General features: G+C 41.2%; 66 protein-coding genes and 4 pseudogenes. 42 read left to right on the top strand and 28 right to left on the bottom strand.

What is annotated here, in order from left to right:
- Positions 1-384: 384 nt before the first annotated feature.
- A complete protein-coding gene (locus tag ACWIUE_RS05240) occupies positions 385-660 on the bottom strand; it encodes an EscU/YscU/HrcU family type III secretion system export apparatus switch protein (RefSeq protein ID WP_454135501.1) in 276 nt (91 codons plus the stop codon).
- A 1-nt stretch (position 661) separates the two neighbouring features.
- Positions 662-1,333, bottom strand: a complete 672-nt coding sequence (gene ribE / locus ACWIUE_RS05235; RefSeq protein ID WP_454135499.1) for a riboflavin synthase — start codon at positions 1,331-1,333, stop codon at positions 662-664.
- 67 nt (positions 1,334-1,400) lie between these two features.
- Between ribE and ACWIUE_RS05230 the strand changes: the two genes are divergently transcribed.
- The 31 genes and pseudogenes from ACWIUE_RS05230 to ACWIUE_RS05080 all read left to right on the top strand — a co-directional run bounded on the left by ACWIUE_RS05230 (position 1,401) and on the right by ACWIUE_RS05080 (position 27,944).
- The gene (locus ACWIUE_RS05230; RefSeq protein ID WP_454135765.1) at positions 1,401-2,177 is read left to right on the top strand and encodes a TatD family hydrolase; all 777 of its coding nucleotides are present in this window, start codon (positions 1,401-1,403) and stop codon (positions 2,175-2,177) included.
- Between the two features lie 95 nt (positions 2,178-2,272).
- Positions 2,273-2,764 (top strand): hypothetical protein, encoded by a 492-nt coding sequence (locus ACWIUE_RS05225; RefSeq protein ID WP_454135497.1) that lies wholly within the window; start codon positions 2,273-2,275, stop codon positions 2,762-2,764.
- Positions 2,765-2,864: 100 nt separating this feature from the next.
- A complete protein-coding gene (locus ACWIUE_RS05220; RefSeq protein ID WP_454135495.1) occupies positions 2,865-3,014 on the top strand; it encodes a hypothetical protein in 150 nt (49 codons plus the stop codon).
- A gap of 13 nt (positions 3,015-3,027) precedes the next feature.
- The gene (locus ACWIUE_RS05215; RefSeq protein WP_454135493.1) at positions 3,028-3,948 is read left to right on the top strand and encodes a BspA family leucine-rich repeat surface protein; all 921 of its coding nucleotides are present in this window, start codon (positions 3,028-3,030) and stop codon (positions 3,946-3,948) included.
- A gap of 62 nt (positions 3,949-4,010) precedes the next feature.
- A complete protein-coding gene (locus ACWIUE_RS05210) occupies positions 4,011-5,645 on the top strand; it encodes a BspA family leucine-rich repeat surface protein (protein WP_454135491.1) in 1,635 nt (544 codons plus the stop codon).
- A 187-nt stretch (positions 5,646-5,832) separates the two neighbouring features.
- Positions 5,833-6,054 (top strand): hypothetical protein, encoded by a 222-nt coding sequence (locus ACWIUE_RS05205; RefSeq protein ID WP_454135490.1) that lies wholly within the window; start codon positions 5,833-5,835, stop codon positions 6,052-6,054.
- Between the two features lie 52 nt (positions 6,055-6,106).
- Positions 6,107-7,372, top strand: coding sequence for a transglycosylase SLT domain-containing protein (locus ACWIUE_RS05200; protein ID WP_454135488.1), 1,266 nt, complete (start codon positions 6,107-6,109; stop codon positions 7,370-7,372).
- Positions 7,373-7,406: 34 nt separating this feature from the next.
- Positions 7,407-7,625, top strand: a complete 219-nt coding sequence (locus tag ACWIUE_RS05195) for a hypothetical protein (protein ID WP_454135486.1) — start codon at positions 7,407-7,409, stop codon at positions 7,623-7,625.
- A 107-nt stretch (positions 7,626-7,732) separates the two neighbouring features.
- Positions 7,733-8,680, top strand: a complete 948-nt coding sequence (locus ACWIUE_RS05190; protein WP_454135764.1) for a septal ring lytic transglycosylase RlpA family protein — start codon at positions 7,733-7,735, stop codon at positions 8,678-8,680.
- A 3-nt stretch (positions 8,681-8,683) separates the two neighbouring features.
- Entirely contained in the window at positions 8,684-8,920 is a 237-nt protein-coding gene (locus ACWIUE_RS05185; RefSeq protein ID WP_454135485.1) for a hypothetical protein, read from the top strand.
- 2 nt (positions 8,921-8,922) lie between these two features.
- The gene (gene hisB / locus ACWIUE_RS05180) at positions 8,923-9,522 is read left to right on the top strand and encodes an imidazoleglycerol-phosphate dehydratase HisB (RefSeq protein WP_454135483.1); all 600 of its coding nucleotides are present in this window, start codon (positions 8,923-8,925) and stop codon (positions 9,520-9,522) included.
- On the top strand, positions 9,519-10,574 hold the full coding sequence (locus tag ACWIUE_RS05175; RefSeq protein ID WP_454135481.1) for an HAD hydrolase family protein: 1,056 nt from the start codon (positions 9,519-9,521) through the stop codon (positions 10,572-10,574). The genes hisB and ACWIUE_RS05175 overlap by 4 nt, the downstream gene beginning before the upstream one ends.
- Positions 10,537-11,106, top strand: a complete 570-nt coding sequence (locus ACWIUE_RS05170) for a hypothetical protein (protein WP_454135479.1) — start codon at positions 10,537-10,539, stop codon at positions 11,104-11,106. Before ACWIUE_RS05175 ends, ACWIUE_RS05170 begins: the two co-directional genes overlap by 38 nt.
- Positions 11,103-11,579 carry a lipopolysaccharide transport periplasmic protein LptA gene (gene lptA, locus ACWIUE_RS05165; protein WP_454135478.1) on the top strand — a complete coding sequence of 159 codons (477 nt, stop codon included), beginning with the start codon at positions 11,103-11,105 and terminating at the stop codon, positions 11,577-11,579. The genes ACWIUE_RS05170 and lptA overlap by 4 nt, the downstream gene beginning before the upstream one ends.
- Positions 11,563-11,772, top strand: a pseudogene (locus tag ACWIUE_RS05160) (GTPase); the annotation flags it as partial. The gene lptA and the pseudogene ACWIUE_RS05160, both read left to right, overlap by 17 nt.
- Positions 11,773-12,609: 837 nt before the next feature.
- A complete protein-coding gene (locus ACWIUE_RS05155) occupies positions 12,610-13,857 on the top strand; it encodes a GNAT family N-acetyltransferase (RefSeq protein ID WP_454135477.1) in 1,248 nt (415 codons plus the stop codon).
- Entirely contained in the window at positions 13,824-14,279 is a 456-nt protein-coding gene (locus tag ACWIUE_RS05150; RefSeq protein ID WP_454135475.1) for a hypothetical protein, read from the top strand. Before ACWIUE_RS05155 ends, ACWIUE_RS05150 begins: the two co-directional genes overlap by 34 nt.
- Positions 14,258-16,066, top strand: coding sequence for a penicillin-binding protein 2 (gene mrdA / locus ACWIUE_RS05145; RefSeq protein WP_454135474.1), 1,809 nt, complete (start codon positions 14,258-14,260; stop codon positions 16,064-16,066). The genes ACWIUE_RS05150 and mrdA overlap by 22 nt, the downstream gene beginning before the upstream one ends.
- Before the next feature lie 87 nt (positions 16,067-16,153).
- Positions 16,154-16,774 carry a restriction endonuclease gene (locus ACWIUE_RS05140; protein WP_454135472.1) on the top strand — a complete coding sequence of 207 codons (621 nt, stop codon included), beginning with the start codon at positions 16,154-16,156 and terminating at the stop codon, positions 16,772-16,774.
- Positions 16,764-18,191, top strand: coding sequence for an Eco57I restriction-modification methylase domain-containing protein (locus ACWIUE_RS05135; protein ID WP_454135470.1), 1,428 nt, complete (start codon positions 16,764-16,766; stop codon positions 18,189-18,191). The genes ACWIUE_RS05140 and ACWIUE_RS05135 overlap by 11 nt, the downstream gene beginning before the upstream one ends.
- A 66-nt stretch (positions 18,192-18,257) precedes the next feature.
- A complete protein-coding gene (gene pseB, locus ACWIUE_RS05130) occupies positions 18,258-19,256 on the top strand; it encodes a UDP-N-acetylglucosamine 4,6-dehydratase (inverting) (RefSeq protein WP_454135468.1) in 999 nt (332 codons plus the stop codon).
- A 49-nt stretch (positions 19,257-19,305) separates the two neighbouring features.
- The gene (locus ACWIUE_RS05125) at positions 19,306-19,596 is read left to right on the top strand and encodes a hypothetical protein (RefSeq protein ID WP_454135466.1); all 291 of its coding nucleotides are present in this window, start codon (positions 19,306-19,308) and stop codon (positions 19,594-19,596) included.
- A complete protein-coding gene (locus ACWIUE_RS05120; protein WP_454135762.1) occupies positions 19,485-20,495 on the top strand; it encodes an alpha-2,3-sialyltransferase in 1,011 nt (336 codons plus the stop codon). The genes ACWIUE_RS05125 and ACWIUE_RS05120 overlap by 112 nt, the downstream gene beginning before the upstream one ends.
- Positions 20,496-21,809 carry an alpha-2,3-sialyltransferase gene (locus tag ACWIUE_RS05115; RefSeq protein WP_454135464.1) on the top strand — a complete coding sequence of 438 codons (1,314 nt, stop codon included), beginning with the start codon at positions 20,496-20,498 and terminating at the stop codon, positions 21,807-21,809. It begins immediately after the preceding gene.
- On the top strand, positions 21,796-22,842 hold the full coding sequence (locus ACWIUE_RS05110; RefSeq protein WP_454135760.1) for an N-acetylneuraminate synthase family protein: 1,047 nt from the start codon (positions 21,796-21,798) through the stop codon (positions 22,840-22,842). Before ACWIUE_RS05115 ends, ACWIUE_RS05110 begins: the two co-directional genes overlap by 14 nt.
- Positions 22,843-22,844: 2 nt before the next feature.
- Positions 22,845-24,107 (top strand): UDP-N-acetylglucosamine 2-epimerase, encoded by a 1,263-nt coding sequence (neuC, locus tag ACWIUE_RS05105; RefSeq protein WP_454135462.1) that lies wholly within the window; start codon positions 22,845-22,847, stop codon positions 24,105-24,107.
- Positions 24,104-25,159, top strand: a complete 1,056-nt coding sequence (locus tag ACWIUE_RS05100; RefSeq protein WP_454135460.1) for a beta-1,4-N-acetylgalactosaminyltransferase — start codon at positions 24,104-24,106, stop codon at positions 25,157-25,159. Before neuC ends, ACWIUE_RS05100 begins: the two co-directional genes overlap by 4 nt.
- A 1-nt stretch (position 25,160) precedes the next feature.
- Entirely contained in the window at positions 25,161-25,850 is a 690-nt protein-coding gene (locus tag ACWIUE_RS05095) for an acylneuraminate cytidylyltransferase family protein (RefSeq protein ID WP_454135458.1), read from the top strand.
- Positions 25,828-26,466, top strand: coding sequence for a Rieske 2Fe-2S domain-containing protein (locus ACWIUE_RS05090; protein ID WP_454135456.1), 639 nt, complete (start codon positions 25,828-25,830; stop codon positions 26,464-26,466). The genes ACWIUE_RS05095 and ACWIUE_RS05090 overlap by 23 nt, the downstream gene beginning before the upstream one ends.
- Positions 26,427-26,648: pseudogene (locus ACWIUE_RS05085) on the top strand (hypothetical protein); the annotation flags it as partial. The gene ACWIUE_RS05090 and the pseudogene ACWIUE_RS05085, both read left to right, overlap by 40 nt.
- 81 nt (positions 26,649-26,729) lie before the next feature.
- Positions 26,730-27,944, top strand: a complete 1,215-nt coding sequence (locus tag ACWIUE_RS05080; RefSeq protein ID WP_454135454.1) for a hypothetical protein — start codon at positions 26,730-26,732, stop codon at positions 27,942-27,944.
- Positions 27,945-28,246: 302 nt separating this feature from the next.
- Here the strand turns inward: ACWIUE_RS05080 and ACWIUE_RS05075 are convergent, their stop codons facing one another.
- Positions 28,247-28,672 (bottom strand): MerR family transcriptional regulator, encoded by a 426-nt coding sequence (locus tag ACWIUE_RS05075; RefSeq protein WP_454135452.1) that lies wholly within the window; start codon positions 28,670-28,672, stop codon positions 28,247-28,249.
- A 163-nt stretch (positions 28,673-28,835) separates the two neighbouring features.
- On the opposite strand from ACWIUE_RS05075, the gene luxS reads away from it, so the two are divergent.
- A complete protein-coding gene (luxS, locus tag ACWIUE_RS05070) occupies positions 28,836-29,333 on the top strand; it encodes an S-ribosylhomocysteine lyase (protein ID WP_454135451.1) in 498 nt (165 codons plus the stop codon).
- Positions 29,334-29,349: 16 nt separating this feature from the next.
- Positions 29,350-29,550, top strand: a complete 201-nt coding sequence (locus ACWIUE_RS05065) for a heavy-metal-associated domain-containing protein (RefSeq protein ID WP_454135449.1) — start codon at positions 29,350-29,352, stop codon at positions 29,548-29,550.
- Between the two features lie 96 nt (positions 29,551-29,646).
- On the opposite strand, the gene ACWIUE_RS05060 is transcribed toward ACWIUE_RS05065, so the two are convergent.
- The 7 genes and pseudogenes from ACWIUE_RS05060 to ACWIUE_RS05030 form a co-directional block, all read right to left on the bottom strand.
- A complete protein-coding gene (locus tag ACWIUE_RS05060) occupies positions 29,647-30,126 on the bottom strand; it encodes a CinA family protein (RefSeq protein WP_454135447.1) in 480 nt (159 codons plus the stop codon).
- Between the two features lies 1 nt (position 30,127).
- Entirely contained in the window at positions 30,128-30,982 is an 855-nt protein-coding gene (locus tag ACWIUE_RS05055) for a hypothetical protein (protein ID WP_454135445.1), read from the bottom strand.
- A 67-nt stretch (positions 30,983-31,049) separates the two neighbouring features.
- Positions 31,050-32,288 carry an N-acetylmuramoyl-L-alanine amidase family protein gene (locus tag ACWIUE_RS05050; RefSeq protein ID WP_454135443.1) on the bottom strand — a complete coding sequence of 413 codons (1,239 nt, stop codon included), beginning with the start codon at positions 32,286-32,288 and terminating at the stop codon, positions 31,050-31,052.
- A gap of 128 nt (positions 32,289-32,416) precedes the next feature.
- Positions 32,417-33,490 (bottom strand): annotated as a pseudogene (locus tag ACWIUE_RS05045) (nitronate monooxygenase); the annotation flags it as partial.
- Positions 33,491-33,520: 30 nt separating this feature from the next.
- A complete protein-coding gene (tyrS, locus tag ACWIUE_RS05040; protein WP_454135441.1) occupies positions 33,521-34,735 on the bottom strand; it encodes a tyrosine--tRNA ligase in 1,215 nt (404 codons plus the stop codon).
- Positions 34,732-35,160: a hypothetical protein gene (locus ACWIUE_RS05035; protein WP_454135440.1), complete on the bottom strand. Its 429-nt coding sequence runs from the start codon at positions 35,158-35,160 to the stop codon at positions 34,732-34,734. Before ACWIUE_RS05035 ends, tyrS begins: the two co-directional genes overlap by 4 nt.
- Entirely contained in the window at positions 35,141-37,297 is a 2,157-nt protein-coding gene (locus ACWIUE_RS05030) for a RelA/SpoT family protein (protein WP_454135438.1), read from the bottom strand. Before ACWIUE_RS05030 ends, ACWIUE_RS05035 begins: the two co-directional genes overlap by 20 nt.
- Between ACWIUE_RS05030 and ACWIUE_RS05025 the strand changes: the two genes are divergently transcribed.
- Positions 37,279-37,626 carry a hypothetical protein gene (locus tag ACWIUE_RS05025; protein ID WP_454135436.1) on the top strand — a complete coding sequence of 116 codons (348 nt, stop codon included), beginning with the start codon at positions 37,279-37,281 and terminating at the stop codon, positions 37,624-37,626. The genes ACWIUE_RS05030 and ACWIUE_RS05025 overlap by 19 nt on opposite strands.
- 124 nt (positions 37,627-37,750) lie before the next feature.
- On the opposite strand, the gene ACWIUE_RS05020 is transcribed toward ACWIUE_RS05025, so the two are convergent.
- Entirely contained in the window at positions 37,751-37,969 is a 219-nt protein-coding gene (locus ACWIUE_RS05020; RefSeq protein ID WP_454135434.1) for a DNA-directed RNA polymerase subunit omega, read from the bottom strand.
- A 16-nt stretch (positions 37,970-37,985) separates the two neighbouring features.
- Positions 37,986-38,732 carry a UMP kinase gene (pyrH, locus tag ACWIUE_RS05015; protein ID WP_454135432.1) on the bottom strand — a complete coding sequence of 249 codons (747 nt, stop codon included), beginning with the start codon at positions 38,730-38,732 and terminating at the stop codon, positions 37,986-37,988.
- Between the two features lie 382 nt (positions 38,733-39,114).
- On the opposite strand from pyrH, the pseudogene groES reads away from it, so the two are divergent.
- Together groES and groL are read left to right on the top strand one after the other, a co-directional pair.
- Positions 39,115-39,378 (top strand): annotated as a pseudogene (gene groES, locus ACWIUE_RS05010) (co-chaperone GroES); the annotation flags it as partial.
- Between the two features lie 26 nt (positions 39,379-39,404).
- Positions 39,405-41,042, top strand: a complete 1,638-nt coding sequence (gene groL, locus ACWIUE_RS05005) for a chaperonin GroEL (protein ID WP_454135430.1) — start codon at positions 39,405-39,407, stop codon at positions 41,040-41,042.
- A 97-nt stretch (positions 41,043-41,139) separates the two neighbouring features.
- Here the strand turns inward: groL and ACWIUE_RS05000 are convergent, their stop codons facing one another.
- The 6 genes from ACWIUE_RS05000 to ACWIUE_RS04975 form a co-directional block, all read right to left on the bottom strand.
- Positions 41,140-41,316: a hypothetical protein gene (locus ACWIUE_RS05000; protein WP_454135428.1), complete on the bottom strand. Its 177-nt coding sequence runs from the start codon at positions 41,314-41,316 to the stop codon at positions 41,140-41,142.
- Between the two features lie 398 nt (positions 41,317-41,714).
- On the bottom strand, positions 41,715-42,446 hold the full coding sequence (locus ACWIUE_RS04995; RefSeq protein WP_454135427.1) for an outer membrane beta-barrel protein: 732 nt from the start codon (positions 42,444-42,446) through the stop codon (positions 41,715-41,717).
- 109 nt (positions 42,447-42,555) lie between these two features.
- Positions 42,556-42,723 (bottom strand): hypothetical protein, encoded by a 168-nt coding sequence (locus tag ACWIUE_RS04990; RefSeq protein WP_454135425.1) that lies wholly within the window; start codon positions 42,721-42,723, stop codon positions 42,556-42,558.
- Positions 42,702-43,352, bottom strand: coding sequence for an HAD family hydrolase (locus ACWIUE_RS04985; RefSeq protein ID WP_454135423.1), 651 nt, complete (start codon positions 43,350-43,352; stop codon positions 42,702-42,704). The genes ACWIUE_RS04990 and ACWIUE_RS04985 overlap by 22 nt, the downstream gene beginning before the upstream one ends.
- Positions 43,349-44,677: an MATE family efflux transporter gene (locus tag ACWIUE_RS04980; RefSeq protein ID WP_454135422.1), complete on the bottom strand. Its 1,329-nt coding sequence runs from the start codon at positions 44,675-44,677 to the stop codon at positions 43,349-43,351. Before ACWIUE_RS04980 ends, ACWIUE_RS04985 begins: the two co-directional genes overlap by 4 nt.
- Before the next feature lie 97 nt (positions 44,678-44,774).
- Positions 44,775-45,026, bottom strand: coding sequence for a hypothetical protein (locus ACWIUE_RS04975; protein WP_454135420.1), 252 nt, complete (start codon positions 45,024-45,026; stop codon positions 44,775-44,777).
- Positions 45,027-45,168: 142 nt separating this feature from the next.
- Between ACWIUE_RS04975 and ACWIUE_RS04970 the strand changes: the two genes are divergently transcribed.
- Both ACWIUE_RS04970 and ACWIUE_RS04965 read left to right on the top strand, forming a co-directional pair.
- Complete coding sequence (locus tag ACWIUE_RS04970; RefSeq protein ID WP_454135419.1) at positions 45,169-45,351, top strand: hypothetical protein; 183 nt, start codon at positions 45,169-45,171, stop codon at positions 45,349-45,351.
- Positions 45,348-45,524 carry a hypothetical protein gene (locus ACWIUE_RS04965; RefSeq protein ID WP_454135418.1) on the top strand — a complete coding sequence of 59 codons (177 nt, stop codon included), beginning with the start codon at positions 45,348-45,350 and terminating at the stop codon, positions 45,522-45,524. Before ACWIUE_RS04970 ends, ACWIUE_RS04965 begins: the two co-directional genes overlap by 4 nt.
- Before the next feature lie 133 nt (positions 45,525-45,657).
- Here the strand turns inward: ACWIUE_RS04965 and ACWIUE_RS04960 are convergent, their stop codons facing one another.
- Positions 45,658-47,136 carry a type IV pilus twitching motility protein PilT gene (locus ACWIUE_RS04960; protein WP_454135416.1) on the bottom strand — a complete coding sequence of 493 codons (1,479 nt, stop codon included), beginning with the start codon at positions 47,134-47,136 and terminating at the stop codon, positions 45,658-45,660.
- A 117-nt stretch (positions 47,137-47,253) separates the two neighbouring features.
- Here ACWIUE_RS04960 and ACWIUE_RS04955 point away from each other — a divergent pair, with 117 nt between their 5' ends.
- The 4 genes from ACWIUE_RS04955 (at position 47,254) to ACWIUE_RS04940 (ending at position 48,375) form a co-directional block, all read left to right on the top strand.
- Complete coding sequence (locus ACWIUE_RS04955) at positions 47,254-47,703, top strand: type II secretion system protein (protein ID WP_454135414.1); 450 nt, start codon at positions 47,254-47,256, stop codon at positions 47,701-47,703.
- Positions 47,664-47,804: a hypothetical protein gene (locus tag ACWIUE_RS04950; RefSeq protein WP_454135413.1), complete on the top strand. Its 141-nt coding sequence runs from the start codon at positions 47,664-47,666 to the stop codon at positions 47,802-47,804. The genes ACWIUE_RS04955 and ACWIUE_RS04950 overlap by 40 nt, the downstream gene beginning before the upstream one ends.
- Positions 47,805-47,879: 75 nt before the next feature.
- Positions 47,880-48,110, top strand: a complete 231-nt coding sequence (locus ACWIUE_RS04945) for a hypothetical protein (protein WP_454135411.1) — start codon at positions 47,880-47,882, stop codon at positions 48,108-48,110.
- The gene (locus ACWIUE_RS04940) at positions 48,097-48,375 is read left to right on the top strand and encodes a type II toxin-antitoxin system YafQ family toxin (protein WP_454135409.1); all 279 of its coding nucleotides are present in this window, start codon (positions 48,097-48,099) and stop codon (positions 48,373-48,375) included. The genes ACWIUE_RS04945 and ACWIUE_RS04940 overlap by 14 nt, the downstream gene beginning before the upstream one ends.
- Here the strand turns inward: ACWIUE_RS04940 and ACWIUE_RS04935 are convergent.
- The 9 genes from ACWIUE_RS04935 to ACWIUE_RS04895 all read right to left on the bottom strand — a co-directional run.
- Positions 48,365-48,586 carry a hypothetical protein gene (locus tag ACWIUE_RS04935; RefSeq protein WP_454135407.1) on the bottom strand — a complete coding sequence of 74 codons (222 nt, stop codon included), beginning with the start codon at positions 48,584-48,586 and terminating at the stop codon, positions 48,365-48,367. The two genes, ACWIUE_RS04940 and ACWIUE_RS04935, sit on opposite strands and share 11 nt — an antisense overlap.
- An 8-nt stretch (positions 48,587-48,594) precedes the next feature.
- Positions 48,595-49,293: a YggS family pyridoxal phosphate-dependent enzyme gene (locus tag ACWIUE_RS04930; RefSeq protein ID WP_454135405.1), complete on the bottom strand. Its 699-nt coding sequence runs from the start codon at positions 49,291-49,293 to the stop codon at positions 48,595-48,597.
- A 21-nt stretch (positions 49,294-49,314) separates the two neighbouring features.
- On the bottom strand, positions 49,315-50,382 hold the full coding sequence (gene rseP / locus ACWIUE_RS04925) for an RIP metalloprotease RseP (RefSeq protein ID WP_454135403.1): 1,068 nt from the start codon (positions 50,380-50,382) through the stop codon (positions 49,315-49,317).
- Positions 50,383-50,482: 100 nt separating this feature from the next.
- Positions 50,483-51,037, bottom strand: a complete 555-nt coding sequence (pgsA, locus tag ACWIUE_RS04920) for a CDP-diacylglycerol--glycerol-3-phosphate 3-phosphatidyltransferase (RefSeq protein WP_454135402.1) — start codon at positions 51,035-51,037, stop codon at positions 50,483-50,485.
- A gap of 15 nt (positions 51,038-51,052) precedes the next feature.
- Positions 51,053-51,853, bottom strand: coding sequence for an enoyl-ACP reductase (locus ACWIUE_RS04915; RefSeq protein ID WP_454135759.1), 801 nt, complete (start codon positions 51,851-51,853; stop codon positions 51,053-51,055).
- Between the two features lie 2 nt (positions 51,854-51,855).
- Positions 51,856-52,752 carry a 4-hydroxy-tetrahydrodipicolinate synthase gene (gene dapA / locus ACWIUE_RS04910; RefSeq protein ID WP_454135400.1) on the bottom strand — a complete coding sequence of 299 codons (897 nt, stop codon included), beginning with the start codon at positions 52,750-52,752 and terminating at the stop codon, positions 51,856-51,858.
- A gap of 54 nt (positions 52,753-52,806) precedes the next feature.
- Complete coding sequence (locus ACWIUE_RS04905; protein WP_454135758.1) at positions 52,807-54,036, bottom strand: M16 family metallopeptidase; 1,230 nt, start codon at positions 54,034-54,036, stop codon at positions 52,807-52,809.
- A 260-nt stretch (positions 54,037-54,296) separates the two neighbouring features.
- Positions 54,297-56,090, bottom strand: coding sequence for a hypothetical protein (locus tag ACWIUE_RS04900; protein WP_454135398.1), 1,794 nt, complete (start codon positions 56,088-56,090; stop codon positions 54,297-54,299).
- 50 nt (positions 56,091-56,140) lie between these two features.
- A partial coding sequence (locus ACWIUE_RS04895; RefSeq protein ID WP_454135396.1) for a hypothetical protein occupies positions 56,141-56,533 on the bottom strand: 393 nt, incomplete at its 5' end.

Raw genomic sequence — 56,533 nt, 5'->3', positions numbered from 1 at the left:
TTCATAATTTCTTATGACAATCTCTTAGCATCCCATCTAACATCATCAAGTGTAATAACATTTAGAGTTTGCACCCTAAATTCGTCTTTCGACAAGCGAATATTAGAAGAAAAATGTTAATTTTTTGTCAATAAATAGCAGAATCTATTTAATAATTTTTATTATTTTACTAGATTCTGCGCTATAAACACGCATTTTAGGCATTCTCCCAAACAAAAATTTTTATCAAAATCATCAAAAATTATTAGAAATTTTATATTTTTTAGATTCTGCGAATTTTTTGCCACCCGCAGAATCTTATATAAAATTCGCAGAATCTGGCATATTTTTCATAGATTCTGCGATTTTTGCATTAGATTCTGCGCTTAATTAAAAAATCGCCCCTTAACTTAATTGCGCGGTTTTTTCATTTTCATTTAACCACACAAACACCTTTGCCACCGCCAAATACGCCCCTTCATCGATAAAATCATCGACTTTTATACTCATTAGCAAATCCGCCAACTCTTTGTTTTGAAAAATGGGAATGTCAAACTCCCGCGCCTTTTGGATTAAAATCTCTGCAAATTTATCCTTGCCCTTTGCCACAACCTTTGGTGCGCTCAAATGCTTATTATATGCGAGTGCTACGGCTTTGGTGGCGTTTTGAAAATTTTGCATTTTAGTAGCTCATCAAAATATTATCGATTTTTTGCCATTTAGATTCAGCTGAATCTAGCGCAGATTCGCGCCCAAAATCGATTAGATTCGCGCCTAAATCACCCATATTTTTAACTATATGATACACACTTCGCACAAAAATATCTGTCTCAATATTCACGCGCCTTGCGGGTCTGTAGGTGTGAAAAAGCGTGTTATTAAAGGTGTGCGGGATAATAGTAAGGCGAAAATCGCGCGAAGTAACCGCATTTATGGTAAGACTCACGCCATCGATTGCTACACTGCCCTTTGGCACGAGCATTGCACGAATCTCACTAGGATACGCGATTATAAAATCAAAGCCGTTTTCACTGCGCTCCACGCGCAAAATCTCACCAACGCTATCAATATGCCCCTGCACGATATGCCCATCTAGCCTATCGCTAACGCGCAAGGCTTCCTCCAAATGCACTTGTGCGCGTGGTTTTAGCAGATTTTCTAGCGCGATACAATCCCTAGTTTCTTTGCTTAAATGTGCGCAAAAAATATCGCCATTCAGGGAAATCACAGTCGTACAAACGCCGTCTATTGCGATACTTGCACCAATTTGCGGACGCAGAGAGCTACGAATCGCAATCACTTCATCGCTAAAACTCTCCACCACGCCGATATTTTTCACTAGTCCGCTAAACATTTACGCCCATTCTTATAAAAATTTTGATATTATTTTAGCAAAATTTTTTGGGAGCGAAGTTTTGAGTGTGAAATTTATTGATACGCATTGTCATTTGGATAGCGCGGATTTTGTGGGCGATTTGGACGAGATTTTGGAGAGTTGTGCGGATTTGGGCGTGGAAAAAATGCTAATACCGGGCGCGGATTTGGCGGATTTGCCAAAGGCGATTTCTTTGGCGGAAAAATACGCACAGATTTATTTTAGCGTGGGGATTCACCCAAATGAGATTCATACGCTAAATTCGCACACTTTGCAGACTTTGCACAAATCGGCAAATCACAAAAAATGCCTTGCGGTGGGCGAAATCGGACTAGATTATCACTACAAAAATGATGAAGCGACAAAAAACGCCCAAGAGCGTGGCTTTCGCGCACAAATTGAACTTGCAATCGCCCTAAATATGCCCATAATCATTCACACACGGCAATCCAATGCAGACATTGTGCGAATCTTGCGCGATTACGAATCTGCCCTAAAATGCGTGGTTTTTCACTGCTTTGGCGGCGATATGAATTTGGTAAATGCGCTAAAATGCCCTTGCTACTATGGAATCGGCGGTGTGATTAGCTTTAAAAATGCAAAATCCTTGCACGAATCCGCCCCAAAACTACCACTTGAAGGCATTGTGCTTGAAACAGACGCGCCATATCTTGCGCCTACGCCGTATCGTGGGACGCGCAACGCGCCGACATTTATCCCGCTAATCGCGGAGCATTTGGCAAATCACTTGCATTTAAGCGTGGAAAAAATCTCAGAGATTAGCACAGCAAACGCAGAACGGGTATTTGGATTCTGCGATTAGATTTATGTAAAGTGCAGAATCTGAAATGTTTTAAGAAAGTTTTAATTTAACTCAAACTACAATTCGCAAGTTTTATTTTTTTAAAAGGGCAAAATTTGAAAATTTTCAGCACGAATCCATTCAGCAAATTCAACAAATCCGCTAAACTTTACTTCAAAAAACGAAATGGGGGGGGGGGATTTGTCCTTTATTTAACTGATTTTTTACGCCACTTATCCAAAACTCACGCATTAAATTTTAAAAATCTACTCCACTCTATCATTGCGAGGCGCGATAAGCGTGAGCAAAACACAAAAAATCCCGTCATTGCGAGGCGCGTGAGTGAAACGAACGCAACGAAGCAATCTACTTCAACGACTTTTGAATTGTGTGTAAATCTCTTACTTTATGCGAATCTGCGGTTAGATTTATTGATTCGCTTTTGGGTCATTGCGATTCATAATCTTTTAGATTCGCGTGTTTTGGATGGTTGCTTCACTTCGTTCGCAAATCCTATGGATTGCTTCGGCGAATCAAAGATTCGCCTCGCAATGACGACACATTTCAATTCTCACACCACACACAAAGGAATCAAAATGATAGTTTGAAATTTTTAGCGCGAAATTAGCGCATTTGTTTTTTAGTCGGCGGTTAGCAAACACGATTCGCCCCAAAAGGCGAATAAATTTTAATATGAAAGGACAAAAAATGGCAGCAGCAAGAGGGACAAAAGGCAGAGCTAGGACTTATGCACAAGCGCAGGGCGATAGGAAACGAAGCCTTACAAACAAAATGAAAGCGATTAGAAAAGGCACAGCGGCGTATAAAGCGTATATTAAACGCAAGAGAAGCAAATAAATGGAGGTGCAAAATGGCAAAATATAATCCAAAAAGTTATAACGAGCTAAAAGAGCTTGTTGATGATGAAAATATAAATTTAGGCGACATTGATACGAGTGCGATTACTGATATGCATATGCTTTTTCAATTTAGCGAACGCACGGATTTTAGCGGGATTGAGAAATGGGATTTATCAAAAATAAAAAATTTAGGTGCTATGTTTGAGGGTATGAGCGTTGATTTAGCATCTATAATATGTGAAAAATTTAAAAAAGCATATTTGGTTAAAGTCGATGAGGACGACATAATCGTCCAAACAATTAGCGAATATCCTAATCGCCTAAAAGCAACTATATGGATAAAAAATAAGCGGTTGCTTGTTTATGGTAGATACAAAGAAATGGGCGCAGAATATCTCAGTGCCATAGGCTATCAGCCTGATATAAGTTTGGCGGATTTGGAGGAACTTATAATTGATAATGATTTAGCCATTGGCGAAGTAGATTTATTGCTACGAAATGGCGTCCGCAAGGCAGTTGCTGTTAATATGAATGAGGATTATTGTTTGGATAAGTTGCTTGGCATATATGATACGAGATTAGAAGCGTTAGATTCAGGCAAGGTTGGCGAAAATGAAACGCTGTTTTTGGGTTATCAACCGCACATTGAAGTTGAAACCTTTATCGGCAAAAAAGTAAATGATATGCGCTATATTTTGCAAGGATTAAGGTGGCTAACTTGGGGTGCTGATTGTTGTTGGTGGGTTGAAATAGATAAGGATAATATTATCAAAAAGATAATTAAAGGATTTTACAATAAGGAAAAGGCTAATGAATATGAATCCAAATTGCCAAATGCAGATAAGGGCAATTCTTTTGAATTTGTAGATAGCAAGGGGATATGGGACGATGACGATGAATGCGATGATGAGGATTGGGAGGACGATGAGTAAAATTTTTTGGCGAATCTTTGATAGGATTCACCACATTTTAATTTCAACACAAAGGACAAACAATGACAAATGAAAATGTAGAAAACACAGAGATTCATAGTGATTCGAGTGCAGATTCAACTGAATCTACTCCAAAAACTTTGCTTTTAAGTGAATTTTTAGCGCGTGAATCTATCCCGCAAAACGACAAGGGACAATTTATGCCCGATAAAAAACAGCTTAAAATGCTAGTAAATTGCGTTGATGACAGCACAGGCGAACTCATTAGCCTTGCAAAAATCGACACGAGCAAAGTTACAAATATGAAAGCGTTGTTTTATAAAAGTGCGCGGAGCGATTTTAGTGGCATTGAGGATTGGAATGTCAGCAATGTCGTGGGATTTGAGCTATGCTTCGCGCAGTGCAAAACCTTTAATGCTCCCATAGAAAAATGGGGCGATAAGATAAAAAGTGCGCGGACTTTTGAAGCGATGTTTTGGGGTGCGGAGAGTTTCGATAGAGCCATTGGGGCGCATTGGGATACGAGCAGTGCGACAAATATGATAAGAATGTTTTCTCAAGCAAAGAGTTTCAACAACGGCGGACAACCCTTTGGCGAGAAATGGAAAATGGATAAAGTTGGCTGGACTTGGGAAATGTTTTGGAATGCGGAGCGATTCAATCAGCCCATAAATCATTGGATTATGTCTAGCGTAACGAAGTGTTTTACAATGTTTATGGGTGCAAAGGCGTTTAATCAGCCTTTGGATAAATGGGATTTGTCAAATGCTGTGGCTTTGGGAAGTATGTTTAATAAGGCAGAGAGTTTCAATCAAGATTTAAGCGCGTGGGGCACAAGACTTGGCAAAGCGCAAAATATGAAAAGAATGTTTGCGGATACGAAGTCGCTAAATCGCACTTTTGCTTGGAAAATCAACGAAAATTGCGACATTACAAATATCACAAAGGGTAGTCCATTACAGCTTGAAATTACGCAAATTAGCGATGATGGTAAAGAGCAACAAAAAGAAATTTTGCAAGATTCAAGCCAAAATGCGTTAGATTTAACCACCACACAAAGCAAAAAATTTGCTAGAAATGTGGGCGAATTTAGAATTTATAGAGTTGCTAATATCCCAAATAGCTTAAATAAATTAAGCGAATCAAAGAAAAAAGATTGTTTGTATAGGTGGATACCTGAAAATATCAAAGCAAAATATGAAATATTTTTTGCAAAGGGCAATGGTGGCGAGATTGTTTCGGCTACGGATTTGGATTGGGAATTTGTATATTATAGAATTTTTGGATATTGCTTTGTAGTAGAAACTGATGATTTTAAACTACCGCAAGATAGTAAGCTAAAACAAATCCTTGCCATAGAGCAAAGAAAAGATGATGAGGAATTTGATGGATTTGATTTTGATTCGCATAAAAAAGACTATAAAAATGATGATATAGAAGTCATTTTAGAGGACAAAGAACATATAATGCGAATCTATAATGGCGATACAACGCAAACAAACAGCTATCGAATCCTAAATCTTATCGGTTCTTTGATATTGGCAAAAGCTTATGAGACAAAAATGGAATATTTCAATAAAAAAGCAAGAGACAAACAAACAAAACTTACAAATTGCCACAAAGAGATTTGCGAATTTGACTTGCAATATTATCAAAATATGCCCGTAAGTGCGGATTTGTCGGTATTGCAATTTTAGAATCAACTATCCCAAAGATATAACATAGAATCCAAACATAAAGAGTTAAAAGAAACCATTAAGCAAGTAGCCGAGATTGTCAATGAAAGCAATCAAAAGAAATTTAATTATCTTATGCTTGCGGTTGCTGTTTTCTCCGCTATTGGTGCGATACTTGCAGCTGTGCCTGTAATAAAAGGACTTTAAAATGGGACTTTTTGATAAAATTTTTGGCACAAGTAAAGATTTAGTGCAGGATTCAAAGCAAAATTTGGCAAAAGATTCATCGCACGATTTGCGTGATTATGGGCGATTTAAAAAGGCGTTGAATGATTTTCGCGCATTTTATGATTTGGATTGTGGTTTAAAAGAACTTGATAGATATTTGTGGAAAGCGGGGAAGGCGCACTTTTCGAAGTATAAGAAATAAATTGCAAAAATCACACGATATTTTTTTAGATTCTGCAAAAAACTCATAGATTTTGCGTTTCACGCCAAAATCGCAGTATCTTCAAAAATTCGCAGAATCTACGCTAGATTCTGCGATTTGTGCCTTCATCAAAACGCATAAAAGCAAAGGCACGATTCAACAAAAATCAAAAATTGCTGATATTTTAAGTTTATTTCACTACAATGCGAAGCGAAATTTTATTTTCAAAATAAAGGGATTTAGTTTGAAGGCAATTCTTTTTTATGCTTTATTTGCGCTGTGTGCGCTAAAAGCAGACTTTTATGATACCAGCGCAAAGGCGCAAAATATCCTATCCATCTTTGATATTGACACCGCTTATCAAATCGACAGCGCGTTTTTTGAGCAATATTACGAGAAAACCATCGGGCAAAATTGGGAGAATTTCGTGGCGATTTATGATAACGGATATGATTACATCCCTATTTTGCGCCAAATGCTAACCGATGCGGGCGTCCCGCAAGAATTTTTATTTTTGGCGATGGTGGAGTCGCACTTCTCAACCCGCGCATATTCAAAAAAAAAGGCGGTGGGACTTTGGCAGATTATCCCTAGCACGGCGAAAAGTTTGGGACTTCGCATTGATGATTTTATCGATGAGCGAAAAGACCCGATAAAATCCACAGAAGCCGCGATAAACTATCTCAAACAGCTCAAAAATCAAACAGGCAAATGGTATCTTGCCGCGATGGCGTATAACTGCGGGATTGGGCGACTTAAAAGGGCGATTGATAGCGCGGGGAGCGATGATATAAATGTGCTAATGGACTTTATACCGCCTGAAACGCGCAATTATATCCGCTCGATTTTATCGATAAATTTGGCATTTAGCAATGTGAATCGCCTAAAATCGCAAGACAAAGAGCACTTTTTAAATCGTGGCGCGACAATCACCATCGCCTCAATCAAAGTCCCCGCCGGCACGGACTTTATCTCTATTGCAAGAGGCGCGGGACTGCATATTGACACGCTTCGCAAGTATAATCGCCACTTTAACTACAACTTTCTCCCGCCAAACGGCGATGAATACGATGTGTATCTGCCCTATGAAAAACTCTTAAATTTTAAGAAAAATTTTAAACCACGCAAGGCGGATTTATCGAAGTTTTATATCGTGTATATGGTGCAAAAGGGCGATAGTTTGTATAGCATTTCGCGCCGCTACAATGTCAGCATTGACACGATAAAAAATACAAATAATCTCAAAAAATCCCAAATCGCGATAAATCAAAAGTTGATGATTCCGCTTTATAATCAAAAGCAGTTCGCTAGGAAGTAGATTCTGCGATTTTGTGTGAATCGCAGAATCTCGCGTGAAATCGCATTTTTCGCAGAATCTCACACGCAGAAATTCGTGCATTTTCCGTCATTGCGAGATTCTGCGAATGCAGAATCGTGGCAATCTATATTATGTTTGCGGATTATATTTGAAAATCCTATGGATTGCCGCGTTCGCTTCGCTCACTCGCAATGACAAAGTGGAGATAGATTCTGCGTTTTGTGGGATTTTTCGCAGAATCTCACACGCGTAAATTCGTGCATTTTCGCAGAATCTCGCAGAATCTACCGCAGATTCTGCGTTTATGCTTTATTTAAGGCAATTTATATTAAACTCACATCTTTTTTTAAGGATTGCAAAATGAAAGTATCGATGAAAATTTTAGGTGTGATTTTGGTGGCGATTTTTATCGCGGGGTGCGCGAATACTAGCACTTATCGTGGCGGAATTGGCGCGTATCAAAGCTATGATGGATTTGATGAATACATAAATCGCCACAAAGAAGGCAATAAAAATCGCACAAATAGCACGGAAGGCAAGGCGAGAGTGGAGTCTGAAATCCCACCGCCTGAAAATATAAAGTTTGGTTCGGCGAGAGATAGCGATGCGATTCAACGCGCAACGATGAAGCCATATCAAATCAACGGCAAGTGGTATTACCCACAGCGCGTCCAAATCGGCGAGAATTGGGATGGCATCGCATCTTGGTATGGACCAAATTTTCACAACAAAAAGACTTCAAATGGCGAGATTTACAATATGAATCTCCACACCGCAGCGCATAAAACTTTGCCGATGAATACGATTGTAAAGGTGTATAGCTTGGATAGTGGGCGCACTACGATTGTGCGAATCAACGACCGCGGACCCTTTGTGGAGGGGCGAATCATCGATTTATCAAAGGTGGCAGCGCAGGATATTGATATGATAAAAACAGGCACGGCGCGGGTAAATATCGAAGTGATTGGCTTTGGCGGAATCGTCTCAAATGACGCAGCAAGCAACTCTACGATTATCAAAGATATGGTAAATTCTAGTGAGTTTAAGGACGAGTTTAAAACAGGGGAAAGCGAAAAAGTCATCACAGGCGGGATTTTCTCTGTGCAAATTGGCGCATTTAGAAAACGCGCAGGTGCTGAAACCTACCAAAATACGCACAATTACGACAATTATCGCACGATTATAAAAGAGGGCGAATTTGAGGGTGCGACAATTTATCGCGTATTTATCAGCGGATTTAAAAGCGAGGCAGAGGCGCGAGACTTTATCAAAGCGCAAAAAGTCGAGGGATTTTTTGTTAGGGATTAGTTTATGAAACAAAACGCAGAATCTAGTGTAGAATCTATAAATTTTCAATTCAGCAATTCTAGTATCTTGCGCGAGATTTGTGGGTTGTGCCGAAAAATTCGAGCGAAAATAGGACATAAAAGTCCATTGAGCGAGAATTTTTCAAACTCCCGCAAAGATGGTTGCTTCGGGCTTTCGCCCTCGCAAATTCTACGCTTTGCTACGAATTGCGTAAGAGACGAATTGCCAAAATGGAGGTAAAAATGAAAAAATTAGAGCGAAAAACAAAAGAAACAGACATAACAGCAAAGCTAAAACTCTACGGCAGTGGCGAATCGCGCATTGAGACGGGCATAGGATTTTTTAATCATATGTTAGAGTCTTTTGCTAAACATAGTTTGGTGGATTTGGAGCTAAATTGCAAGGGCGATTTGATAGTAGATTCGCACCATAGCGTGGAGGATTGCGGGATTGTCATCGGCAAACTTTTAGGCGAATCGCTCTATCCTGTGAAAAATATCGAGCGATTTGGCTTTGCAAGTTTGGTGATGGACGAATCGTGCGTGGAGTGTTCGCTAGATATTGCAAATCGGGCGTTTTTGCACTTTGATATGCCATTTAACGCGCTAAAATCAGGCAAAATCACTCCGCAAAAAGTGGGCGCGTTTGATTGTGAGTTAGTGGAGGAATTTTTTCGCGCACTTGTAAATAACGCCAATCTTACGGCGCACATTGTCTTTAAACGCGGTAAAAATGCCCACCACATAATCGAAGCGACATTTAAAAGCTTTGCGGTTGCTTTGAGAAATGCGGTAAAAATCAATGAGCGCGTGAAAATACCTAGCACAAAAGGGACGCTGTGATTGAGTTGCTTTGTATTGATGTAGATGGGACGCTAACGGATGGGAGTTTGGTGTATGGTTATTCGCTGTGTGGCAATTTGTCTTTGGGTAATCATTGCGTAGATTTGGGATTTTTTGGGGTTTCGCAGACACAAAGTCTAGTCTCAACCCCAAAAAATCCCAAAAACTACGAAAGCCATACCGAAAATCCTTCCGTTGTTTTAAATGCGTCCGAATCGTCATTGCGAGGCGAATCGCAAGATTCGCCGAAGCAATTCGCAGAATTGGATAAAGAAACTTCGGCTTCGCCTTGTTTTGCGAGCGAAGCGAAGCAACCATCCAAAATAAATTGTCATATTGAGCGAAGCGAAATATCTCAAAATAGAGATTCTTCGCTCAACTCTCGTTTCGCTCAGAATGACAAAATAAACGCAGAATCTCACACAGCGCACGATTCGCAATCAAACAATCGAAGTAATGGCGGTGTTGCTTCGAGTCGTTTTTATGCGGAACGAGCGAAAATAGGACTTGGGCGTCCATTGAGCGAAGTTTCGCATAAAAACGACTCGAATGAATACCCCAGAACAAATTGCAAACAAGATGACGCACCTATCACAGAAATATCAAAAACATTCAATGTCAAAGACGGACTTGCTCTTGCCTATTGGTGCAAAGTTTTAAAACGCAAAGTTGCCATTATTACGGGCAAAGGAAGCGAAATTCTCCACATTCGCGCAAGTGAATTGCAAATCCCAAGCGACTTGCTTTTTATGAATATCAAAAACAAAGGCGAGATTCTGCGAAAATTAAAAAAAGATTTCACACTTGATTCAACCCAAATTGCGTGTGTGGGCGATGATTTAAACGATATTTCTATGTTTGCCGAATCGTCCCTAAATTTCGCGCCAAATGACTGCGCGAACGCCTTTAAAACTAGCGCGAAAAATCTACCAAAAATCACGATTTTAAACGCCAAAGGTGGCGAAGGCGCGGTGCGTGAGGCTATTGAGCTAATCTTACAAAAAGAGCAAATTTATGAAGATTTTATTGACTTTTTTGCAAAGCAAATTTAACGCAGGCAGTGGCGTTACGGCGTTTTTCATCGCGCTTCTTGCGATTAGCATTGCCATTGTTTTGTCCTTTGACACCGCGCCACACGCTAAACAAATCGCCCCGCAGAAGCTCCCAAAGATTGAGATTTTTAATTTCACCGCTTATGAGATTGATAAAACCGCCTTGCTAACGGAGCTAATCGCCAAAAATGCAAAGCAATTTGAGCTGCCCGATAAAAGCACGCAAGAAGAGATTTTTGAGATGACTTTAAAACGCAACGGCACTTCATTTGACACGCTTTATGCGCCAAGTGCGAGAAAAGTGGGCGATGTGATTTACTTTGATGATGGCGTGAAAAATCTGCGCGATGGATATGAAGCGCACAGCGACATTGCGGTGTATGATTTGCGCTCCAAAGTCCTAAAAGGGCGCGATAATTTTTACATAAAAAGCGCGTTTGAGGATATCAAAGGACTGCATTTTAATTACGAAAATGGCGTGATTCAAGCACAAAATATCCACGCAAAAATCAAATTAAGGGGCGCGAAATGAGAGCGATGATGATTTATGTAATGGCGATTTTTGCGCTGTTTGCCGATGATGTGCTTGAAATTACCGCTTTGCATTTTCGCTCAGATGAGGCAAGTGGGATTATTGAGCTAAATGAAAATGTGGAGATTAAAAAGGGCAAAGATGAGCTGTTCGCGCCAAAAGTGGTGGTAAAGGTAGATAAAAATCGCAAGCCACAGCATTATTGGGCGTTTGGCGGGGTGAAGTTTAAGGTCCGCACGAAGGATAAGCGCGTTTTAAGCGGGAGTGCTAGGGAGGCGCACTACAACGCGCTAAATGGGCAATACCACCTAAAAGGCAACGCGAAAGTCAAAGAGAGCGACAAGATTAACGAAGTGGTGGGCGAAGAGATTATCATCAACAACGAGGCGGGGTATCTCAATATCACAGGCACGAAAAACCGCCCTGCAAAGGTGATTTTTCAAATGGATGAGCAAGATGATAAGAGTAATTGACGCGCGGTTTGTAAAATCCTGTGAGAAGCTCTCCCAAGCACCGCAAATACAATGCGCTGAAATCGCCATTTTGGGGCGAAGCAATGTCGGCAAAAGTTCGCTAATAAACGCGCTTTTAAATCGCAAAAATTTGGCAAAAAGTTCAAGCACACCGGGCAAAACTAGGCTAGTGAATTTTTTTGAATCAAAGTGGCGAATCGCTTTGGATTGTGGCGAATCTAATGCGGATTCAAGATTGCAACAAAACGATTCATATAATTTAGATTCGCGGGTTTTAGATTCTTCGCTTCGCACTTTGTGCTTCGCTCAGAATGACAAAATAATCACAGAATCTAAAAATCCCCCATCCCAAATGAGAGGGGATAAATCTCATTCTCTCCCCCTCCCTTGCGGAGGGGGACAAAGGGGGTGGGTAGATTCGCAAAACAATAGTAGCGTGAAATTTTCAAATAGCGATTCTACCCACCCCCTAGCCCCCTCCGCAAGGGAGGGGGGACAAATTGATTCAACCTCCGCAAGGGAGGGGGGATTTTTGGATTGCTTCGGCGATAAATCGCCTCGCAATGACGGCGTGAAAAATATCGCAGAATCTCTCAATGACACAAAATTCTCAGAATCTCGCGAAAATGCCAAAGAGACAAACGCGCAAGAATTTGCAATCCATATTTTGGATTTTCCCGGTTTTGGCTATGCCAAAGTCAGCAAAATAGAAAAAGATTCGTGGGACAAAAATTTGAGCGCGTTTTTAATGGGGCGCGAATCCATCAAACTTTTCATCCATCTAATCGACTCGCGCCATCAAAATTTGGCGATTGATGATGAGATTTTGGCGTTTTTAAATGCCTTTAAGCGGGGAGATTCTGCGATTTTGCAGGTTTTCACAAAGGCGGATAAATTAAGCAAAAATGATTTAGCGAAACTCAAACAGCAAAATAAACTTTATCACGCAATTAGCGATAAAAACAGCACGCAGATTCTGCGTTATGCGATTTTGCGGACGATGTATAATATAAATTTTTAGGGGGTAAAAATGGAGTTTGTGATTTCAAAGCCCACTTTGCGCGACATTCCTGCGATGCGCAACCTTATCTTGCCCGAAGTGCAAAGGGGCGTGATTTTGGATAGAAGTGAGGACGAAATGGCAAGTGCGATTCGCTCTTATAGCGTTGTGCGGGTAAATTTTGGCAATCCAAACAACATTGTCAATTTGAGTGAAGCGAAAAATCTAAAAAATAGAGATTCTTCGCCTACGGCTCAGAATGACAATGTTGAGGCAGATTCTGCGATTCACGCGAAAAACGCAGAATTTAGCGCAGATTCTGCGCCCACGCCGTCATTGCGAGGCGATTCGACAGAATCGCCGAAGCAATCCACAAATTTTTGCGATAGCAAAAATGATAAAAATCAATTGTGCGAAGCAACCGAATCTCGCCCGCTTCGTGGTGCAAAAAATCGGGAGCAAGGTTGCAGTAGTGCAACCGCCGATTTTTTGCTAGAAGCGGATAAGCGAGGCTCTCCCCCTAAAAGCGAAAAAGCGGCTGCTTTTTGGCGAGTAGGGGGAGCGGGGAGGGGGGTGCAGCCCTTTTTGCGAAAAGAAATAAGCGAATCAAATCTAAAAAACGGCGAAAATATCGCAGAATCGCAGAATCTAAATAGAGATTCTTCGCTCGTTTCACTCGCTCAGAATGACAAAAAAAACGCAGAATCTCACATAAAAATGCACGAAGCGGGCGAGATTAAGGGTGCTGACGCACAATTTTTGGATTGCCACGAAGTCGCCCAAAGTGCGACTTCTCGCAATGACGAAAATATCGCGGATTCTGCGATTCACGCAAAAAACGCAGAATCTAACGCAATTTCGCAGAATCTAATCGCAGAATCTACCCACCCCCTAACCCCCTCCGCAAGGGAGGGGGGACAAGTTGATTCAACCTCCGCAAGGGAGGGGGGACAAAAGGCGACAAACGCGCCCATTATCGCCTTTGCTGCGCTCCAAATCTTATCTCCCACGCTTGCTGAGATTCGCTCTCTAATCGTAGGCGAATCTTATCGCAGAATGGGACTTGCCACGCATTTAATAAATCACATTTTAGACGAAGCAAGGGCGTTAAACATAAAAGAAGTTTTGGCACTCACTTACCAAAAGGAAGTTTTCGCTAAAATCGGCTTTGTAGAAATCGCCAAAGATTCCCTGCCAAATCAAAAAATATGGGCGGATTGTATCAAATGCAAAAAGTTTCCTATATGCGACGAAATAGCTCTACTCAAAACTTTGTAGATTCTGCGCTGTATTTTGCGGTGCTGTTGATTTATGATGCTTTTAGCTCGGCGTATTTGTTTTTGCCACCGCTTTTTGGGATTTTGTTTTTGAGTTTTGTGCGGTATTATGAGAGTGAGCGGTATTATTCGCTGTTTTTTTTCACGCTAATTTTATGCGTAATGGAGGCAAATAAGGGACTTACGCCGATGATACTTTTTTGCGTGTATTGCTTGGCGTATATGTTTTTGCATAATAAAATTATTAAAATTTTTAAATATGTCAATATTTTTGAGCTGATTTACATTCCATCGGTTTATTTTGCATTGCTTGTTTTGAACTCATTTTTTGGCGCGAGTGTGCCGCCGCTTTGGTTTTTGGCGTGGTATTTGATATTAGAAATCTTACTAATGGTGGGGATATGGATACTAAATACAAAATAATTTTAAGCTTTATGGGCGCAATCTTGCTAATAATTGCCGCAAGACTTTATTATATCGCCATCATCAAACACGAGCATTTTGTAAGTATCGCGCAGAAAAATATCATTAGAGTTGAGATGCAAATCCCAGCGCGTGGGCAGATTTTGGATAGAAACAATAAACCTTTGGCGGTAAATGAGCTAGGCTATGCAATCGCGCTAAATCCATATTTGGGGCGAAAAAAAAATGAGGCGAAATTGGAGGGGGAGATTCTGCGAATTATTGCGCATTTTCCGCATTTTGAGGCGCAGAATCTAAAAGAAATCTATCTATCAAAATATTCCCCCTACAATCATCATCCCATAACAATCATCGATTTTATCCCATATAGCGAAATGTTAAAGAGCTACACGCAACTCTCCCAAAGCGACAATATTCGCATTACAAACGCCACCAAACGCCACTATCCAAATGATACGATGGCATCTCATATCATCGGCTACATTGGCTCTGCAAATCAGCAAGAGATTTATGATAATGAAATGGCAAAATACACGGGACTTGTTGGCAAAATTGGCATTGAGCGATATTACAATGACTTTTTGCAAGGCAAATTAGGCTACATAAGAACCAAAGTCGATGTGCTAAATCGCAATGTGGAGATTTTGGAGGAAGTGGGCGCAAATAGGCGATTTGATATGAATTTGGCACTTGATATTGACTTGCAACGGCATTTGGATTCGCAGTTTGAGGGCAAGGCGGGAGCGACTATTGTGATGGATGCCACAAATGGCGAGATTTTGGCAGCGGGAAGCTACCCTGAATACAACTTAAATGACTTTGTAAATGGTATGAATGAAGAGCAATGGAGCGCGATTCGCGATTCACCCGCTACGCCCTTGCTAAATAAAATGATAAATGGAATGTATCCGCCCGGTAGCGTTATAAAAATGGGGCTTGGGCTTAGTTTTTTGGAATACGGCGACATTGATGAGCGGACAATCATCGAAACACCGCCATTTGTGGAAATTGGTGGCGTGCGTTTTAGAGATTGGAGCGAAAAGCACGGAAGCGCGGATTTGATAAAGGCGTTGAGACGAAGCGTAGATGTGTATTTTTATCGTTTGAGCTACAAAATCGGCATTGAAAATATGGCAAAAACGCTTAAAACAATGGGACTAGGCGAAAAAACGGGCATTGATTTGATAGGCGAATCGCGCGGAATTTTGCCTACGCCGTATTGGAAACTAGGCACACGCGGGGAGCCGTGGCGAATCGGCGATACGATAAATGCCTCAATAGGGCAGGGGCTATTTTTGGCAACGCCCATTCAAATCGCGCGCTACACCGCACTAATCGCCACAGGGACTCTGCCTGTGCCACGCTTTGCGCAAAAATTAGGCGAAAATAGCGCGTTAGTAGAGAGTAAAGATGTGCTAAATGATTTTCAAAAAAGCAAACTCCCTGCACTTCGACTAGGAATGTATCAAGTCTGCAATGCAGATGACGGCACAGCGCGATACACGGGCTTTTTGTCGCAAATCACAATGGGCTGCAAAACAGGGACAGCGCAAGTAGTGGGAATCCCAAAGGATATTTTACAGCGAATCCCAGAGCGCGAGTTGGAATACTATCATCGCTCACACGGGTGGATAACGGCGTTTATGCCATATAAAAATCCAAAATATGTGATTACCGTGCTAGTAGAGCACGGAGGCGGAGGTTCAAGTAGCGCAGGACCGATACTTGCCTCCCTTGCAAACAAAATGAAAGAATTGGGATATTTTAAAGAAGTGGGCGTGAAATAGGCGTGAATTGTGGTTATAAAAATGCGCGAATCTAAAAAATGCAAATTTTGGCTATAATTTCGCACAAATTTTTTAAGGAAAATTACAATGGAATCTTTGCCACATTTGCTTAATGAAATGGTAGATTTTTTACGCGCCCAAAATCTGCATTTAAGCAAAAGTAGCCGAGATGGGCGAATCAACTCTGCGTTTAACGAAGATGAGATTTTTAAGCTTTTGGAGGCAAATTTTGATATAAATCGCCCAAATATGCGTGATTGGGTGGATTTTAGCTTTGAGGAAAATGGGCAGTTTTATCCAGTGAATATTAAAGTAAGCACCACGCACACTACGGATAATCTTAATTGCAAATTAGGCATTTATTACGCGCTCACAGGGCAGATTCCGCCTTTTAGTAATGGTGTGGATTGGGAGAGTTATTTTCGCACATTGCGAGAAAATCTAACGCCAAATCCCAAAGATTATTATTTTTTAATCGTGAATAAAGAGGATTGCAACGATATTTTTGCTGCTTCGCTAAAAAGCCTAAAACACATTATCCCAAATGGCAATAACCTGCCGTTTCAAGCGAAATGGGACGCGAATCGCGAGATAATCACACGCGATTTTGATAGCGCAAAAGATTTTTTGCTAGGCACTTTTGAAAAATCGCTAAAACTTCGCGCTGATGCGTATATCTCATACAAAAGGTATTTTTGTGAATCCTAAATCTAGTCTCAATGTCGCACAATTAGGGCAGGTTTTTACTCCGCAAAATATTGTCGCTAATATGCTAAAACTTGTGCGAAGCGTGGAGCGTGTAAAAAATCCGCGATTTTTAGAGCCAAGCTGTGGCAATGGCGCGTTTTTCACACATTTGCCAAGCAATACAATCGGCATTGAGATTGATAAAGCACAAATACATTGCTATGCGTTTTTGCAAGCCACTCACAATGGCACAATTTCCCCCTCCCTTGCGGAGGGGGATAAAGGGGGTGGGTTTTATGATTTGGCAATAGATTTTACCCACCCCCTAGCCCCCTCCGCAAGGGAGGGGGAATCCATAGATTGCCACGATTTTGCAATTTTTGACACAATCACAAAATCTCGCAATGACGGCACAATCCTAAATACAGACTTTTTTGCCTACCCTGTGAGCGAAAAATTTGACACAATCATCGGCAATCCCCCGTATGTGCGCTACCAAGACATACTAGATTCTACAAAGTCGCTTCTAAAGCCTTTTAGCGACATATTTGATTTGCGGAGCAATCTCTATCTCTTTTTTATTTATAAATGCGTGTTGCATTTGCGCGACAGGGGCGAGTTAATTTTCATCACGCCACGCGATTTTCTAAAAAGCACGGCAAGCGTGAAGCTAAATGCCTCTCTCCACGCGCAAGGCAGTATCACGGATTTTGTGGAACTTGGCGATAAGCGGATTTTTAGCAAGGCTCAGCCAAATTGCGTTATTTGGCGGTTTGAAAAGGGCGATTTTTCGCGCAAGTGTAATTACCAAAATCTGCAAGATTGCCACGAAAAAAAGATTTTTAACTGCATTAGTGGGCAAATAATTTTTACGCGCAAACGCTATGAAATCCCCTTTAGTTCGCTATTTTTTGTCAAAGTGGGTGCGGTAAGCGGGGCGGATAGCATTTTTGCAAATGAAAAATTTGGCAATATGGATTTTGTCTGCTCATTTAGCGCAAAGACGGGCAAGACAAAGAAAATGATTTATGGGGATTTTGGCAAAAATTGCGCGTATTTGGCAGAATTTAAATCGCAACTAAAAGCGCGCAAAATCAAAAAATTTGATGAGCATAATTGGTGGGAATGGGGGCGCGACTACCACAAAAGCGAATCGCCACGAATCTATGTAAATAGCAAGACACGCAATAAAAAGCCCTTTTTCTTGCACCCTTGCAACGCCTATGATGGCTCGGTGTTAGCGATTTTCCCGCGCTTTGAAGTGGATAATGCGAGTTTGCAAAAGATTTGTGAAATGCTCAATAATGTGGATTGGGAAGAGCTAGGGTTTGTGTGCGATGGGCGATTTTTGTTCTCACAGCGGAGTTTAGAGAATTGTCTGCTTGGAAGTGAGTTTGGCGAAATCTATGAGTGTGCGAATCTAAAAGCAATTTCGTAGATTCGCTATATAAAGGCGACAAAGGGCAAAATTATGCTAAAATCGCAAAATTTTTAAAGGGCAAAAATGCAAAATGCAAATCTAAACAACAAAACAATCCTAATCACAGGTGGCACGGGGAGCTTTGGCAAGGCGTTTGTGGGAAAAATCTTAAAAGATTTTAACCCCAAAAAAGTCATCATTTATAGTCGCGATGAGTTGAAGCAATTTGAAATGGCGCAGAGTTTTGATAGTCCCAAAATGCGCTTTTTTATCGGTGATGTGCGGGATTTATCACGCCTAAAAACCGCGCTAAATGGCGTGGATATTTGCATTCACGCAGCCGCGCTAAAACAAGTGCCGATTGCCGAATACAACCCGCTAGAGTGCATAAAGACAAACATTATCGGCGCAAGCAATGTCATAGAGGCGTGTTTGGAGAACAAAGTCGCCAAAATCATCGCGCTATCTACTGACAAAGCCGCAAATCCTATCAATCTCTACGGCGCGACAAAACTCTGCTCTGACAAGCTCTTTGTGAGTGCGAATAATATCAAGGGCAGTTTGGATTCAAAGTTTAGCGTGGTGCGCTATGGCAATGTGGTGGGGAGTCGTGGCTCTGTCGTGCCGTTTTTTAGGGGGCTAATCGCAAAGGGCGCAAAAGAACTGCCCATAACAGACTCTAAAATGTCGCGATTTTTTATTACGCTAGATTCTGGCGTGGATTTTGTCATCAAATCGCTTCTGCGAATGCAGGGCGGGGAGATTTTTATCCCAAAGATTCCTAGTATAAAAATCGTGGATTTGGCAAAAGCGTTAGCACCAAATATCCCGCACAAAATCACCGGGATTCGCGCTGGGGAGAAGCTAAATGAAGTGATGATTCCCCTTGAAGATGCAAGGCTGTGCGTGGAGTTTGAGGATTTTTATTTGTTGAAGCCCACAATCAATTTCAACACGCCCATTGATTATACTAAAACCGCGCTTGGTGAGCGTGGAGTGAGCGTTAAAGCGGACTTTGAATATAGTAGCCACACGAATGATAAATGGCTAAAAGGTGATGAAATTTTAAAAATTTTGGGGTAGATTTTGCGAGATTTTGCTAAAATGTGAGAATTTATTTTAAGGATTGCGAATGCAAAAATATGCCATAGTAGCGGGAAATGCGCCAAGTTTAGCGGAGATTGATTATTCGCTGTTGCCAAGCGGACAAGATTTTGCGAATGGTGCGTTAGATTCTGCGAATCAAATGAATTTCGCAGAATCTACCCACCCCCTAACCCCCTCCGCAAGGGAGGGGGAAACTTCGTGTGAATTCTCCGCAAGGGAGGGGGAAGTTTTTACTACAAATCCCCCCCCCGTAGCGATTCACAGAATCTGCCCCACCATTCGCAGAATCTGCCCCACCATTCGCAGAATCTTCTAACAAATTTCGCCATTTTTCGTTGCAATCAGTTTTATTTTGAACGCAAATATTATTTAGGCAAAAGGGTCGATTTCGCCTTTGTCGTGCCAAATTATTTGTTAGAAAATCACTTCACACACAGCGTATTAAAGTTTAGGGGCGAGTATGAGATAGGGCGCACCATCGCCACCACCATCGGTTTCAAATCGCCCGATAGATTTTACTGCGACCATTCGCATATTTTCCCATATATCAAAAGTGGCGAGGCATATTTGGCGAAATTAGAGGCATTCTACCACTTTATGAAATTTAATGAGTTGCATTACAATGCCCGTCCCACGAGCGGAATTTATATGTGCGCTGTGGCAGTGGCGCTTGGATTTAGAGAGATTTATATCGCTGGGATTGATTTATATCAAAGCAGTGCGACTTATGCCTTTGAGTGCAAAACGCCAAATGTGCTTAAAAAAGACCCAAATTTCGGACCTGTGGGCGATATGCACTCACTTGAAATCGACTTAGAAGCATTAGAATTTTTAGCGAAAAATTATGGCGTGAAGTTTTACTCCATTTGCCCAAATTCGCCTATTTCAAAGTATATTTCACTGCCAAAAGCGCAAAATAAAGTTTCTTTTGTCGTAGAATCTAAACCCACAAATTATACAAAAGACATAATCATCCCAAGCGAAATCGCCTACCAAAAGTTATCTTACGAGCGAGAATGCGCGCAGTGGGGATACACCTCGCCTTATGCGCCATCGCAAAATGAACTGCCCTGCAAAAAAGTCCTGCGTGAAAACATCGCATTTTGCTTTTTAAAAGACTTGTGGCGACTGCCAAAGCACATATTTGATTATCTGCAAGAAAAACGCGCCGTAAAACTGGGGGGGGGGGGGGAAATCCCCTTTGGAGAAAAGTAAATGTCCGCGCAATCCGTAAAATCAAGTGCGATTCTGCAAAATGTGAGTTTTGGCACATATTTTGGCGAATTTGGCGCAGAATCTATGCAGATTCTGCGTTTGGCGCGAAATTCGCAGAATCTAATTTATTTTTCGCAGAATCTTTTTTCGCAAAATCTCACACATTCGCAGAATCTAATTTATATTTCGCAGATTCTGCGACTTTGGATATTTTGGCAAAAGAGCGCATTTTGGTGGCGCATTATGGTTGATTTTAGCGCGAGTTATAAATGCGACAAGCGAGATTCTTCGCTCGTTTCACTCGCTCAGAATGACAATTTGGAGGCAGATTCTGCAAAATGCGCTATTATCGCAGGGAATGCGCCAAGTTTGGCAAATATCGATTATTCACGCTTGCCATTAGACTTTGAAGTGTTTCGCTGCAATCAATTTTATTTTGAAAAAAAATATTATTTAGGCAAAAAAGTCCGTGCCGTTTGCTTTGCAAATCAGGCATTATTTGAGCAAATCTACACAATGCTTCTTTTAAATAATCGCGGGGAATACAGCGTAGATTCTGCGTTTTTAAATAATCTTTATGCTTTTGGATTGGAGGGGGCGGAGTTCTCGCAAAATATGGAGATTTTCACCTCCGCATTTAGGCAAAATATTTTTATAAATCGCATTTTTGATGGCGCGCACTCATATAAAATCGCGGAATTTTTGGAGTTTGCCACGCTAAATCAACTTTATAATTTCGCCCACCCCACAACGGGCATTTGGTTATGCGCGATTGCTGTGGCACTTGGATTTAGGGAGATTTTTATCGCTGGGATTGACTTTTATCGTGGGGAAAAAGTCTATGCGTTTGATACTTTGGCGCAGAATTTTTTGCGCTTTGATACAAATATGAGAGATTACATAACCGCAAGAGAACAGCACAATGCCCCGCACACGGAGGGTTATCATAGCAAGGCATTTGATTTGCAGTGCTTGGAGTTTTTGGAAAAGCACTATGCCGCGAAGTTTTACTCGCTTTGTCCGCAAAGTCCCATTTCGCAGAATCTCCCCCTTGCCCCAAAGACAAATAATATTTTCACTCCGCAAAATAAACCAAAAGATTTTATAAACGATGTGCAAATCCCGCCAAAGGAAGCGTATTTGCAGTTTTTCTCACCGCATTTTAAAGAGCAAATAAAGCACATCAAAAGTCCCGCGCGGATAAAGACAAATATTTATTTTAGGGCATTACGGGATGCTATGCGATTATTTGGCGACTTAAAATTATTTTTAAAGCATAGAAAGGAGCGCGATAAAAATGATGAAAGCATTTAACATAGGCAATTTACGAATTTCAAACGAAACGCCACCGCTTGTTGTGCCAGAGATTGGCATAAATCACGGCGGGAGCTTGGAAGTGGCGAAGCTAATGGTAGATTCTGCGTTTAACGCGGGGGCGAAAATCATAAAGCACCAAACGCATATAATCGAAGATGAAATGAGTAGCGAGGCAAAATCCGTCATACCGGGCAATGCAAAAATAAGCATTTATGAGATAATGAAAAAATGTGCGTTAAGCTACAAAGATGAACTTGCACTCAAAGAATATGCCGAATCTAAGGGACTAATCTATCTCTCCACGCCATTTTCTCGCGCTGCGGCAAATCGCCTGAACGATATGGGCGTTTTGGCATTCAAAATCGGCAGTGGCGAATGCAATAATTACCCGCTTCTTAAACATATCGCAGGATTTAAAAAGCCCATAATTTTAAGCACAGGAATGAATAGTATAGAATCTATCGCTAAAAGCGTGGAGATTCTGCGAAATGCACAAATCCCATTTGTCCTACTTCACACGACAAACCTCTATCCCACGCCACCAAATTTGGTGCGATTAAATGCGATGATTGCACTAAAAGAAGCGTTTGACTGCCTTGTGGGATTGAGCGACCATAGCACGAGCAATCTTGCGTGTTTGGGAGCTGTCGCACTTGGTGCGTGTGTGTTAGAGCGACATTTCACAGACACTATGGAGCGAAGTGGACCTGATATTATCTGCTCGATGGATGAGTCTGCCTTGCGTGAGCTAATAACACAAAGCAAAGAAATGTTTATTTTGCGTGGGAGTGAAAACGAAGCAAAAATTGCTACCAAAGAAGAGCAAGTAACCATAGATTTTGCCTTTGCAAGTGTGGTTAGTATCGCTCAAATCAAAAAAGGCGAGGTGTTGAGTGAAAAAAATATTTGGGTAAAGCGACCTAGCAAAGGTGGCATAAGCGCAGAGCATTACGAATCTCTTTTAGGAAAAGTGGCGTTAAAAGATATTCCAAATGACACACAGATAAAGATTTGCGATATAGGCGAGTAAATATGCTAGATTCGACACACAAAAAACGCAAAATCGTCTTTGTCAGTGGCACTCGCGCAGATTTTAGCAAAATCAAGTCTTTGGCGTTGAAAGTCGAGCATTCGGCTGATTTTGAAGTCTATATCTTTGCCACAGGTATGCATTTAAGCAATCACTTTGGGCTAACGGTGCGCGAGATTGAAAAATGCGGATTTAAGCATATCCATAAATTTATAAACCACGATAGATATTATCAAATGGACTTAGCATTAGCGCACACAATCGATGGCTTTGCAAAATTTATCGCCGAATATAAACCAGACTTAATCATAGCACACGGCGATAGAATCGAGCCACTCGCAGCTTCAATCGCAGGTGCGCTAAATAATATTTTAGTCGCTCACATTGAGGGTGGCGAAGTCTCAGGTACGATAGATGATTCTTTGCGCCACGCGATTTCTAAACTCTCTCACATTCATTTGGTAAATGATTGCGTGGCAAAAAGGCGACTAATGCAATTAGGCGAAAGCGAAAAGTCCATTTTTATCATCGGTTCGCCTGATTTGGATATTTTGGATAGTAGCGATATTAGTTTAGAGGTGGCAAAAAAATATTATGACATAGATTTTGAAAAGTATGCGATTTTGCTGTTTCACCCCGTAACGACCGAAATAGATTCTATGCAAATCCAAGCAAATGTGCTATGCGAAGCATTAAAAGAGAGTAGGCAAAATTACATTGTGGTGTATCCAAATAATGATTTGGGATTTGAGCAGATTTTGGAAGCGTATAAATCTTTGGAGCATTTGGCGCAATTTAGATTTTTCCCAAGTATTCGCTTTGAGTATTTTATCGCGCTTTTAAAGGGGGCGGATTTTTTAATCGGCAATTCTAGTTGCGCTTTAAAAGAAGCACCGCATTTAGGGATTCCTAGCATAAATGTCGGCACTCGTCAGAGCAATAGAGCGGGATTAAATCTGCCAAGTGTGATAAATACCAAATGCCAAAAAGAAGCGATTTTAGATGCGATAAGAAAGGTTAAAAATTGTCATATTGAGCACAGCGAAATATCTCAAAAACACAACAGAGATTCTTCGCTTCGTGCTTCGACTTCGCGCGAGAATGACAATTTGGAGGTAGATTCTGCGAATTGTGCGATAGATTCTGCGGTAGATTCTGCGCCACGCCACAAATCCGCCGAAGTATTTTTTGATTTACTAAAACGCGGTGTATTTTGGGATCAAAAACTCCAAAAGCAATTTGTGGATTTGGAGCATTTGCGATGAAGTTGCTACAAAAATTATTTAGTTTCTGCGATGATATCACGCTAAACAATCTCAATAATTTCATCCCAAAAGATATTTTAAATACACTAGATTCTGCCCCCGCGTTGTCATTGCGAGATTCTGCACCTCAAATAAAAAACGCAGAATCTGCTAATTTCGCAGAATCTAATATCGGGGGGGGGGGGGGGAATTCCCTTTTAGAAACTATTTTAGGATGCAAAATGTCTTATTATAAACTCGACTCCCGCACCAAATCCGCGCATTCTCCCCTAAATCCGTGGGCATTTATCCGCGTGAAAAACGAAGCGCGAACACTAAAAGCAAGTCTGCACTCGATTTTACCTGCATTTCAGCGCGGAATTATCGCATATAACGACTGCACCGATGGTAGCGAAAAAATCATTTTAGATTTTTGCGCCAAAAATCCATCATTTCTGCCAAAAAAATATCCACACAAAATCACGCTAGAAAATCCCGCCACCGCGCAAAATATGCTACATAATTATTATAATTTTGCGCTATCTTTCATCCCAAAAAAGCAGTGGTTTATGAAGATTGACTGCGACCATATTTATGACGCAAAAATGCTTTATAAAACCTTCTATTTAGCGCGCAGTGCGAAAGATTGCGTGGTTTATCCGCGAGTGAATTTCATCATCGATAATAATCAAATTTTTATCCAAAATAACGGCGAAAATGGTTATATTTTAGGTGGCGACCAGCTTTTGCTTTGCAATGAAAATATTTCATTTGCCCCGCGTCTCACTTCAAAATCTTCGCAGTGGATGGATAAAAATGACAATTCGCAGAATCTATTTAGCGAAATTATGCTTACCCCGCGCAATTTGCGGAGGGTTTATGCGCCGTTAATGCAGTGGCATTTTCCAGCGGTAAAGGCGCACAGGCGCGAGTTTGTGAAGCATTTGGACTTGATGCCGCTAAGTGAATTTATCGCTAAAAATTCGCATTTGCTTGGGCGAAAAATCCCGCGCGAATATTTGAGCGATGAAGTGATTTTGAAACTTTATAATTTATTTGATTTGGAGGTATAAGATGGTTTTAGCGTTGATTCCAGCAAGAGCGGGGAGCAAAAGTATCAAAAATAAAAATTTGGCACTTCTTGGCGATAAACCGCTACTTTTTTACACGCTAGATTCTGCGAAAAAGGCGCGTTGCGTGGATAAAATCGTGGTAAGTAGCGATGGTGGCGAGATTTTAGATTACGCAACTTCGCAGGGCGTTTTTGCGCTAAATCGCCCAAAAGAGTTAGCAGGAGATTTCACGCAAACTAGCGAAGTTGTGGCACACGCTTTGGGGCATTTTAGGGATTTTGATGAGATTATTATTTTGCAACCCACTTCGCCTTTTAGGGATTCTGCGGATATTGAGAGCGCGTATAAAATCTTTAAAAGCAACAATGCAAACGCGCTAATTAGCGTGGAGTGCGCGGATAATAAGATTTTAAAAGCATTCATCGCAAATGAAAATGGCGAGTTGCGCGGGATTTGCGATAATCAAATGCCCTTTATGCCACGCCAAAAACTGCCAAAGGTTTATCAAAGCAATGGTGCGATTTATATCATCAAAAAAGATGCGTTTTTAGCGCACAACACGCTTTTGCCACCAAAGACGCATTTTTATGAGATGGGCGAATCGCTTGATATTGACACACCAAGCGATTTGCAGAGGGCAAATGAAATTTTAAAAACGGAGGATAAAGATGAAAATAGCAAATGTGAGTGAGTTAAAAGATGGCGTAAATGAAGTGTTTTGCGGAGGCAAAAAATATTTTATTTACAAAAATGGCGCGGAAATCAAAGTGTATAGTGCGGTGTGTCCGCATCAAGGGGCGATTTTATGTTTTGACAATTCGTCTTTGGGTAATCATTGCGTAGATTTTCAAAATTTCGGGGCTTCGCAGACCGCTAGTCTAGTCTCACGCCCCAAAACGAAGTTTCCTCGAAAATTTCGCAAAAACTCCACAAGCACTACCGCAAATACTAGAATTGATTCAAAAGAAAATGCAGATTCTGCGATTCAAACAAAAAACGCAGAATCTAATGAAAATATCGCAGAATCTGCGCTAGATTCTGCCCCTCATAATGAAATCTATTGCAAAGTGCATAATTGGCGTTTTTGCGCCAAAAGTGGGGAAGCGACAAATGTGAAAAATGCGAGTTTGAGCGAAGTGGCATTTAGAATCGATGATTTGGGGGATATTTATTTAGATTCTGCAAATTTCGCAGAATCTTTCACTAAAAATCCCCCCCCCCCCGTAGCGAAAATTCGCAAAATCCCGTATTTTCGCAGAATCCCACAATTTCACAAAATCCAAAAAATTCGCCAAATCTCCGCATAACTCTCCATTCTCACGCCTGCCTAGAATTTCGCTACCATAATTTTTCGCTTCTTTGCGACCCGTGGATTATTGGCAGTGCGTTTTTTGGTGCGTGGCGCAATTATCCCACGCCACTTTTAAATGCGCAAAATATCCACACACTTACGAAACGCACAAATGCCATTTGGATTTCGCACGAGCACAGCGACCATTTTCACCCTGCGACTTTAAAATATTTTGATAAACAAACGCCCATTTTTGTCCCTGCCTTTGCAAATGGGCGAATGGAAGCGCGTTTGCAAAAAATGGGATTTGAAAAAATCATTAGTGCGAAATTTGGGGAGCGAGTAAAAATCGCAAATGATGTTTTTATCACCACTTATGAACCTGCTTCGCTGTGGAATGATGCGCAGATTTTGCTTGAAGTGGGCGATTTTCGCATTTTAAATATCAATGACGCTGGGATAAATCACAAAATCCACGAAAAGATTAAATTCGTAGATTTAATCTGCTCTGCGTTTTCGCCCGGGGCAAGTGGGTATCCTGCGACTTGGACGCACTTAAATGACGCACAAAAAATAGAGATTTATGAAAAGTCACGCACCGCCACACTTGAAATGCTAAAAAAGGCGTGTGAGATGTATGATGCGAAATATTTTTTGCCCTTTGCTTCGCATTTTATTTTAAATCACCCTGCGCATTTGAAATATATGAAACTCTTGCGCAAAAATACGATTTTTGATGTGATTGACGCCTTTAAGGATAGCAAGGTAGAAGTTTTGCCATTGCTCTTTGGTGATACTTGGAGTGCAGAATCTGGATTGCAAAAAATGCAGATGACGCAAAATCTTTATGATTTTAGCGTGGTTGAATCACACATAAAAAATGATTTTGATAAAGCGGAGTTTGAAACGCAATATCCAAAGGCACAAAATTATGATAAGGCGGTGGTTTTAAAATATTTTGAAAATCTAAATAATATCCCTGAAATGGTGTTTTGCGAAGATTTGGTAATGAATGTTTATCCTATCGGTGAATCTTGCGAAGCATTTTCTTTTGAAATAAAAGGTGGGATTTTAAAAATATTGCAAAATCTCGCACTAACGCCAAATATCACTATGAAAATCCCATCTGAAATTTTAATGCAGATTTGCAAAAATAATGAGAGCTGGGATGAGGCAACAATCGGTTATTGGTGTGAATTTAGTCGCAATCCAGACATTTATCACACGGAATTTTGGCGCATAATGCAGTGTCCATATTATTTGAAAAATCCACACAATGCAGATTCTGCGAATATTACAGCACAAAGCAATGTGGCGTGGGTTTTGGAGAGACTTGGCGAAATTGGTGAAAAAATCTTTGGTCGGTATGGATTATATTGTCTATCGTGCAATAAAGCATATAGCGAAACTATTGCCCAAGCGTGTGCAATGCACGGGATTGATAGCGCAAAATGCAAGCGATTATTGGGAGAATTAAGAGCGCATTTGGGGTGAAAATTGGGGAATTTTTTGCGAGATTTTGTGAAATCATTACGCCGTCATTGCGAGGCGCACGAATTAAATGAGTGCAACGAAGCAATCTATTTCAGTGAATCGTGAATCAAATGCGAATCGCTTATTTTATGTGAATCTAAATGTAATAATTTATTGATTCAATTTTAAGTCATTGATTTTATTTGCCTTTTAAATTCGCGTGATTTGGATTGTTTCGTTGTTTTCGCTGTCGCTCAAACTGCCTCGCAATGACGATTCGGCGCATTTCGCCTAAATCTCACGCGATTTGCCACACTTAACTTCTACTTTTTTACCGCCTCATTGCAATCCTTATAATCCGCACTTTGCACATTAAATAAATCCACGCCACGCGCTATACTCTCATCATATATTGCAATTTTTTTCTGCAAATGCCCTGAAATTTCTTGCATTCGCGCCATTCGCGCTTGTAATTTTTCAAACGCTTTTTCTAGCAATGTCTTGCGCTGTTTTGCCGTGCGGAAGCCCTGTGCGAACATTTCTGCGTAGCTTTTTATATCCTCCAAACTCATATCCGCATCGCGTAGCCAAACCACCCAATTCACCCACCGCACATCGCTGTCGCTGAAATATTTGACGCCATTTTTGTCGCGCTCGATGCTTGGAAATACGCCTTTTTTCGCCCAAAAGCGCAGTGTGTAGCAGGATACGCCTGTGATTTTTTCGACTTGTTTGATTGTGTATGCCATTTTTCGCTCCATTTTGTAAAATAAAAATGCAATTATAAAAGATGATAGTAGGTATAAGTCAAGGGTTTTTTGAAAAATTTGGCAAAATTATCGCAAATTTAATGTTGCTTTAAATGTTAAAAAACTAAAATCCCGCTTTTAAATTTCAAAAAAAGGACAAAAAATGCCACTATTAGATAGTTTTAAAGTTAATCACACCATTATGCCAGCCCCTGCGGTGCGCCTAGCAAAGACGCTTGCGACGCCAAAGGGCGATAAAATCTCCGTTTTTGATTTGCGCTTTTGTAAGCCAAATGAAGAGATTTTGAGCGAAAAAGGGATTCACACGATGGAACATCTCTTTGCGGGATTTATGCGGGAGCACCTAAATGCGCCAAATGTCGAAATTATCGACATTTCGCCTATGGGCTGTCGCACGGGCTTTTATATGAGCGTCCTCGGCGTGCCTAGCGAGGATAGCGTAAAAGAGGCGTGGGAAGCGAGTATGCGTGATATTTTGAAAACGGACAAAATCCCTGAGGCAAACAAATATCAATGCGGAACTTTTGAAATGCACTCTCTAAATGAAGCGCAAAAGATTGCGCAATCCACGCTAGAAAAGGGCATTGGCATTATGAATACAAGCGAGTTGCTTTTGAGTGATGAAATGCTTGGCAAGTGATTTTTGGTGATTTGAAATGAGAGTTGAATTAAAAGTTAGCGGAATGCACTGCAATCACTGCGTAGATAAAATCACGCGATTTGTGAGTGAAATTAGTGGCGTGGGCGAAGTGTGTGTGGATTTGGAGGCACAAGTCGTGCGCGTGGATTACGAATCGCAAACGACTTTGGAGGCAATCAAAGAGGCGATTTTGGATAGCGGGTTTGAGGTGGAATAGAGATTCTGCGAAAATCTAAAAAATCGCAGAATCTTAATAAATAAACGCAGAATCTCGCATTGTTTTCAAGGCAAATCGCAGAATCTGTGTGAAAATCTACTTTATAAATGCGCTTTTGAATAAGTCTAGCGCGAATTGCGTGGTTTGGGTTTGGATTGCGATTCGAGTGCCACTAAAATGCACTTTTTTAATAATGGATTTTTCATCGCGTTTTTTTACGCCCACAAATATCGTCCCCACAGGCATTTCATCGCTTCCGCCATTTGGTCCAGCAATCCCGCTTGTGGCGATTGCAAAGTCGCTTTGCATTATCTCGCTGATTTGCCCTAACATTAAATCCACCACTTCCACGCTATACGCGCTTTTTTGCGCCAAAATCGCCGAATCTACACCCAAAACGCGCGTTTTTATTGCATTTTGATAGCACACGATTCCGCCACGAAATGCGCTACTTGCGCCACTAATTTGACTAAAAGCATAATTGATTAGTCCGCCCGTGCAAGATTCGGCAATGGCAATGCTTTTGTTTTCACGCACTAAAAAGTCAATAATTTCTTTTGCAATATTAGATTCCACGCTACCCACGCAATCTTATGGCGATATTTATATACCAATACAAAAGCCCGATTGTGTAGAAAAATATGCCCACATAGTAGAAATTCCCACGCGATAGCACTTCGGCAGAGTAGAGAAATAGCCCAAAGCCGATGATTAAAATCACCAAATTCATCACCGAATAAAAGCTAATGCTTTTTCGCAAACTTATGGCGATTCGCACAAAAAGCAAAATACAAATCACAGAGAGCGCGCAATCAATTATCGGGCGCATTGTAAATGAGTAAGATTCGACACTATAACCAAAGAGAAAAAATATGCTTGTATTCATCGATGGGGAGACTTCGCGCAAATATGTTTGATAAAAATAGCTATCATACACGCGCTTAAAGTATCTATCATAGGCGCGTTGCTTGTAAAAAAAGCTAATGATTGGCATTAGGATAAAAAATATAAATACCACGCTATCGATGATTGTCTTTTTGATATTGCGGATAAGTTCGCTTGGCTCATCGTAGCTGTAAATATTCATCATTTTATCCAACTCATCTGCGCTGTAATTTGAGAGAATGCTAAGCGCAAAAAGCGCGGTAAAAACCACACTCGCCCCAAGCGTCCAATCGCCATAAAGGCGGGAGCGCACCCTAAAATTCTTTCGTGTGAAAAAGTGATACAGCGCAAGTAAAAAGCCCACTACAAGCAAGATTCGACACATTGTGACAAAAAATCCATTTGGTTTTAGCATAATTGGGAGTAAGTTATCAAAGTTTGGGATTGCGGTAGAAGTGATAATGCCCGCAAATAAAAAACTCGCAAAAAAGAAAAAGATTAGCGAGAAAATCATTTCATTTTTTTCGCGTGTGAGCGTGAAATCCATTTGTTTGTCCCCCCTTTTGTTGAATCTAAATTTGCCAAATTAGTTCGCTAAAATCATTCGCCAAATCTCAAAAATTTTTCAAAAAATATCCATCGATACCATCTGCGATGCCTTTGGCAAGGGCGTTTTGATACTCTTTGCTTTGCAATCTCTTTAAATCATTTGCATTTGTCATATAGCCCACTTCGATTAAAATCGAAGGCATTAGCGCACCTGCAAGCACCCAAAATGGTCCCTCTCGCACACCGCCATCAAGCGTAGTTTTGTAGAGTTTTCGCGCATTTATTAGCATACCGCTTTGCACATCGATTGCAAGTTTGTTTGAAGCTAAAAGCCGTTGCGAATTTATGGAGTTTAGAAAGGACATTTTGGAGAATTTGTTCATAATCTCAATATCATCTTTGTTCTCTAACTCGGCGACTTTTCTAGCGCGCTCACTTCGCGCGGTGGAGAGAAAATAAGTCTCAATGCCGTTTGCGGATTTGTAGTTTTTCGCCTTTTTGTCAAGCGCGTTTGCGTGAATGCTGATGAAAACATCGGCGTTTTTGTCATTTGCCATTTTTGTGCGGTCTGTCAAACTCAAATATTTATCCCCGCTTCGCGTTACAAAGACTTTATACCCCCTTGCTTTTAAAATCTCGGCGGTTTTTTTGCTGATATTTAGGACGATTGCCTTTTCGCAGACTTTGCCGACTTTTGCCCCGCAGTCCTTGCCTCCGTGCCCTGCGTCCAAAACTACGATTTTATTTTTGGCGATTTCTTTTGGGAGTGTTTTTGGCTTTGAATCTTTTTGGTTTTTTGAATCTTTTGAATCCTTTGAATCGGCGGATTTTGGCGCAGAATCTTTTTTAGATTCTGCGTTTTTGGGCGGATTTTTCGCAGAATCTTTTGAGTTTGTTTTCGCAGAATCTCCACCCTTTTTTGCGTCCAAACTCGCAAATAAATCGCTAATTGCGCTAGATTCTGCGTTTTTGCCAAAACTTAAAATTAGTATTTTTTTATCAATCTTAAAATCTAAATCATCGATATTGTCGGTAGAAATTACGATTCGCGCGAAGTCTTTGGAGTTTTGGGCGATTGTGATTTGCGCTTTTTCTAATTCGATATTTTTGCGCGGGATTGTCAGCTCGGCGCGGACGCTGTAAAAAATGCCATCTTTGTGCGTGTGGCGTGTGAAATTTTGCTTTGCGATATTGCTATCAAATTTGATTTGCACTTCATTTTCGCTCCAATTTATCGACAAAATTTTTAACGGCGCGGAGAATAACGCACCACACGCAAAAATAAAAATTAGCAAAAATCGCAAAATAAATCCTAATTTGCGGTGGATTCTGCGTTTTTATGTGAAATCGCAGAATCACATAAAATCGGCGCAGATTCTGCGAAATTATGCAAATTCACAGATTCTGCGTTTTTCTCATTAGATTCAGCGACTAATTCGTTAATGAGTTCTTTTGTGCTTACAATCTTATCGATACGCCATCCATTTGCGCCTGTAAAATAAAGCCCCGTCTCTTTGTTGCCGTTACTTGCATCGCCTAATCTATCGGCAATGCAGTAGCCCACTTTTCGCGCTTCTTCGCCACGATTGCAAGGGCTTACGCAGTTGCTAACACACGCGATTTTTGGCGCAGTGCCGTTTTTTATCGCTTTTAAAATGCCTACATTGATAGCCCTTGCGGGATAGCCCACAGGCGATTTGATTAGCTCAATGTCGCCTTCTTTTACATTTGGCATAATCTCGCTATACGCCTTTGCATCGCATTCTTTGACGCCTAAAAAGCGCGTTGCCATTTGCACACCACTTGCGCCTAGCGCGATAAATCTATCAATATCAGCGCGATTCCAAATGCCACCTGCGGCAATTACAGGGATTTCGCCCTGTGCCTTTGCCTCTGCGATGACTTTTGGGACGATATTTTCTAATTTAAATTCATCTTTAAAGCAATCTTCGTATTTGAATCCTTGATGTCCCCCGCTTAATGGTCCCTCTACGATTACAGCGTCAGGGATTTTGTTGTATCGTTCTCTCCATCGTTTGCAAATGATTTTTAACGCTTTTGCCGATGAAACGATAGGGATTAGCGCGACATCGGGGAAATTTTTGGTAAATTCGGGCATATTTGTAGGCAATCCCGCGCCTGTGATGATGATATTTGCCCCCGCTTCGCAAGCGTCCTTTACCACGCGTCCATATTCGTTTATCGCGTATAAAATATTTGCTGCCAAAGGCGAATCGCCACAGATTTTTCTAGCGTTTTTAAAGATTTCATTTAGTGCGTTTTTTGAGTAAAAGTTGATTGCTTCAAATGGTTTGCTACGAATGATTTTCTCTGCAAACTGCATTTTTTTGTAATATCCCGTGCCAACGCAACTAATCGTCCCTAACGCGCCGTTTTTGGAGACATTTCCAGCTAGTTCGTCCCAGCTTATGCCAACGCCCATTCCGCCCTGAATTATGGGGTATTTTATCGTGTATTTGCCGATTTTTAGTGGTTTTAATTTCATTGTTTGATTCGCCTTAATTTACCTTAAATTTCAACTGACTTGGACTTTCAAAAATTTCCTTTTGCCAATTTGAATGATATATATACCAGAATTTAGCTTAAAATTCTCATCATTTATTTTTTCGCCATTGATTCGCACCGCACCAGCGCGGATTTCACGCCTTGCTTCGCTGGTTGATTTCACCATTTCATTTTCACACAAAATCTTGCAAATCCACGATTGCGATTCTACGCAAACTTCTTTTATGTCGCTAGGGACGGCGTTTTGGGTAAAGATTTGGGCGAAATTTTGCTTTGCTTCTTGCGCTGCTTTTGCGCTGTGGTAGCGCGTGATGATTTCTATGGCTAAATTTTCTTTGGCGGTTTTTGGGTGAAATGCGCCTTTATCGACACTCGCCTTCAAAGTTTCAAGCTCTTTTAGCGAAATAGTGCTAATTAGCTCATAATACCGCCACATAAGCGAATCGCTAATACTCATAATCTTGCCAAACATTTCATTTGGGGACTCCGTAATGCCAATGTAATTGCCAAGCGATTTGCTCATTTTATTCACACCATCTAACCCCTCCAAAAGCGGCATTGTGATAATGGATTGCTCTTTATTTAGCCCATAAGCGCGTTGCATAGTGCGCCCCACAAGTAAATTAAACTTTTGGTCATTGCCACCAAATTCAATGTCAGCATTTAGCGCAACCGAATCATAGCCTTGCAGAAGCGGATACATAAACTCCATAATGGTGATTTGGCTATTTGTCGCATATCGCTTTGCAAAATCATCTCTCTCTAACATTCGCGCCACATTGAAATGCGAAGTAAGCTTCAAAACCCCCTCGCTACCTAGCTTTTCTAGCCATTTGGAGTTGAAACAAACCTCCGTGTGTGCCGAATCTAAAATCTTAAAAACCTGCTCTTTGTAAGTCTGCGCATTTTTTAGCACTTCATCGCGGGAGAGTGGCGGACGCGTTTTGTTTTTGCCACTTGGGTCGCCCACCATTCCCGTAAAATCGCCGATTAGAAATTTTATGTCTGCGCCATATTTTTGAAACAACGCCATTTTTTGAAGCACCACAGAATGCCCCAAATGCAAGTCTGGCGCGGTTGGGTCAAATCCCGCTTTTACGATGAATCGCACACCTTTTTCAAAAAATCGCTTTACCAAAAATTCGATATAATCAATACCGATGATTTCGCCTGTGCCACGAGTGATTTCAGCTATTGCTTCGGTGAGTTTTGATTGGAGATTCATAATGTGTCCTTTGTGGTAGATTTAGATTCTGCGAATGCAGAATCTAATAAAGATTCGTGCGAAGCACCCTTAATCTCGCCCGCTTCGTGGTGCAAAAAATCGGATTCAAGGTTGCAGTAGTGCAACCGCCGATTTTTTGCTAGAAGCGGATTAAGCGAGGCTCTCCCCCTAAAAGCGAAAAAGCGGCTGCTTTTTGGGGACACAATTAAATAGTCGGGGGGAGCGGAGCGGGGGTGCAGCCCTTTTTGCGAAAAAGAAAGCGAATCTAAATCAAAAAACGGCGATTTTATCGCAGAATCGCAGAATCTAAAAAGAGATTCTTCGCTTCGCTCAGTATGACAGCAAAAAATGGATTGCTTCGGCGAATCTATTGATTCGCCTCGCAATGACGATAAAGATTCAACCTTATTTCTGTATATACGCATCTTTTAGTCCCACAAATTCTATAATTTTATATTTTTTGTTTAGCATTTCGCGCAGTGGTTTTATGTCATTTAACGGCGTCTCAAAGAGAATTTCGCAAGTTGTCATAAACTGACTTTTATATCCATTGTATGAGATTCCTATGACATTGCAGTCAAATTTCACAATCCCCGCCAAAAACTCCGCCAAAACGCCCTTTTTGTCCTCTAGCGCGACAATGACTTTATATCCCGTGCTGTTATTTTCCTTCCAATCAACAAAAACCATTCGCGCACCATTGCTTACCTCCAAAAATGCGCGCTCGCAAAGTTTGTGATGGATAAAAACCTTTGAGCCGTTTTTAATCGCCAAAATCCCATCGCCGTGCTTTGGATGGCAGCAGTAATCAAAAAGCGTTTCGCTAATGGTGTGGTTTGAGTAAATGATTAAGTTGTCAAACTCTTGCCCTTTGAGTTTTAGCCTATCAAGGCGGATTTTAGAGAGAAAATTGACATTATTTTTTAGGCTATTTTTTAGGCGATTTTTAATGTCAATCAAAAAGTCCAAATCCCTTATGGCTTTTGCGATTGTCGGCATTAGATTATGCTCACGGACAAACGATTCGACTACATTCATATTGTGGTCAAAAAATATCGTTGAAATGATATTGATTGCGGATTTTTGCTCGATTTCTTTTAGTTTTTGGGCGCATTGTGCTTTTAGTGCGGACTTTGCGCGAGAAGTTTTCACCGCATCAATCCAAGTGCATTTTGGCTCTAAATGCGCATTTGTAATGATTCGCACGATGTCGCCACTTTTTAGCGTGGTAAGCAAAGATGATTTTTGATTGTTGATATATGCCTCTTTTGCGTAGCTTCCTAACTCCGTATGCACTGCGTAGGCAAAATCTAACGCCACAGCACCCACAGGGAGTGTGTAAGTGTCCCCAGCGGGAGAAAAAACGACTATATCCTCTCTATACAAGTCATTTTTTGCCATTTCATAAAATTCTTCAATATTATTGTCTTGATATTGCAGGTTGCTTAGCCAATCAGTTGAAGGCGTAATGCCAGAATTTTTGTATTTCCAATGCGCTGCCACGCCAAACTCCGCGCTATTGTGCATTTTTATGGTGCGAATCTGTATTTCAAAAATCGAGCTTTCATCAAAGACGCTTGTGTGAATCGTTTGATAGCCGTTTTCTTTTGGGAGTGCGATATAGTCTTTGAATCGCGATACGATGGGCTTTAAACGCAAATGAATTATGCCTAACGCCTTGTAGCAGTCCAAATCATCTTGCACGATTATGCGAATCGCAAGTAAATCCAATATTTCATCGATGCTCACGCCTTTTTTTTGCATTTTTAGGAAAATAGAGTAGGGGCGTTTGATTCGGCTCTCAATCCTAAATTGTGATTCTAAGAATCCGCCTTGCATAAGCAGATTTGACACTTTTGCGATGAAATTATTTAGCTTTAAGATTAAACTTTGTCGCTTTTGGCTTAAATAGTCATTGATTTTATTATAATCATCGGGGAAAATATAATAAAAACTTTTGTCTTCTAACTCATTTTTAATCGATGAAATGCCAAGCCTATGGGCGATAGGCGCATAAACGACAAGCGTTTCTTCTGCGATTCGCCGCTGTTTGTGCGGTGGGAGGACATCTAGCGTTAGCATATTGTGCATTCTATCGCTGATTTTTATCACTAATGCGCGAATGTCTTTGATTGAAGCAAGTAGCATTTTGCGAAAGGACAGCGCGGCTTGGATTAGCTTTTCGTTTGATTCGCTTGATGGGAACTCTTCTTTTCTAATGTCGATTATTTTGGTAAGCGAATCTACTAGCCCCGCGACATCTTCGCCAAATTCACTCTCAATCCAATCAATATCATAATCCGTATCCTCCACGACATCGTGGAGCAAAGCAGCGCAAATCATCGACTCTTCGCCACCATAATACGCCACAATACACGCCACCAAAATGGGGTGAATCGCATAAGGAATCCCGCTTTTTCGCAACTGCCCAGCGTGTGCGGCAATGCAGGAATTTAGCGCGTTTCGCACCTTTGGCGTCATCGAATAAAAAAGGATATTTTCTAATCGCTCAGTCGCCTTGTCAATGGTGGTAATGTCGCCAAATGATGAAAAGATATTCAAACGCTGTCCTTTTAAAAAATGATATTAGATTCTGCGAAATCGCAGAATCTGCGAGATTTTCGCCATTTTGCCCCTTTAATTCGCTTATTTCTTTTTCGCAAAAAGGGCTGCACCCCCCGCCCCGCTCCCCCTACGCGCCAAAAAGCAGCCGCTTTTTCGCTTTTAGGGGGAGTGCCTCGCTTTCTCCGCTTCTAGCAAAAAATCGGCACTCGCACTACTGCTCGTTTGAATCCGATTTTTTGCACCACGAAGTGGGCGAGATTCGGTTGTGCTATCGCACACTTGATTTTACTAGATTCTGCGATTCGCAGAATCTACAATCGAAGTAATGACGGTGTGGCTTCTTGCGTTAGTCGCGCTTGTCAAGCGAAATAGGACTTGGGCGTCCATTGAGCGCAGATAAGTGCGACTAACGCAAGAATTGCATACCCCAGAACAAATTGCCCCAAAAACCTAGTTTCTGTCATCAATTCTATCGATGCTAATCTTCCCCTCCGCAATCTCTCGTAGCGCAATATCTGAAAGTTTATGCTTCGTAACTTCCATTTCCACAAGTGGTTCTGCGCCATCGCTTAGCTCTTTCACGCGACTAAACACAAAGCACGATAGCTTGTATCTGTCATTATCCAATCTCTGCAACGCTTTTTCTAAAATATCCTCAATTCTATCCATTTTTAATCCTTTCGATTTAATTTTTCACAATGCTATAAATGCCCTTTTGATGCTCAATGATATTCAAAAGATTGCCCGGCTTAAACATATTGCAAACGATAATGGGCAGATTATTGTCCTTTGCTAACGCGATTGCCGTATCGTCCATCACCTTAATATCATCGCGCAACGCCATATCATAGGACAGCGTCTCCAAAAGATTCGCGTCATCGAATTTATTTGGGTCTTTGTCGTAGATTCCATCGACTTTTGTCGCCTTTACAATCGCATCTGCGCTGATTTCAACCGCACGCAAAGTCGCTGCTGTATCAGTGGTAAAAAATGGATTCCCCGTTCCAGCTGCAAAAATCACCACGCGCCCCTTTTGGATATGCCGAATCGCACGGCGATATATGTAAGTTTCGCAAATCTCTTGAATCTCAATGGCACTTTGCACTCTCACATCGACACCAAAATGCTCCAATGCTTCCTGCATAGCCACCGCATTTATCACGGTGGCAAGCATTCCCATATAATCGCCACTTGTGCGCCGAATGATACCGCCCTCACTTGCGCTCACGCCACGAATGATATTTCCACCGCCGATAACTATGCAAACCTCGACATTATTATCCACCAAAAGTTTGATTTCTTTGGCAATATAGCGCAAAATCTCAATGTCGATTCCAAAGCCATTTTTACCAGCCAAAGCCTCGCCTGAAAATTTCACCAAAATGCGATTTTTCCTAATGTTGCGGGTTTCGTTGTCCTGAATCTCTTGCATTTGTAGCCTTTCTTTAAATAAAATTTGCGATTCTAATGCAAAAATGCTTAAAAAAATATTATATTTTTAAACGAAATCGCGAATCGATTTTTAAAATCGTTGCAAAATCGTTGCAAAACTTTAAAATAAAACGCCATTTTTCAAACTCTTATATTAAATCACTAATGAAAAGTTATTGTGCTTGAATCATAAATATTTAGTCTATCACTATAAACTTTTGAAAAATTTGCGTTTTTATATTGACTTTGCTAAAAAAAACTACTACAATTTTGGCACTTAAATTTTAAGAGTGCTAAATTTTAAAATTTAAGTGCAAAAATCTAAATTTAGATTCTTGCGAAACTCTTAATTTTTTAAAACATTTCGTAATAAGGAGCGAACAATGAAATTCAAACCACTTGATAAGAGAGTTGTTTTAGAGCGAGTAGAGGAGGAAAACAAAACCTCTTCGGGCATTATTATCCCTGATAATGCAAAGGAAAAGCCACTTGTAGGCGTAGTCAAAGCGATTAGCAAAAAAATACAAAATGACTGCGAATTTAAAGTCGGCGATAGCGTTGTATTTGACAAATACAAAGGCACTGAGATTAAGATTGAAGGCAAAGAATATATCGTGCTTGATGCCGAAGATTTGCTTGGAATCTTGGGTTAAAATATTTTAAGGAGTAAAAAATGGCAAGTAAAGAAATCACATTCTCAGATAATGCGAGAAATAAACTATTTGACGGAATCAAACAGCTAAATAACGCAGTAAAAGTAACGATGGGACCGCGCGGACGCAATGTGCTTATCCAAAAAAGCTACGGCGCACCTGCGATTACAAAAGATGGCGTTAGCGTAGCAAAGGAAGTCGAGCTAAAATGCCCTATCGAAAATATGGGCGCACAGCTTGTAAAAGAAGTAGCGAGCAAAACCGCAGACGCCGCAGGGGACGGGACTACAACAGCAACGGTGCTTGCGTATAGCATTTTTAAAGAGGGCTTACGCAATATCACAGCAGGCGCGAATCCCATAGAAGTCAAACGCGGTATGGATAAAGCCGTAAGCGCAGTTATCGATGAGCTTAAAAAATTAAGCAAACCTGTCAAAGGCAAAAAAGAAATCGCGCAGGTTGCCACAATTTCGGCAAATTCTGATGAAAATATCGGCAACCTAATCGCAGAGGCGATGGATAAAGTCGGCAAAGATGGCGTAATCACCGTTGAGGAAGCAAAAGGCATCGATGATGAGTTAAATGTAGTCGAGGGAATGCAGTTTGATAGAGGCTATCTAAGCCCATATTTTGTTACAAATGGCGATAAAATGACGATTGAGTTGGAGAGCCCATACATTCTTTTGACAGACAAAAAAATCACCACAATGAAGGACATTTTGCCCCTTTTGGAATCCACTATGAAAAGTGGCAAACCTTTGCTAATCATCGCAGAGGACATTGAAGGCGAGGCACTCACAACGCTTGTAGTAAATAAATTGCGAGGCGTTTTAAATGTCGCAGCGGTAAAAGCACCGGGCTTTGGCGATAGACGCAAAGAAATGCTAAAAGACATCGCAATCCTTACAGGCGGACAAGTTATTAGCGAAGAGCTAGGCAGGGCGTTGGAAAGCACACAAATCGCAGATTTGGGACAATGCGGACGAATCTCAATCGACAAAGACAACACAACCATTGTCGATGGCAAAGGCAAAAAAGATGAGGTAAAGTCGCGAATCGCCCAAATCAAAGCCCAAATCGAAACCACCACAAGCGACTATGACAAAGAAAAACTCCAAGAGCGACTAGCAAAATTAAGTGGTGGCGTGGCAGTTATCAAAGTCGGCGCAGCAAGTGAAGTGGAGATGAAAGAGAAAAAAGATAGAGTTGATGATGCGCTCTCAGCGACAAAAGCAGCCGTTGAGGAAGGCATAGTCGTAGGCGGTGGCGTGGCTTTGATTCGCGCTGGGTTAAGCGTAAAACTTTCTCTAAAAGGCGATGAAGCAATCGGCTATGACATTATCAAACGCGCAATCAGCGCACCACTCAAACAAATCGCAGAAAACGCAGGATTTGACGCCGGTGTCGTGGTAAATGAGATTGAAAAAAGCAAAAAAGACAGCTACGGCTTTGATGCGGCAAGTGGCGAGTATGTGGATATGCTTGAAAAAGGTATCATCGACCCGCTAAAAGTTGCGCGAATCGCGTTGCAAAATGCAGTTAGCGTTTCAAGTCTGCTTTTAACCACTGAGGCTACGATAAACGAAGTCAAAGAGGACAAACCAGCCCCAGCAATGCCTGATATGGGCGGTATGGGAGGAATGGGCGGAATGATGTAACGCCCTACCCTTTTGCGCCGTGTGTGATTTTCGCAAATCGCACACAGAGTATTTATTGCTACAAAACGCAGAATCTTAGATTCTGCGAAATTTATATTCATTTCACGCAAATCACAGAATCTAACACCAGAAAATACCAAATTCGCAGAATCTGGTGCGGTTTTTTGTTGTTATGAGATTCTGCGATTAGCAGAATCTTTGTAATCCATACCAAATCTGTCATTGCTAGATTCTGTGTTTTATGCGATTCGCAGAATCTAGCGGATTGCCACAAAAATGCTACGCGTTTGCAGTGTTTGCAAGCAAGTCTCGCAATGACGAAATTTTTTTTGAGATTTTACCCACCCCCCCCCATTAATCCCCCGTGCGCATTTGAAAAAAAAGGGGGAGGGGGAGAAAATGCAAAACCACCGCAAGGGGGGGGGAGATAGAAAAAGCCCCTCCCCTTGCGGGAGGGGTTTAGGGTGGGGTATTTGTCGCAAGGGAGAATTAGAGTTTAGATTCTGCGAATGCTTAAAATTGTCATATTGAGACTTTGAAAAAGTCGAAATAACTCAAAAAAAACAAAAGAGATTCTTCGCTACGCACAAAGTGCTTCGCGCGAGAATGACAAAATAATCGCAGAATCTTTGCAACCCAAAATGCGCGAATCTAAATTTAGATTCACGCCCACTAAAAGCTAATCGTATATCGTGCCAAAACGCTGTAAGTCTGCCCGAATGTGTATTTGTATGAGCTCACACCATCAATTTTGCCATCAATGATTTTCACGGGCAAAAACGGCACTTTTGCCAAAACTTCTAATCCGTGATTTGTGGCGATATTTGCGCGAAGTCCCACATTTAGCGATAAATCAACGCCTGTCAAATCCCAGCCATTTTCTTTGAAGCCTTTGAAAAACTCGCCTACCAAACTATTTGCGCCGACTCCAAGCCCCACAAATCCGCCAAAATCAAGCGATTCACTCGATACAAAATTACCCAAAAAATCCACATTTGCGCCGTAATTTATGAGCGTAATTTGGCGATAGCTCGTGCCTGTAAAGTTTTTAAGATTGTGGTGAATGCCTAAATTTGCATAATATCGTAGCCCCAAATATGGCGTGAAAAATTGCTTGTAACCCGCTACAAAGCCGTAGTTTATGCCACTATAATATTCTTTGTCGCCATCTTTATTGCCTTCAATATCGATGACTTTGTATTCAAGTTTCGTCTCACCGCCGCCGATTTCAAATCCTGCAAATACGCCACTTTCTTCGGCAAATGCGATATTTACGCTACAAAAAATTAGTGATAAACTTAATGCGATTTTTTGGAGTTTGTGAGAAGTTGTAGAATGCGAGATTTTTAAACTCTTATTGCCCCCCCCTATGTGCGATTTTGCGTTGTCGAGTGTTTGTTTCATTTTGATTTCTCCTTTTTGATTAAATTTGCTATAAACTCGCGCGAATCGACAATCCCCGCGAATATATAAAGGGCGAAATTGTAATGAAAATTTGATAAAAAATGCAAGTTTATTTTTTTTTTTGGATTGCCTTGCGCGATTCGTTGAATCGCATTTGATTTTTGGATTGCCACGATTCGGCGTTGCCAATTCTCGCAATGACGGAGATTCTTCGCGAACGAAATTCGCGCGAGAATGACAAGATTTTCGCCGAATCTAGCGCATTTTGCAAATCCACTCTACCGCTTCTTTCGTGCTTTCAAAAATAAACTCGCTGTATTGCTCTAACTCCGCCTTTTTGCCATATCCGCACAGCACGCCAACGCCCACAATCCCGGCGCATTTGGCGGATTGCAAATCCAAAATCGTATCGCCAATCATAAAAGTTTCACTAGATTCTGCGCTAATGCCTAGCGACTTTAAGCGCGATAATGCCGTCTCTATCGGCTCTTTATGCGGTTTTGGGTGCGTCACATCATCGCGCCCGACAATCGCGCTAAAATGCCCCGCCACGCCAAAATGCGCCAAAAGATTTTTAGTCGAATCGCTACTTTTTGTAGTCACTATGCCAAGATTCGCAACCGCACTTGCCGTCTCTATCGCACTCACCGCACCATCAATCATCTTTGTCTTTGCGTTGTGAATCTTCGCATAATGCGCCTTGTAATCCTCGCAACACCGCAGAATCTGCCTAGATTCTGCGCCAAAAAATGCAAACATTTCGCTTAATTGATAGCCGATTTTTGATTCAACCTCTGTGCGCGATAAAATCGGCATTTTATGCTTCTCAAACACCGCGCAAAAACTCTCATAAATCGCCTCCGTGCTATCAATCAGCGTCCCATCCATATCAAATAAAATTATCACTTCAACCTCCGAAATTCACTTTTTAGCACCATTATGCTTACCAAAAATGCGCAAAATAGCGCGATTGGATAGCTCGCCCAAATGCCCCGCACACCGAAAAAATGCGCCATTATCGGTAGCAAAATCGCCATAAAGATGAGATTGTGGCAAAGTGAGATGATTAGCGAGCCTTTTATGCGCTGTGTCGCCTGTAAAAACGCCGATGAGATGATATTAAATCCCAAAAATAAATATCCCAAAAAATATATTCGCACAGCGATGATTAGCTCATCTAAAAGCCCCATTTCGCTTTGTTTAAGAAAGATTCGCGCAATTTGTGGCGTGAAGCAAAACATTATGATATAAACCACCAAACCAAAGATTAGCGCGGTGAATGCGGCGATTTTAAAGGCGGAGATGGTGCGAAAACGCTCCCTTGCGCCAAAGTTATAACTTACGATTGGCTGCATTCCGTGCGATAGTGCCAAAACGCACCCAAAAAATACAAATCCAATATAAAGCATTATGCTTAAAATCGCAATGCCCTGCGTAGAATCTAGTCGTGATAGCAAAATATTCATAAATAAAATAATCGCCCCAAAGGCAAATTCAGACATCGAAGGCGCAATCCCGCTAATGATGGACTTTTTAAACGCAGATGGACTTAAAATCAGCATAAAATGCAACTTGCCTTCTTTGCGTAAAAAGTGCTTTAAAATGATGATTAGCCCCACAAAATGCCCCAAAATTGTCGCAAACGCCGAGCCAAACATCCCCCAGCGCAAGATAAAAATAAAAATGTAATTTAAGATGATATTGCAAATCGCCCCAGCGGTGAATGAAATCATCGTAAGATTCGGCGCACCATCATTTCTAGCAAACGCACAAAGCACGGACTGCGCCATAATAATCGCCCCGCCAAGCACGATGACATTTAGATATTCAAGCAAATACGGGCGCAAAATCTCATTTGCCCCAAGAATGGTGGCAAGATTTTCGCGAAAAATATAGAGCAAAATCCCCACACTTGCGCCAAAAAGTAGCGTTGTGTAAATCACGGAGTTAAAGATAATATTTGCCTTGCGCTCTTTTTTCGCCCCAAGTGCGATGCTAACTAACGCCGCTCCGCCGATGCCAAAGAGCAACTCAATGCCCGTGAAAAATGTAAAAATCGGCACGGATAGCCCGATTGCCGCAAGTCCAAGCTCGCCAATGCCCCGCCCCACGAAAATCCCATCCACCACGACATAGGTTGAGAGCACGAGCATTGAGATTAGCGCGGGGAGCGAGTATGCAATGAATAGCTTTGGCATTGGCGCGGTGCGTAAGTCTAGTTTGCGTGACATAAGTTTCCTTTGAAAAAAAAGTGTAATTTTACATAAAAGATTCTGCGTTTTTGCATTTATTTCGCAGAATCTCGTGCGAAAATCGCAGAATCTGTCTTTATTTTGTCATTCTCGTGCGAAAATCGCAGAATCTTACACAAAATCGCAGAATCTTGGATTGCTTCGTTGTGTTCGCTACGCTCACACTGCCTCGCAATGACGAAGTAAGGCGTTTTTGCCCGTCATTGCGAGACTTGACGCAGTCAAGTCGTGGCAATCCATTTTTAGATTCTGCGATTTTTTTGCGATTCGTAGAATCTGCGAGATTTTCGCCATTTTTAGCATTCGATTCGCTAGTTTTTTCTCGCAAAAAGGGCTGCACCCCCCTACCCCGCTCCCCCCTACGCGCCAAAAAGCAGCCGCTTTTTCGCTTTTATGGGGGAGAGCCTCGCTTAATCCGCTTCTAGCAAAAAATCGGCGGGTGGCACTACTGCACCCTTGCTACCGATTTTTTGCACCACGAAGCGGGCGAGATTCTGGTGCTGTCGCACGGATTATTTTTATCATTTTTGCTATCGCAAAAAATTATAGATTGCTTCGTTGCACTCGCTTCGCTTCGTGCGCCTCGCAACGACGAAAGGTTGAGTTTAACCCACCCCCTTAATCCCCCTCCGCAAGGGAGGGGGAGAAATTGAAGTTTGCCATCCGCAAGGAAGGGGAAAATTTTGAGATTCTGCGTTTTTTTGTATTTTTTTTATTAGATTCTACGATTTTCGCGCAATTCGCAGAATCTTGGATTGCCACGATTTGCTTCGCAAATCTCGCAATGACGAATCCTTTGAATTGTTTGTATTTAAAACAATTCTAGTATTTTGCGGTGGAGATTTTGTATTTTTAAAATTTTTTGGGTGTGAGACTAGACTAGCGGTCTGCGAACGCCCAAAAAATTTTAAAAGTGCGAAAGATGCACCCAAAGACGAATTGCACCAATAGATTCTGCGTTATTGTTTAATGGTTATATGATTATCATCTTCCTTATTTTCGGCAAAATTTATATTTTGCAATTTCAATCGCAAGTCAGATGGCGATGTCGCCTTTTCTAACGCCGCCTCTTCATCTACAACGCCGTTAATGATTAACTCAAATAAATGCTGGTCAAAAGTCTGCGTTTGGTAAATCCCCTTGCCTTCTGCGAGTGCCTCCATAATCTCGCCATCGCGCCCCTCATCGATGATTAACTCAATGCGTGGCGTTTTGAAAAGCAACTCCGCTGCCGCCACTCGCCCGCCTTTTTTGTTTTTCAAAAGTCGCTGTGAGATGATTGCATTTAGCGTGCTAGCAAGCATCGCGCGAATCCTTTGCTGGTCTGTGGCGGGGAAAACGGAGATGATACGATTTATCGTCTCTTTTGCATCTAGCGTGTGAAGCGTGGAGAATACCAAATGCCCCGTTTCAGCGGCGTGGAGCGCCATCTCAATCGTCTCAATATCCCTCATTTCGCCTACCAAAATGATATCAGGGTCCTCGCGCAAAGCGGCTTTTAGCGCGGCGGCAAATGAGTTTGTATCCATACCGACACTGCGCTGATTTAAAATGCTTTTTACATCCTTATGCACGAACTCGATGGGGTCTTCGATGGTTATGATATGCTTTGAATGCTTGTGATTTATCTCATTTATTATCGCTGCCAAAGTCGTAGATTTACCCGAGCCTGTGATGCCTGTAACAAGCACTAACCCGCGCTCCATATCAGTGATTTTGTGAATCGCCTCAGGCAATCCTAATCCATCGATAGTATTTTGAATCGTAGGGATTGTCCTAAATGCGAAGCTCACGCCATCCATTTGAAAGAAAATATTTAGACGAAAGCGCGATGAAGCGTCATAAATGTAAGTCATATCCATCTCTTTATTTTGCACGAACTCCGGATAGCGCGTCCGTGTGAGCTCTTTTGCCAAAGTGATGGCGTCATCTTTGCTGAAAATTTCATTTGCAAACACAATAATATCGCCGTTAATCCGTGCGCGAATCTTCGAGCCTGCCTTCAAATGCAAGTCGCTTCCGCCAAGTTCAAGTAGTTTTTTAAGATAAACGCGCACTTTTCGCGTCACGCGGAAGTCAAGCTGCTCGACATCCACCTTCAAACTATCGATATTTGGATTTATGAATTCATTTAACTTTTTCTCATTTTCGCTTGGGATATACTCGCTATTTACGCCCTGAACGCTACCTGCGAAGTCTTGCATAATGTCATTATTTTTCGCCATCAAATTTCTATTTGCCGCTTTTATGTGCTGTGCGATTTGCTCGGGGGTGAGATTTTGCAAGGCGGGATTTTGCCTTTGTGGCGTGCTTTGTGCGCTTTGGCGCAGAATCTGTGGATTTTGCGCGGGATTCTGCGGATTTGGCGAGATTGCTTGCGCTGAGTGCGGACTTTGCGGTGCTTGTCGTGTTAGATTTACATTCATTTGTTGCTCCATTTTGGACTCCCTTTTATTTAAAATGAAAAAATAATATCGTAATTTTACATTATTTTCGATATAGATTCTACGATTTTTTGCTATAATTGAATGAATTTTAAATAAATGGAGTGGATTATGAGACGAGCAGGATTTACGATGATTGAGATAATGTTTATCGTGGTGATAATTGGCGTTTTGGCGGCGGTGGCAATCCCAAGACTGATGGTTAGCAGGGAGGATGCGTGCTATGTGAAGTTGCGCTCAAATCTATCGGAGGCGCAAAGTGAAATCACGCGCCAATACACGAAAAACTTTATGCAGGGCAAGGCGATGAGTGATGCGGACCTAAAAAAGATACTTGATGATACGCTAGTGGCAAATACAAGCGCGGGGTGCGACTTTGCGGTGAAAAGCAAAGATAATGTGACGATGAATGTCGGTAGCGGAAATAAGAAAAAGTCCCTAAAACTCACGCTAGGCACGGACACAGCGACAAAGTCGCCCACCATCACTTGCGATACAGATGACAAAAAAACGGGCGAAATGTGCAAAAGACTGCTAGGGAAAAAGGGAAATACGAAATAGCGATTTGGCGTGGAATCTGCGGATTCTGCGAGATTCTGCGAATTGTGCTAATTTCGTCATTACGAGTGAGCATTAGCGAACGCGGCAATCCAAAAATATAATAGATTGCCACGATTTTGCTATGCAAAATCTCGCAATGACGGAAAAACGCACAAATAAATTTAAAGGAAGTAAAAATGAGCACTTTAATAATCGAAAATGTAAAAGATGAGTTTATCCCCGCATTTAGGGCGATAAGTAAGGCGATGGACGCAAAATGCAAGGTGCAAAAACCAAAATTGACAAAATTTGAAAAAGAGATTTTAAAAGCGCGCGCGGAGATTGAAAAAGAGCGCGAAAATGGGACTTTGCGAACTTTTAAGAGTGCTAGGGAGTTTAGAATGGCGGTTGAAAATGGCGAAATATAATATCAACTACGCAAAAAGTTTCATAAAAGATTATAAAAAGTTACAAACCAAAGAAAAAGACTTGACGGATGAAATAATTGACAAAATAGCAAATGGGAAATTTCTCGCACCAAAGCACAACGACCACGCGTTAAGCGGGAACTTGCAAGGCACAAGGGAATGCCATATCAAACCGGATTTGCTTTTAATCTATGAAAAAATTGATGATATTTTGCAACTAAATGCCCTGCGCGTGGGAAGTCACAGCAAATTATTTAAGAAATAAGCGCAGAATCTGCGGATTTGGCGTAATTCTTTTTAGTGCGATTCGCAGAATCTAGTGTGGATTCTGCGAATTTATTTGAATTTTCGTGTGAGATTCTGCGAAATTGTTTTGGCTTTGGCGCAGAATCTAGGGCAGATTCTGCGTTTTTATTTGGATTTTCGTGCGAGATTCTATAAATCGCAGAATCTAATGCAGATTCTGCATTTCTCAAAAATCCCGCTATTTAAAAATCTCACTGCCGATTCGCACCATATTTGCGCCATTTGCGATTGCGATTTTGTAATCGCTACTCATTCCCATCGATAAAATCTCCGCTCCATTTTTGCGAAGCGAATCAAAAATATGTTTCGCGCTTTTAAAGCAAAAATCTTGTATTTTTATGTCATTTGTATTTGTGGCGATTGTCATAATGCCTTTTAGGCGAATATTTTTGCAAGTTTCTTGTATTTTTTGATATGAATCTACTGCGGATTGTATTGTGAATCCAGATTTGGTAGATTCGCGTGCAGTATTTATTTCCATTAGGCAATTTAGCGTTTGATTGTTTGATTCAAGCCGTTTTTGTAGGCTTTGCGCTAATTTTAACGAATCTAATGCCTGAAAAAGCGTAGGTTTTAATGCCAAAAGCGCGTTTATTTTATTTTCTTGCAAAGTGCCGATAAAGTGCCACTCGATAGGGAGATTCGCGCTATTTTGCGCCTTTTGCTTTAAATCTTGGACTTTGTTTTCGCCAAATGCCCTTTGCCCCGCGTTATAAAGTGCGATTATCTGCTCCAAACTCGCATATTTGGATACGGCAACTAGCTTTATAATGTGGTGGGCAGAGTATTTTAGTCGCTCTGCTTCGATATTTTCGATGATTTGTGCCAAATTTTCTTGCAAAGTTTCTTGCAAATTGTCTTGTAAAATTTCTTGCATTTTTACCTCCATATTTTGCGCCTAAAAAGGCGAAGTTTTTGTGGCGATTCGCGCTATGTCGTTGTAGATTCCTAGTGCCATTAGGCTTAAAAGCAACGCCCACCCAAAGACAATTAGGCGATATAGGACTTTTTCACTCAAAGGTTTGCGCGTTATCCACTCATAGAGCGTGAAAATGATATGTCCGCCATCTAACGCAGGGATAGGGAAAAGATTGAGTAACCCCAAATTTATCGAAATAAGCGCAGTTATGCTAAAAAGCGCGACAAGTCCGCTGTCTGTGGCATTTGAGATAATCTGCACGATTGCAATGGGACCGCCCAGCTCACTTGTGGGGACAATGCCACTGATTAGCTTTTGGACGCTTAAAAGTATCATTTTCCCCGCATATAGCGTCTCTCCAAAGGCAAACGGGATAATTTCGCCTAATCCATAGCGGACAACTCCAACCTCGCCTTTTGCGCTAATACCGATAAAACTTTGCTTCACGCTCTCACCAAAGATATTTTTAGAATCTTGGACTTGCGGGATTAGCGAAACTTCATATATTTCGCCATCGCGCAAAAAACTTATATTTATCGCCTCTTTTTTATAGCCCACATAATCCGCAATATCGCGCCAAATTTTTATCTCTTTGTTATCAATTCGCACTATTTTATCGCCCGTTTTTAGTCCTGCTATTTTAGCAGGTGAATCCTTCATACTATCCCCTACAATAGGCAATAGCGCGTTAATCCCAGCAAGTCCAATGTAAATGTATAGCAAAAATGCAAGCAGCAGATTCGCCCCGCTACCCGCAAATAGAATGCAAATCTTTTGCCAATGTGGCTTTACATTATAGCTATCGCTATCAGTGCTTCGTTTGAGCGGGTCTAAATCGTCCTGCCCTTTCATCTGCACATAGCCACCAAGTGGAATGGCAGAAATCGCGTATTGCGTGCCATTTATGCGCTTTGTGAGAATCTTTTTGCCAAAGCCAATGCTAAAAACTTCAACCTTTACGCCAAAGATTCGCGCTACCAAAAAATGCCCCAACTCGTGGAAAAATATAAGAAACGACAGCACCAAAATTGAGATAATTAGCCACATTTATTTGCCTTTAAAAATTTTATTTATTAGATTCTGCGATTCGCAGAATCTAGCGTATTTTACGCGCATTTTTACACATAAATCGCAAAATCTACGCATTTCACGCACTTTTATAATACGCCTTTGTGTAATCATAGCCCGAATACAGCGTAACGACTACCGCAATCCATAGCAACGCTTCGCCCCCGGGGAACAAATCTGCTAGTAAAAACGCCACAGCCGTGATTTGAAAGCCCGTTTTGTATTTGCCTAAATTATTTGCAGCGACATTTTTGCCCTCACTTGCGGCAATTACGCGCAGTCCTGTGATGAAAAATTCTCTGCTTAAAATAAGAAACACAGCCCACGGATTTGCGCGTTCTAATATCAAAAGCCCGATAAACGCGCCTAAAATCAGCATTTTATCCGCCAATGGGTCAAAAACCTCGCCAAATTTGGATTTGACATTGTAGATTCGCGCGATATAGCCGTCAAAAAAGTCCGTGATTGAAGCGATACAAAAAATCAAACACGCAGTGTAATTCACCCACGAAAAATCCACGAAATCAGGCAACGGGCGATAAATAATCACGCATAATAGCAAAAATGCTAGTAAGATTCGTAAGACCGTTAGGATATTTGGCAAGATATGTAGAGTGTTGCGCATTTGTGCCATAAATCCTTTACAATCCTACTTAAATGTCGTCCCGCCATCAACTACAAAAGTCTGCCCCGTAACCCACGCGCTTTGAGATTCATCACAAAGAAAATACACCGCACCAGCCAAATCTTCGGGCGTCCCCATACGATTTAGCGGGGATTGTTCTTCGACTTTTGCTTTGACTTGCGCATAATCAGGGAATGCACGAAGCGCGTCTGTGTCAATGGGACCGCCACTTACGGCATTTACGCGAATCTTAAATTCACCTAATTCTTGCGCGGCATATTTTACCATTGTCTCAACGGCGTTTTTGGAGTTGCCGTGCCCTGCGTAGTTTGGCATATAGACTAAATTGCCTGTGGAGCTTAGTGAAACGATTGCGCCACCACTTGATTCGCCTCTTTCTAAATTTTTTTGCATTCGTTTTGTAGCCTCTTGTGCGCCTACCACAAAGGCTAAAACGGTCGCCGTGTAGATATTGTTTAATCCGCGCGGACGCAGTCGCATAAAGGGCGCAAATCCCCCAGCCACGCTTTTGCCATAAATAATCGCATTTGATACGAAAAAATCCACGCGCGAAAAATCGCTATCAATCTTTGTAAAAAGCTCCGTGTATTGCTCAGGCTCTAACACATTTAGCGGATAAAATCGCGCCTTTATGCCAAAGCGACTCTCCACATCGTTTGCGATTTTTTGCGCTTCCTCTTCGTTGCGATTGTAAGTAAAGGCGACATTTACGCCCTCTTGTGCGAATCGATACAAAATCGCCTTGCCAATCCCCCTTGTAGCACCGCTAATTACAAGCACTTTGCCTTTCATATTCTCACACATTTTTACATTTTGCATTTTTTCACCTCGTATTGTTTGATTATAGTTTCTAAATATGCTAAATTTTTCGCACTCACCTTGCTTAATGGCAATCTAAACTCCAAAGATTCGATAAGCCCACAAAGCCACATTGCCGTTTTGATTGGGATAGGATTCGTCTCGCAAAATAGGGCTTTGTTGATTGCAAAAAGCTCGGCGTTTATTTTGCGCGACTTTTCAAAGTTCCCATTTCGCGCACTATCTACAAGCTCCACGATTTTATCGGGCAGTAAATTGCCCGTTACGCTTATTGCGCCAACGCCTCCACTCGCCAAAATGGGATAGTTTATCGCATCCTCGCCACTTAAAATCGCAAAATCTGGCATTTTTGCATTTAGCGCGACAACGCGCTCAATGTCGCCACTAGCTTCTTTTACGCCATAAATGTTTGGATTTGCGCTAAAAAGTCGCTCCATCGTAGCAATATCTATGCCAACGCCTGTGCGACTTGGGATATTGTAAAGCAAAACGGGGATTTCCACAGCATTTGCGATTCCTAGAAAATGCTGATAAAGTCCCTCTTGCGTGGGTTTATTATAGTATGGCGACACACACAAAATCGCGTCTGCTCCCGCACGCTGTGCGAATTTTGCTAACTCAATCGCTTCTTTTGTAGAGTTGCTCCCCGCACCTGCTAGGATTTTCACGCCACTGCCTTTGCAAATGCTAACCGCTGCTTCAATGCACTCTTTATGCTCATCGTGGCTTAAAGTCGCAGATTCGCCTGTCGTCCCCATAGGCACACAAGCGTCCATTTTGTAAGCAATCTGCCTTTTTATGATTTTTTCATAGCTTACAAAATCAACTTTGTCGTTTTTAAATGGCGTGATTAGCGCACTCATCGCGCCCGTTACTTTTGTCATCGCCCTATCCTTGTGAGATTTATTGGCAAACTCATCATTTTTTCCTTAAAAACACTACTTTTTTCTTAAAAATAATGTCGTTGAATTTTCTATCTTAAAGTAGCGATTCGCCACTGCTACCAAATCTTTTGCTGTGATTTTATCGAAATTTTCCTCGTATTCTAAAAGTGGCTTGATATTGCCCCGCGCAAAGTAGCTACCATACAAAGACGCCACTGATGAGCTATTTTCTAATCCATAGATAAAATCCGCTTTGACATTGATTTTTGCTTTGTCAATGTCTTGTGCGGTAATTGCGCCTTTTTTGATGGATTCAAGCTGTTTTAGTAGCGAATCTTGCAAGGATTCGGCTTTCACGCCCTCATTTCCTGCTGCCATAAAGATAAAAAGCCCATCATCTTTTAGCTCCATATTGTAGCAATACACGCTTTGGGCGATTTGCTCTTTTGTAATCATATTTTGCGCCAAAATCGCGCTTTTGCCATTGCTTAAAATATAGCTCAATAAAGACAGCGCGATTTGGTCTTTATGCTCAAAATTGGGGATTTTAAAGGCAAGTGTGTAAAGCTCGACTTCTTGATTTTCACGCCGAATCTCAACAAATCGCTTGTCATCTTGCGGGGCTTCTTTTGCCCTAGTTTGCGGGAGAATCTCGCGTGTATTTTTGATATTGCCAAAATGTTTTTTAGCGATTTTAAAAAGCGTATTTGATTCGATGTCCCCAGCTACCAATATTATCGCGTTTTTGGGTTGATAAAAATTCCTATAAAATTCGCGAATATCTTTAATATCCCACGATTTTATGTCCTCCATAAAGCCAATGGGCGTCCAATGATAGCTATGCGTGATAAATGCGGTATTAAAAAGCCGAAAATACAAATATCCAGTAGGGCTGTTGTCCGTGCGCCAAAGTCGCTCTTCTGCCACGACATTGCGCTCGGTTTGAAATTCGCTATTTTTAAGTGAGAGATTTTGCATTAGCTCGGCAAAAAGGGATAGCGATTTGTCTAAATTGTCCTTGTGTGCCTTAATAAAATAGCGCGTGTAATCAAAACTCGTAGAAGCGTTGTTATTTCCGCCAAATCCTTTGACAATCTCATCAAACTCCCCAGCTTTGAGCTTTTTTGTGCTTTTGAAACTCAAATGCTCCAAAATGTGCGCGATGCCACTTTTGCCCAGCACTTCGTTGCGTGAGCCGACTTTGTAAAAGATATTTATATCCACAACTTTGCTATTATTTTTCATAGGAATCGCCACAACTTGCAGTCCATTTGGCAAAGTCATCTCATCGTATTTGTAAAGCGAACTTTTCGCAGAATCTAATGTATTTTTGGCATTTTTCGCAGAATCTGTGGCATTTTTCACGCCATTCGTAGAATCTAATATCGCAGAATCTATTGCGTGATTCGCAGAATCTGCCCCCGCAGCATTTAAATAGCACATAACAAGCACTCCATAAAGTATTTTTTTCATCAAATATCCTTTTTGAAATCAAACCTGCGATTATAGCATAAAAATTTTATGAAAAATGCAGTTTTCACAAATCAATCCCTGTAACACATAATTTTTATTTTCCCATCATCGCCTTTTGCCAAAGAAATGCGTTTTAGTTGATTGTTTTGCGAGGCGTTTATGAAATATCGCCGCATTGTGCCTTCAAAATCAACAAACCGCACGAAAAATCCCACACTCGCCTTTTCCTCGAACTGCACTTCAATCTCAAACATTTCCTCTTGCTTTGCGCGGATTTGCGCGAGTGCATTTGCCTCTTTTGCCTCTATGTCGCTAATTAGCGCAAAATAGTTGTTGTAAATCTCGTGGATTCTGCGATTTTTGAGTTTTAGGGCGTTTATTTGCTCCGCCCAAGCGGGGATTTGATGATTTTTGCCAAGCATTTGCTCTAATAATAAATCGCTATTATTTTTTAGCGAAATAATGCCATTTTTGTCCTGCATAACGAGATTTTTAAACTTTTTTATGGCGAATAATTTTTCATTTAAATTATCAAACTCCGCCTTTTTTGCGCCATAAGAGCAAGGATACAAAATAAATTCATTATTTTCCCCGCGAATATTTTTTGCGGTGAGCGACTTTTGGATAAAAAGCATATTATTTGATTGAATATGCGATATTTGCGCGAAATCAAAGTAGAGTTTTGAACCATTTAGATAATTTATTTGCAAATTATCGCATTTTATTTCGGCATTTTCACAATGGCGGATTTGCGCCTCATCGGCACTTAATCGCCCCTTTAAGTGCAGAATCTGCGCCTTTTTTGCAAATAAGTTGCTTTTTAAATGCACTTGCCCGTTTAGAAAAAGATTCTGCGATTTAATCTCCACTGCGCCGACATTGCCGATGATTTTCAAATCATCCACTTCTAAATTCACCCCGCTAGGAATGGCGTCTTTTAGAAGTGTGTCATTTTTTACGATGAGCGATTTTACGCACTGCTCTTTGATATTTTGAATATTTTTTGCGTTGATATTATCCACGATTATGCTTTTTGAAATCATCATAACGCCATTTACAATGGAGACATAACCGCTAGATTCTGCGGTGTAGATGATAAAATCATCTTTTTGCGCAACTGCGATATTTTCTCCCGCGCTAATGCCGATTGGATAACTCATCGCAACGCCGTAGAGTTTCCCATAAATATTGCGCCACGGAAAGGCGTAGTGCGGTTTTTGATATTTTAGCAGAATCTCGCCACTCTCAACTTTGAAAAATCCCCCGCTAAGAAGCGGACTTTCTAACGATAAAATGGCGTCATTTTGACTTTTGGATAAAAGCAGGCGCGTGGCGGGAGTGTTGATATTTGGCTCTTTTAGCTTGCAAATATCAATCGTGTAAAACTCCGGATGAGTGTCGCTACTGCGAAGTTTTAGCGCGATATTTGCGATTTTCTCACTCAAATTGCCCCACTCCATATTGATGATAATCCCGCGATACGCACAAATATTTAAAATCGTTTGGTAAATAATCTCACTTAAATTGCCATTTTGCGGAATTCTTTGCGTTGCGATATTTGCGGTGAGTGCGGTTGCGCTTTCATTGCTTTGCACTTGGATTAAAATCGGGTAAAATGAAGTATTACGGCGGAAAATCTCAATCTCATAGTCCTGCATAAGGGCATTATTGCTATCGATATAATTTTTGATGGCGTCATTTGCGATATTTTCCCTCGCGCCATCCTTTAAAATGAAGGTTTTATACGAAATGAGATTGTAATCAAGGGTGAGCGGATTTACCTTATTTTCAAACGCAAATCGTTGCAGAATCTGCTTGATATCCTCACCACTGCGAATAATTTTGCCTTGCGTATTTTGCTCCACTCCAAAACCCTATTTTGAAAATAAAACTGCGATTATATTAAAACTTAGATTTAAAATAAATATTTGCGATGGAAAAAATGAAAATAATGTAGATTCTGCGAAATTTGTGGGATTTGGCGAATCGTAGAATCTAGCGCGGAAAAAGTTAAAAAACACAGAATCTTACACAAAAACTTCACAGAATCACACGCAAAAATCGCAGAATCTAATGTATGGATTGCCACGAAAATGCTACGCATTTTCTCGCAATGACGGATTATTAGATTCTGCGATTTTATAAAATTTTCGTGCGAGTCGCAGAATCTGCGTTTTATGTCTTTTAAAACAATCGAAGTAATGGCGGTAGTGCTTTGGATTATTTTTGCGTGAAACAAGCGAGATAGGACTTGTGCGTCCATCGAGCGCGGTTTTATGCAAAAATAATTCAAATGATTACCCAAGAC

The sequence above is a fragment of the Helicobacter sp. 23-1045 genome, from assembly GCF_053654655.1.
Note: the sequence above shows the minus strand (reverse complement) of the source record. Positions and strands in the feature narration are given on the sequence as shown.

Excerpts from the sequence above, each read along its gene's own strand:
- ACWIUE_RS05075 (WP_454135452.1), bottom strand. The coding sequence starts at position 28,672 with ATGGCATACACAATCAAACAAGTCGAAAAAATCACAGGCGTATCCTGC.
- ACWIUE_RS05150 (WP_454135475.1), top strand. The coding sequence starts at position 13,824 with ATGCGACGAAATAGCTCTACTCAAAACTTTGTAGATTCTGCGCTGTAT.
- ACWIUE_RS05170 (WP_454135479.1), top strand. The coding sequence starts at position 10,537 with ATGAAGATTTTATTGACTTTTTTGCAAAGCAAATTTAACGCAGGCAGT.
- ACWIUE_RS05055 (WP_454135445.1), bottom strand. The coding sequence starts at position 30,982 with ATGGATTTCACGCTCACACGCGAAAAAAATGAAATGATTTTCTCGCTA.
- ACWIUE_RS05205 (WP_454135490.1), top strand. The coding sequence starts at position 5,833 with ATGGGACTTTTTGATAAAATTTTTGGCACAAGTAAAGATTTAGTGCAG.
- ACWIUE_RS05210 (WP_454135491.1), top strand. The coding sequence starts at position 4,011 with ATGACAAATGAAAATGTAGAAAACACAGAGATTCATAGTGATTCGAGT.
- ACWIUE_RS05240 (WP_454135501.1), bottom strand. The coding sequence starts at position 660 with ATGCAAAATTTTCAAAACGCCACCAAAGCCGTAGCACTCGCATATAAT.
- ACWIUE_RS05190 (WP_454135764.1), top strand. The coding sequence starts at position 7,733 with ATGAAAGTATCGATGAAAATTTTAGGTGTGATTTTGGTGGCGATTTTT.
- ACWIUE_RS05065 (WP_454135449.1), top strand. The coding sequence starts at position 29,350 with ATGAGAGTTGAATTAAAAGTTAGCGGAATGCACTGCAATCACTGCGTA.
- luxS (WP_454135451.1), top strand. The coding sequence starts at position 28,836 with ATGCCACTATTAGATAGTTTTAAAGTTAATCACACCATTATGCCAGCC.
- pyrH (WP_454135432.1), bottom strand. The coding sequence starts at position 38,732 with ATGCAAGAGATTCAGGACAACGAAACCCGCAACATTAGGAAAAATCGC.
- mrdA (WP_454135474.1), top strand. The coding sequence starts at position 14,258 with ATGGATACTAAATACAAAATAATTTTAAGCTTTATGGGCGCAATCTTG.
- tyrS (WP_454135441.1), bottom strand. The coding sequence starts at position 34,735 with ATGAATCTCCAATCAAAACTCACCGAAGCAATAGCTGAAATCACTCGT.
- dapA (WP_454135400.1), bottom strand. The coding sequence starts at position 52,752 with ATGACAAAAGTAACGGGCGCGATGAGTGCGCTAATCACGCCATTTAAA.
- pseB (WP_454135468.1), top strand. The coding sequence starts at position 18,258 with ATGCAAAATGCAAATCTAAACAACAAAACAATCCTAATCACAGGTGGC.
- ACWIUE_RS05035 (WP_454135440.1), bottom strand. The coding sequence starts at position 35,160 with ATGCGTATATACAGAAATAAGGTTGAATCTTTATCGTCATTGCGAGGC.
- ACWIUE_RS04940 (WP_454135409.1), top strand. The coding sequence starts at position 48,097 with ATGGCGAAATATAATATCAACTACGCAAAAAGTTTCATAAAAGATTAT.
- ACWIUE_RS05090 (WP_454135456.1), top strand. The coding sequence starts at position 25,828 with ATGAAAATAGCAAATGTGAGTGAGTTAAAAGATGGCGTAAATGAAGTG.
- ACWIUE_RS04905 (WP_454135758.1), bottom strand. The coding sequence starts at position 54,036 with ATGACTTTGCCAAATGGACTGCAAGTTGTGGCGATTCCTATGAAAAAT.
- ACWIUE_RS05100 (WP_454135460.1), top strand. The coding sequence starts at position 24,104 with ATGAAGTTGCTACAAAAATTATTTAGTTTCTGCGATGATATCACGCTA.
- ACWIUE_RS04980 (WP_454135422.1), bottom strand. The coding sequence starts at position 44,677 with ATGTCACGCAAACTAGACTTACGCACCGCGCCAATGCCAAAGCTATTC.
- hisB (WP_454135483.1), top strand. The coding sequence starts at position 8,923 with ATGAAAAAATTAGAGCGAAAAACAAAAGAAACAGACATAACAGCAAAG.
- groL (WP_454135430.1), top strand. The coding sequence starts at position 39,405 with ATGGCAAGTAAAGAAATCACATTCTCAGATAATGCGAGAAATAAACTA.
- ACWIUE_RS04995 (WP_454135427.1), bottom strand. The coding sequence starts at position 42,446 with ATGAAACAAACACTCGACAACGCAAAATCGCACATAGGGGGGGGCAAT.
- ribE (WP_454135499.1), bottom strand. The coding sequence starts at position 1,333 with ATGTTTAGCGGACTAGTGAAAAATATCGGCGTGGTGGAGAGTTTTAGC.
- pgsA (WP_454135402.1), bottom strand. The coding sequence starts at position 51,037 with ATGGCACAAATGCGCAACACTCTACATATCTTGCCAAATATCCTAACG.
- ACWIUE_RS05095 (WP_454135458.1), top strand. The coding sequence starts at position 25,161 with ATGGTTTTAGCGTTGATTCCAGCAAGAGCGGGGAGCAAAAGTATCAAA.
- ACWIUE_RS05215 (WP_454135493.1), top strand. The coding sequence starts at position 3,028 with ATGGCAAAATATAATCCAAAAAGTTATAACGAGCTAAAAGAGCTTGTT.
- ACWIUE_RS05080 (WP_454135454.1), top strand. The coding sequence starts at position 26,730 with ATGGAAGCGCGTTTGCAAAAAATGGGATTTGAAAAAATCATTAGTGCG.
- ACWIUE_RS05115 (WP_454135464.1), top strand. The coding sequence starts at position 20,496 with ATGTCCGCGCAATCCGTAAAATCAAGTGCGATTCTGCAAAATGTGAGT.
- ACWIUE_RS04915 (WP_454135759.1), bottom strand. The coding sequence starts at position 51,853 with ATGTGTGAGAATATGAAAGGCAAAGTGCTTGTAATTAGCGGTGCTACA.
- ACWIUE_RS04930 (WP_454135405.1), bottom strand. The coding sequence starts at position 49,293 with ATGCAAGAAATTTTACAAGACAATTTGCAAGAAACTTTGCAAGAAAAT.
- ACWIUE_RS04960 (WP_454135416.1), bottom strand. The coding sequence starts at position 47,136 with ATGGAGCAACAAATGAATGTAAATCTAACACGACAAGCACCGCAAAGT.
- ACWIUE_RS05185 (WP_454135485.1), top strand. The coding sequence starts at position 8,684 with ATGAAACAAAACGCAGAATCTAGTGTAGAATCTATAAATTTTCAATTC.
- rseP (WP_454135403.1), bottom strand. The coding sequence starts at position 50,382 with ATGTGGCTAATTATCTCAATTTTGGTGCTGTCGTTTCTTATATTTTTC.
- ACWIUE_RS05140 (WP_454135472.1), top strand. The coding sequence starts at position 16,154 with ATGGAATCTTTGCCACATTTGCTTAATGAAATGGTAGATTTTTTACGC.
- ACWIUE_RS05110 (WP_454135760.1), top strand. The coding sequence starts at position 21,796 with ATGAAAGCATTTAACATAGGCAATTTACGAATTTCAAACGAAACGCCA.
- neuC (WP_454135462.1), top strand. The coding sequence starts at position 22,845 with ATGCTAGATTCGACACACAAAAAACGCAAAATCGTCTTTGTCAGTGGC.
- ACWIUE_RS05020 (WP_454135434.1), bottom strand. The coding sequence starts at position 37,969 with ATGGATAGAATTGAGGATATTTTAGAAAAAGCGTTGCAGAGATTGGAT.
- lptA (WP_454135478.1), top strand. The coding sequence starts at position 11,103 with ATGAGAGCGATGATGATTTATGTAATGGCGATTTTTGCGCTGTTTGCC.
- ACWIUE_RS05220 (WP_454135495.1), top strand. The coding sequence starts at position 2,865 with ATGGCAGCAGCAAGAGGGACAAAAGGCAGAGCTAGGACTTATGCACAA.
- ACWIUE_RS05155 (WP_454135477.1), top strand. The coding sequence starts at position 12,610 with ATGGAGTTTGTGATTTCAAAGCCCACTTTGCGCGACATTCCTGCGATG.
- ACWIUE_RS05125 (WP_454135466.1), top strand. The coding sequence starts at position 19,306 with ATGCAAAAATATGCCATAGTAGCGGGAAATGCGCCAAGTTTAGCGGAG.
- ACWIUE_RS04945 (WP_454135411.1), top strand. The coding sequence starts at position 47,880 with ATGAGCACTTTAATAATCGAAAATGTAAAAGATGAGTTTATCCCCGCA.
- ACWIUE_RS04955 (WP_454135414.1), top strand. The coding sequence starts at position 47,254 with ATGAGACGAGCAGGATTTACGATGATTGAGATAATGTTTATCGTGGTG.
- ACWIUE_RS05025 (WP_454135436.1), top strand. The coding sequence starts at position 37,279 with ATGATGAAAAGATATTCAAACGCTGTCCTTTTAAAAAATGATATTAGA.